Below are 57,214 nucleotides of genomic sequence, written 5' to 3'. Positions count from 1 at the left end.
CAGTGGAGGCGCTTAGCGCGAAAGAAACTTGTGGGCCGCCCAGGTGCGGCCCTGTTCGACCAGGGGTGTGTTTTGACCAGCTGCGATACGACGACGATTATTCGGGACCAGCCGGCTGCAGAGGCGCAGCAGTTGCGGGCCGCCGGCCTTCACAGCGAAGCCCAGCGCCGGATTCTGGTGCTGGACGGCGCCTGGGGCACCATGCTTCAGCGGGCAGGGCTGACGGAAGGTGACTTCCGCTGGGACGGTGCCGACCCCCTGCGAATGTACCGGGGCAATTTCGACCTGCTGCAGCTGACGCGACCCGACGTGATCCGGGAAGTTCACCGCGCCTACTTCGAGGCCGGTGCTGACATTGCCAGCACCAACACCTTCAACTCCACCGTGATCTCGCAGGCGGACTACGGCACCGAGCATCTGGCCCGCGCCATGAACGAGGCGGGAGCCCGGCTGGCCCGGGAGGTGGCTGACGAGTTCACGGCCCGTGACGGCCGGCCCCGATGGGTGGCCGGGTCGGTGGGCCCCACCAACCGCACGGCGACCCTTTCCCCGGACGTCGAGCGCCCCGAGTTCCGGAACGTCACCTTCGACGATCTGGTAGCGGCATACGTCGACCAGGTGGAGGGTCTGATCGCCGGTGGGGCCGATCTGATCCTGATCGAGACCGTCTTCGATACGCTGAACGCCAAGGCAGCGCTCTTTGCCTGTGAGGAAGCTTTCGCCCTCGCAGGGCGGACGCTGCCCATCATGCTGTCGGGGACGATCACGGACGCCTCGGGGCGGACACTGAGCGGACAGACCCCTGAAGCCTTCGTGATCAGCACGGAACATGCGCAGTTGTTCAGCGTGGGCCTGAACTGCGCCCTGGGGGCGGATCTGCTGCGCCCTCATCTGCGAGCCATTGCGGGCAATTCAGAAACCCTGGTTTCGGTGCATCCTAATGCCGGTCTGCCCAATGCCTTTGGCGAGTACGACGAGACCCCCGAACATACGGCCGCTGTGCTGCGCTCGTTTGCCGAAGACGGGCTGGTGAATATCGTGGGCGGATGCTGCGGCACCACGCCGGAGCACATCCGGGCCATTGCCGACGCGGTAGCGGGACTGCCGCCAAGATCGGCACCGAAGCTGCCCCCCTACCTGCGCCTGAGCGGTCTCGAAGCGTTCACGGTCACCCCGGAAACCAACTTCGTGAACGTGGGCGAACGGACCAACGTCACCGGCAGTCCCAAATTCTCCAAGGCCATCCTGGCCGACGATTATGACTCAGGACTCAAGATCGCGCGCCAGCAGGTCGTGAACGGTGCTCAGCTGGTGGATGTGAACTTCGACGAGGGCATGCTTGACGGCGAGGCCGCCATGGTCAAGTTCCTGAACCTGCTGGCTGGGGAACCGGACATCTCGCGGGTGCCCCTGATGCTGGATTCCAGCAAATGGGAGATTCTCGAAGCTGGCCTCAAGCGGGTGCAGGGCAAGGCGGTGGTCAATTCCATCAGCCTGAAAGACGGCGAGGAGAAGTTCCTGGAGCGCGCGCGGCTGCTGCGCCGCTACGGGGCGGCTGCGGTCGTCATGGCCTTCGACGAGCAGGGGCAGGCCGACAATCTGGAGCGCCGCAAGGAAATTACCTCCCGGGCCTACCGGCTCCTGACCAAGCAGGCGGGCTTCGCACCCCAGGACATCATTTTCGACCCCAATGTCCTGACGGTAGCTACCGGCATGGAGGAGCACGACCGCTACGCCATCGACTTTATCGAGGCCACCCACTGGATCAAGGAGAACCTGCCGGGCGCGCTGGTCTCCGGCGGAATCAGCAACGTGTCGTTCTCGTTCCGCGGCAACAACCATGTCCGCGAGGCGATGCACGCCGTGTTTCTGTATCACGCCATCCGTGCCGGGCTGGACCTGGGCATCGTAAATGCGGGCATGCTCGCAGTGTACGAGGACATCGAACCGGAGTTGCGTGAGGCCGTGGAGGACGTGATCCTGGCACGCCGCCCCGACGCGACCGAGCGGCTGATCTCCCTGGCCGAGAGCTACAAAGGGATCAAGCGTGAGGCCTCTGCCCAGAGCGCCTGGCGCGAGCTGCCGGTCACGGAGCGTCTCAAGCACGCGCTGGTCAGTGGCATCACTGACCACGTAACGGAAGACGCCGAAGAAGCCTATCAGCTGCTGGGCTCCCCGCTGGCCGTGATCGAGGGACCGCTGATGGACGGGATGAATGTCGTTGGTGATCTGTTCGGCGCAGGCAAGATGTTTCTGCCGCAGGTCGTCAAGAGCGCCCGGGTCATGAAACGTGCCGTGGCTCACCTGACGCCCTATCTGGAAGCGGAGCAGACCAGTCAGAGCGGCAAGGGTAAGGTTCTGCTGGCGACCGTCAAGGGCGACGTGCACGACATCGGCAAGAACATTGTCGGGGTGGTGCTGGCCTGCAACGGCTATCAGGTCACCGACCTGGGCGTCATGGTCTCGACCGAGAAGATTCTGGACACTGCCAAAGAAATGGGCGCGGACGTGATCGGCCTGTCTGGCCTGATTACTCCCAGCCTCGACGAAATGGTGACGGTTGCCCGTGAGATGACCCGAAGGGGCCTGAAAACGCCCCTGCTGATCGGCGGCGCGACCACCAGCCGGGCCCACACAGCCGTGAAAATTGACCCGGCGTACGACGGAACGGTAGTGCACGTCATGGACGCCAGCCGCGCGGTCGGCGTCGTCAACGACCTGCTGACCCAGCCGGAAGCTGTTCAGGAGCGGACGCGCGACGAGTACGCCGGCCTGCGTGAACGCCACGGCGAACGGACGGTACGGTTAGTTCCTCTCGCGGCAGCAAGGGCGCGTGCGCCCCGCCTCTCCCCTGCCGTGCCCCCGGCGCCGCTCCGGCCGGGACGCCAGCTGATTGAGCAGCCCATCGCGGAACTGCTGGAATACATTGACTGGACGCCGTTTTTCATTGCCTGGGAAATGAAGGGGATCTACCCGAACATTCTGACCGATCCGCTGCGGGGCCCGGAAGCCCGGCAACTGTTCGAGGACGCTCAAGCACTGCTTCAGCGGGTGATTGCCGAGGGTCTGCTGACGGCCCGGGGGGTCATCGGACTCTGGCCTGCCCACCGCGAGGGAGATGACATCGTGGTGGCTGCCGGGAGTCATACCGACACGCTGGATCATCACACCCATGAACTGGCTGCGGGTCGAGCTGCTGTTGCCCCCGCAACGCGCTTGCACACTCTGCGTCAGCAACGGGATCAGACCACGCCCAACACCGCCCTGGCAGACTTCGTGGCGCTGCGTGGGGACCATATTGGCGCTTTCGCCGTAGCCATCCACGGCGCCGAGGAACTGGCCCGGGCCTACGAGGCAGCCCACGACGACTACAACTCCATTCTGGTCAAGGCCGTGGCCGACCGTCTGGCCGAGGCCTTCGCCGAAAAACTCCACCGTGACGTCCGCATTCGCCACTGGGGGTACGCGCCTGACGAATCCCTGGCCAACGAAGACCTGATCCGCGAGCGCTACGCTGGCATTCGCCCTGCACCGGGATACCCCGCGCAGCCCGACCATACCGAAAAACGCACGCTGTTTGAGCTGCTTGGCGCAGAGGAAGCTGGGCTGGCACTGACCGAATCCTGCGCCATGACGCCGGCGGCTGCAGTGTCGGGGCTGTACTTTGCCCATCCGGACGCCCAGTACTTCGCGGTTGGCCGGATCGGCCGCGACCAGGTCGAAGACTATGCCCGGCGCAAGGGCTGGACCCTGGAGGAAGCCGAGCGCTGGCTGGGCCCGCTGCTGGCCTATGACCCGGCCCGCGGCTCTGAGGCGGTGGCGCTGTGACCCGCGTGTCGGTTGAGCTGGTACCCCGGTCGCGCTCCGCGCTCCGGGCAGAGTTGCAGGCGGTCGCGGAGCACCTCCCTGGGATAGATACGGTGAATGTTCCCGACCTGACGCGCTTTTCTACCCGTTCGTGGCACGGCTGTGCGTTTGCCCGTCCACGGTACCGGGCCATTCCGCACATCCGGGCGGTGGATCTCAATCCTCGTGAGCCGCTGCAGATGGCGGCACACCTTGACGAACATGGCCTGGACGAGGTGCTGATTATTTCCGGGGACGCTCCGGCCGACATGAGCGCCCGTGTCTACGACGTGGATGCCATCACGGCCATCCGCCGCTTTACACAGGAACTGCCGCACGTTCGGGTCTACGCCGGCCTCGACCCCTACCGCCAGTCCTTGGCCCGCGAACAGGGCTACCTGGAGCGCAAACTGGAAGCTGGGGCCGTAGGCTTTTTCACGCAGCCGTTTTTCGACCTGCGCCTGATGGAGGCCTACGCTGACCTGATCCCGCTGGCAGCCGAGGTCTGGTGGGGTGCCACGTCGGTTACCGAGGAAGGGTCCCTGAATTACTGGCGCACCCGCAATCACGCGGTGTTCCCGCGGCGCTTCCAGCCGACTCTGGAGTGGAACCGCCACCTTGCCTCCCAGGTGCTGGCCTTTGCCCGGGAGCGCGATCAGCATGCGTACTTCATGCCGGTGCGCGCGGACACGCTGGCCTATCTGGGGGGCCTGCTGTAGCCGGTGCCGGGATAGGACGCCTGCAACGCTGCCAGACCGTCCATTCCGCCCTGCAACCCATTCGTGAACGAACCCTTCTCCAGCCTCGTAGCAGGAGAAGGGTCCGGACCCGAGTCATCAGCTGTTGTCGATCACGACCGTGAAGCTGCGGGTGACCCTGGCGCCCGCTGGAATATCCACCTTCAGCGTCGCAATGGCCTGGTTCTGCGCTGGGGGAAGACTGTCGATAACGATGCGGCGACCGCCTACCCGTTCCGTGATCTCGGCTCGCACCGAGCGTGTCTTGCTGCTCTCCAGCACGTAGGTCACCTTGTAGGTCGTGCGGCTGACGTTGCCCTTGGCGTCGCGGGCCTGGTTCACGGTCTGCACCGTGCGGGTGTAGGCCACGTCCGGATCCTGACCCAACGTGAACTCCACCTCGCCGCCCTTGCGGGTTTCCCCGATGTTCGTCTGGCCCACGATGCGGCCTTCTTCCCGGACCGTGATGGGTCCACCTGGCAGCCGGTCGTCCGCCTTGAACCGGTAGAAGCGGCTGAAGGTTCCTTCCTGGGTCGCCGGGCTGAAAAAGGTATTGAGGCCTACGTAGCGGTCAAAACTGGTCAGCTTTGGATTGAGGAAGGGCAGGGTGACCACACTGTTGGCCGGCAGACGGAAGGTGGTGGAGAGGGTGTACTTGTAGAGCCCCCGGAGGTCACCGGCATTCTGGATCTTGGGGGCGGGGGCGGCTGTAGCCCGGGCGGCAGAGTCCAGTTCCATCATCGGCGCTGGTGGGGGAAAACCTCCCCCCTGCACATTCACATCCCCAGCATACAGTTCTGTGTTCTTTACCTCGTACGGCAGGTCGGTGCTGTTGCGGATATCCGCCAGGGCCGATAACTGGGCGCCAGCGTCACTGGCTCTCAGGGTATAGCGGGGCTGCCAGCTCACGCTGCGGGTCAGGTAGCTCAGGATGCCGCTGCCTGCTCTGGGCAGGTTAAAGACAAGGGTCTGTGACGCGCTCAGCGGGTTGCTAGGTGGCGGAACATCGAACTGCAGCTGCGTAAACTGCACGGTGAAGTAGCGGCCAGCGCTGTCACGCACCAGCAGATCCCGGGCCCGAATCAGGGTGACCGGCTCGGTGCGGCCTCCCTCGCGCATGACATACACGGTCTTGCCTTCCAGTGTGGCCAGCCAGTTGGGCTCCAGGTTCTGCAGCGCACTGACAAACGCGAGACCCTCCAGATCCAGACTCCCGGGAATGACGCCAGCCCAGGCTTCCTGCGGCAAGGCAACAGTCAAGGTGGTACCGGCCGTAGAAACCGGCTCCCGCACCTCTGTGAAACTGGGATAAATGCGCAGGTCGGTAGCCACAGCACCTCCAAAGCTCAGGGCGATAGCAAGTGAAAGGATATGTCGCATGAAGTCAGCTTGCTCCCGGCCTGCTGATGAAGTGTGAGAAGATGACCATTTGAATCAACAGGTGCCAGCCAAAGGAAGAGCCGCCCATACATTTGTACAGGCGGCTCTTGGGCTGTGCAGGGACGTCAGAGAATGTCGTCGCGGATGCACGCCTTGAAATGGTTGGGCGCGACTTCACGCAGTTCCGGCACGATGTTGGCGCAGTCCGCGATAGCGTAGCGGCACCGCGTGCGGAACACGCAGCCTGAAGGCGGGTTGATCGGGCTGGGGATGTCCCCTTCCAGGATGATGCGCTGGCGCTTGATCGTGGGATCGGGCACCGGCGCAGCCGACAGCAAGGCCTCGGTGTAGGGGTGCTTCGGATTGCGGTTGAGCTCGCGGCTAGGTGCAATCTCCATGATGCGGCCCAGGTACATCACGATCATGCGGTCGCAGATGTACTCGACGACGTGCAGATCGTGTGCGATGAACAGCACGGTCAGGCCCAGTTCTTCCTGCAGATCCTGGATCAGGTTGACGACCTGCGCCTGAATCGACACGTCCAGCGCCGAGACCGGCTCGTCGGCGACGATAAAGCTCGGGTCCACCGCCAGTGCGCGCGCGATCCCGATACGCTGACGCTGACCGCCCGAGAACTCGTGCGGGTAGCGGCCCATGTGCTCGGGGCGCAGGCCTACGCGCTGCAGGAGCTCGGCGATGCGATCGATCCGCTCGCGGCCCGGGTGCAGGTTGTGGATCTGCATGGCCTCACCGATGATGTCGCTGACGGTCATGCGGGGGTTGAGGCTGGCAAACGGGTCCTGGAAGATGATCTGCATTTCCCGGCGGTAGTCGCGCATCTGCCCCTTGGAGAGCTTGGTGATGTCGGTACCGTTGAAGATCACCTGACCACCAGTCGGCTCGACCAGACGCAGGATGGCGCGGCCGGCGGTGGTCTTGCCCGATCCGGACTCGCCAACCAGACCGACCACTTCACCGCGCCCGACCTTGAAGCTGATGTCGTTGACGGCCTTGACGTTGCCAACGACACGCGACATCAGGCCGCCGCGAATCGGGAAGTACTTCTCCAGGTTCTGGACATCCAGCAGTGTCTGTCCGGTGGCGGCCATCGCGCTGCGGTCTCGGGCGATGCTGGGGCTCAGGGGCGTAGCAGTCATGCGGTGACCTCCGTCTGAACCTTCTCGAATTCACGCCAGCGGATGCAGCGGGCGGTGTGCCCACCGCCGGTGTCCTCCAGGGGAGGCACCGCCGAACTGCACTCGGGAATAGCGAACTTGCACCGGGGCTCGAAAGAGCAGCCGGGTGGGAGGTTCAGGGGGTTGGGAACATTGCCCGGAATGGCCTCCAGGCGGCCTTTCGGGGCGCCCGGCTGGTACTCGTGATCACTGGGACGGGGAATGCTGTTGAGCAGGCCCATGGTGTACGGGTGACGGGGTGCCTTGAAGATCTCCACCACATCGCCTTCTTCCACCACACGGCCGCCGTACATCACGACCACACGGTCGGCCATTTCCGCCACCACGCCCAAGTTATGGGTGATGAACAGAATGCTCATGCCGATCTCGCGCTGCAGCTTGCGCATCAGGTCCAGAATTTGTGCCTGAATGGTCACGTCCAGCGCCGTGGTCGGCTCGTCGGCAATCAGCAGGGCCGGGTTGCAGCTCAGAGCCATGGCGATCATCACACGCTGGCGCATCCCCCCGGACATCTGGTGGGGGTACTCGCTGACCCGCTTCTCAGGCGCAGGAATCCCGACGAGGCGCAGCATGTCGGTGGCTACCCCCAGCGCGTCTCTCTTGTTCCTTCCCTGGTGCAGCATGACTGCTTCAGCAATCTGGTCACCGATGGTGTAGACCGGGTTGAGGCTGGTCATCGGCTCCTGGAAAATCATGCTGATGTCGTTGCCACGGATCTGGCGCATTTCCGCTTCGCTGATGTTCACCAGATTCTTCTGCGCGCCGTTCTTGGCCGTGAAGAGGATCTCGCCTTCGACAATCTTGCCGGGCGGCATGGGAATCAGGCGCATGATCGACAGGCTGGTCACGCTTTTCCCGGACCCTGACTCGCCTACCACGGCCAGAGTCTCACCCTTGTTGATATGGAAAGTGACGCCGTCGACGCTCTTGACTACACCGTCGTCGGTATAGAAATACGTCTTCAGGCCGTTCACCGCCAGCAATACTTCACCCTGATGGGTCATTCTTCCTCCATCTGCAACTGATTGTGGAACACGCCCTTCATCATACAGGCTGACAAGGGCGTGACTCCGATACGCCTTATTGACGCTTGCGCGGGTCGAAGGCGTCGCGCAGACCGTCACCCAACAGCTGGAAACACATCACCGTAAACACGATGAAGAAGCCCGGGATCAGCACCCACGGGCGCTGCGTGATGCTGGCGAAGCCGCCTTCCTGCGCCTGGCTGAGCAGCGCTCCCCACGATACGTAGGGCTCGACCGCACCGATCCCGATGAAGCTCAGGCCCGATTCGAGCAGGATGGTGGCGGGAATGCCCAGACTCAGCAGCACGATCACGTAGGTTGTCATGGTGGGCAACATGTGCCGCATCATGATGCGGCCGTTGCTGGCGCCCAGAGCCTGCGCAGCCGATACGAAATCCTGCTCGCGCACGCTGAGCATCTGTCCGCGCACGACACGGGCCAGGCCACCCCAGTTGATGAAGGCCAGAAGACCCAGCACCATGTACAGCGCGAAGATCGGGTTGATGTCCCGGGGGAACACCGACCGCAGCAGAATCAGCAGGAACAGGTCCGGAATCGCGGCCAGCACCTCGACCATACGCATGATGATGGTATCCACGAAACGGCCGAAGTAGGCGGCTGCCACACCCATGAACAGGCCGATAATCGTGGAGACCAGCACCGCCCCTACACCGATGGTCAGGGAGATCTGCGAGGCGTACATCGTCCGTGTGAACAGGTCGCGGCCCAGCGCCTCCCCGCCAAAGAGATACACATTGCAGTTTGGAGTTTCCGCACTTGTACCGAACAGGTGGATATTGCCCGGAATTAACCCGAACAGGCGGTAGGATTCGCCCCGTACGCCAAAGTAAATCGGGCAGCGCGTCTTGGTTGGCTGATACTCGTTGATAAAGGTGTCCATGTTGAGCTGCTGCGTGTACTGGTACACGAAGGGCCGGGTCAGCCCACCTGTTTCGGGGTCACGGAATTGAAGGGGCGTGGGCGGATGGAATCGGGTGATGTTCGAGGTCGAGTAGCTCGACAGTCCTGCAGGCGCAAGGAAGGGAGCAAACAGCGCCATCAGGTAAAGCAGGACGAGCAGGCCCCCGCCGACCTGAGCCAGACGGTTTTTGCGGAACTGGGCCCAGGCCACCGAGAACTGGGACTGGCCTCGGGCTTTGCTGGCCTGTGGTGGTACGGCAGTAGTGGTCATGTCAGTACTCTCCTCACGCGACCTTCACGCGGGGGTCCACCACCGCGAGCAGCAGGTCGCTGATCGCGTTGCCTGCAATCAGCAGGAGGGTGGTGATAACGGTAAAGCCCGCGATCAGGTACAGATCCTGGGTGTTGATGGCCGTGAGCAGCATAGGCGTAATTCCAGGGTACGAGAACACTACCTCGACAAAACCGGCACCACTGATGAGCGCGGGCAGCAGGCCGCCAATCCCGGCCACAATCGGCAGGATGGCATTGCGAAAGGTATGTTTCCAGATCGCGCTGCGCTCACTGACTCCCTTGGCGCGGGCCGTGCGAACGTAGTCCGAGCGCATGACCTCCAGCATCTGTCCACGAATCACGCGGCTCAGACCCGCCGCGTTGGCGACGGCCAGCACCACTGCCGGAATAATCAGGTGTTTAACGATGTCCCAGAACTGCCCCAGAGGCGACAGTGATTCGAAATTGTTGCTGGTCATCCCGCCAATGGGAATGTCCAGCCCAGTAGCGTTGCGCAGCTGCAGGATAAAGTAGATCACGATCAGGGCCAGAAAGAAGCTGGGAAAGCCCAGCAGGAAATACAGCACCACGCCGATTGACTTGTCGCCCATCGAGTTCTGCCGCACGGCACCATACACGCCCACCGGTATGGCCACGGCATAGAACAGAACCAGATAGAGCAGCACCAGGGAGAGAGAGTTCTTGATGCGCGGCAGGATCACGTCCAACACAGGCTGCTGGTACTGAAAAGACAGACCAAAGTCACCCTCGAACATGTTCTGCATCCAGAACAGGTACTGCTGCCACACCGGGCGGTCCAGCCCGAAATTGCGTTCCAGTGCGACGAGCTGCTCCGGGGCGATGTTGGGGTTGAGTCGAGCCGGGGTCAGAAAGTCGCCGGGAGCGAGCTGAATGACGAAAAAGATCAGGATGCTGGCCAGCAGTAGCGTCGGGATGGCCTGAACCAGCCGCCGCAGGAGAAAGGGGATCATGTGGAACTCCTGGTGAAGTCACGTTAGTGGGGGGCAGCCCGCTGTGCGGACCACCCCCCGGAGAGACATGGGGCGGGAGGTTACTTGATGAACGTCAGGGCAATACGACGGGAGCCGTAGTAGGCGTCCATCATGGCTTTGGTGAACTCGCCACCTAGACGCTCGTTGTAAGCCACGTGATAGTTGCCACCGACCAGGTAGACGACAGGCTGCAGCTCACCTTCTGCCTGCAGAATCTGGGCACCGATGGCGCGGCGCTTGGCACCGTCGAGCGTGGCGTCACCTTGGTAGTACAGCTTGGTCATCAGCTGTTCCTGGCTGGTGGCGCAGGCTCCGTTGGTGGGGTTGTTGTAGCTGTGCAGGTTGGTTCCGCAGGGCACGACATTGGCACCGAAGGACCAGACGTTGCTGCCGCCGGACAGACCCAGCAGGATGGCGTCGAAGGGACGGTTCTCGCCCTTGGCGGTCAGCTGGTTGACCAGGTTGTTGAAGTCGATGGGGGTGAAGTTGACCTTCACGCCGACCTTCTTGGCCTCGTCGGCGAATATACGACCGAGCTGCTCACGGACGGTGTTGCCCGCGTTGGTGCTGAGGTTGAACTCCAGGACCTTGCCGGCCTTGTCGACTAGGAAGCCCTGAGCGTTCTTCTTGGTGTAGCCCATCTGGGCAAGCAGCTTACTGGCTGCTTCCGGGTTGAAGGGGTACTTGGGCGCGTTGGCTGCCACAGCGAGCTGCTGCTTGAAGATGGGGTATACGCTGTAGTAGTTCTCGGTGCCCAGGCCACCCAGCGCGAGCTGGATCATCGCCTGACGGTTGGCGAGGTGGCTCATGGCACGGCGGAAACGCACGTCACGGAACAGCTTCTGCTTGGCAGGGTCGCTGGCCTTGTTCCAGTTAAAGACGATCCACTGGCTGGCAGCGGTGGGGCTCTGGTTGGCGATCAGAGTGGCCTTGAGATTGCCTGCGTCAACGGCGCGCTTGATCTGCGCAAGGTCGTCGGCGTTGCGGGGAGCGAAGGCGTCGATCTGACCAGCGAGGAACGCGGCCAGGCCGGCGTTCAGGTCGCTGACGATACGGAAGGAGTAGCGGTCCAGGTAGGGCAGAGCCTGTCCGCGGCTGTCCTTGTTCCACTCACCCCAGAACTTATTCTCGGAGAGCACGGCGCGCTCACCGGCACGGTAGCTGTTCAGCGTCCACATACCGGGGGACACGATTTCGCTGGGGTTGGTGCCCAGGGTCCACATCTTCTTGATGGCTTCGGCGCCGCCGGCACGGTAGGCCTTGCCGAACACGTGGTCGGGCCAGGGGGCGAAGCTCATACGGCCGTAAGCGCCCGAGCTGACCTGCGGGAAGTCGAACTGCAGGGTCATGTTGTCGATCTTCTTGATCGTGATGGGCTTCTTGGTCAGGAAGAACGAGTCGTAGCTATTGCTGCCGACCTTGTCGTCCATGTGGATCTTCATGGTGGTGACAAAATCATCGGCGGTAATAGCCTGGCCGTCGCTGAACTTCATGCCAGGGCGAATCTTCACAACGAAGCGCTTGCCGTTGTTGCTGACGACAGGCTCGCCCGCCGCCATGTAGGGGATGAAGTCGTCGTTGCTGGGATTCTGCATGAACAGACCCGAGGAGCCGGTCGCCATGGTACCGGGGATGCTGGTCGCCTCAGCAGATGTAAACGGGTTGAAGGTCTTGAAATCCGCGATGGTGTAGTCACGGTACTCGCCGCCACGCTTGTTGGCGGTGTTCTGCTCGGCAGTCCAGGCGGCCGGCCAGACAAAGGGGGCTGCAAGGGAGGTGCTGGCGGTCATGGCCAGCGCAAGAAGCAGGGCTTTTTTCATGGAGTCTCCTATAAGACTGGACTGTGTAAGGCCGTAGAGGGCAGAAGCCGACCAGGGATCTACACGAGAGTAATTTCTGAGTTTCCAGCGTGGTCACTATATGAATTGGCCTAGGTTTGGTCAAGGGTGTGTCTTACGATGTGGCCCATGCTCACGGTGGAAATCACTACAATTGTGTATTCATATGCCCGTGAAAGATGCATTCGGTAGCAGGGGCACAGAACACCGCCCGGCTCCATCTGGAGCCGGGCAACACTGAAAAGCGTGACGTCAGCGAGAAATAAACGAGATCAGAAGGGCCAGCAACATAAAAAAGCCCCCCAGCACACTGGTTACGCGTACAAGGCCGCCCTCTACCCCTCGTCCGCCAAGAAGAGAGCCTCCAGACGCCATGCTGGCAGACAGCCCGGCCTGCTTGGGCACCTGAAGCAGCACGAAAAATACCAGCGCCAGGCAGATCAGCGCAAACAGAACAATGAATAGATTCAGGATCATGGGAACCTCTGCGGCACTGCCAGGAGGCTCTGCCCCCAGGTTGCCCGCCTGACTATCGGCGGAGTGCCATACGGTCTGTGATTATACATGGCAGCGTGAACACAGGAGGCAGAGCTTTTCAGCGTTGAGACTGGTTCAAGCCATTTAAGGGCGTTCGTGCGGAACCCGCTGGATATCAGTCGGATACATATCGAGCTTCAGCCTTTCCCATGACAGAACTGTGGGTCAGCGAGCAGACCTGCCCAGAAGTGCCAGACATCAATACCCCCTGCACCCCCCCAGTATTCGGTGGCCATGACCACTGGGGGCGGCATGCATCCCAACGTGGTGCAGACATTCAGCTGTCGTACTGCAACCGGAACTGCTGAATCACAAAAATATAGTGGCCGTTCTCTTGTCTGCAAATCTACGGTTCTGTCCTGAGTCAAAGAAGGAAACCCCCGCACTGCACGGGGGTTTCTGGTCTGGTGCCGGTGAGGGAACTCGAACCCCTACGGTTTCCCGCTCGATTTTGAGTCGAGCGAGAAGTCCCCGCCCGGCAACAGCCCTTGCACACGCACTTTACCACGCCACCTGCGCCCCGTTGAATCCTGGGCGTACGCCGATTGCTGGCGCATGGGCCTGTGCTGGGCCCACCCTCAGGTACCGCGATCCAGGACCGCCACCGCGTCCTCCCACCCCGGCTCGCCCGGCATCGGCAGGCAGGCCCACGTGCGCCCCGTTCGCGCCAGGTGCACCGCAGAGACCGACACGCCCAGGTCCTCGGCCCAGCTCGTGTCCGTGCGGTGCCTGTAGGGTTGCGCACGCAACCTCAAGACAGCCGGCGCGGTCAGCCGGGCCCGCCCGTTCGCCGCCCCGCCGGGACCACCCTTGCCCTTCTTCCGGCCCTTGCCGGCCGCGTCGCGCATGTTGTCCGCGTGACTGCCCAGGAACAGGTGGGAGGGACGAACGCACGCGGGATGATCACAGCGATGGCAGACGTGCACGTCACGGGGCGGGAGCTCGCCATGCGTGAGCAGCCACGCCACCCGGTGGGCGGAACGCTTGTGGGTGCCGCCCGGTCACCCGGACGAGGCCGTACCCACTGTTCACGGTGCCGCCGGTCCAGCGCCAGCAGGCGTCCTCACCCTCGCCTTTTTCCACGTGCGCCCAGAACCGCGCCTCCAGGGCCTCCGGCTCTGACACCTGAAGCAGGTGTGTGAGCGGCGACGCCTGGGAAGGCCGCATCCGCGGACGACCATCAGCGGGGCTCCGCCGGCGGCGGGCGCGTCCGTTGGCTTCCGGTTGGTCTGGACCCTTCTGTCCTGTAATGAGAGACGCAGTCTCGCTGTGGTGGCGCCGGGAAGCAGGAGCGGGAGAACGGCCAGGGGGCATGGTCACATCGTCTATCGGAGGCGGCTGGAGGCACCACCCTGAGCCGACGCCTTTCGCGTACCGCCAGCTTGAGGCTTCTCCCGCTTCCCACCTCCTGGGTTCAGACAGGCGATGACCTTTCGCAGATCGTGGTAAGCAGGCAGAAGGAATCTGCGCTCCTCGGCCCGTGCCGTCACGCTAGAAAGCGCACCTGGATATATGTCGAAAAGTTCACCTTATATATAGGGGTGCTGCAGGAAGTGTCTTTGCGGCGCACCTGTCGATGCCCGAATTCTCGCCGCACAGGACCTCGTGGCAAGTCAGCCATTGCGCTCCAGCGACGCGGACATGTTCCCGGACAGCCCTCTGACACTTTTCCCCTGCTTCCCGTGCATGCCTGCGCGGCCCCTGGCTGACCACATCACCTCGCAGTGAACCTGCGCAGGGACCTGGAAGTCATGAGCCACGGTTGACCGACGGGTCATAGCAAAGCGCCGGCTGAGCGTACGATTCACGGGCTCCTGCACCAGGCTCCCCCCGTGTCCATCCAACCGAACCGCACGGCCCGATCGGCTGTCACACAGCACCGGAAGGTCAGGGCGCTGGGGGCGCGCCGTCCGCAGCGGACACACCTGGGTTGAGGGGCGGGCGCCGACGTACCGTGCGGATGCGCCAGGCCAGGGCGCCGAAGGTCAACAGGGGCGGCGTGGCGGTCAGGGCGCCGCCGACCAGATGATCGGCCCAGCCGACGCGCGGCGCGCAGCTGGCGGTCTCTTCCAGGTCCTTGCCCCAGGCCAGCTCGCGGCCCCAGGTCACCGGCTGCCCTGCGGCGCGTTCAAGCGCGGCTTGAGCCTGGAACGGGCGCAGCCGCTTGCCGGGTCCGATCAGCACGTACCCGGGGGTCTGCTCATGCGGGGTCAGTTCCACCGCCACCAGGCGCCCGGCGCAGCCCAGGCGGGTGACGGCCCCTGGTGGCTGGCGCCCCCCCGGGGTCTCCAGGAAGGGCGTGGAGCTGGAGGTGTCGATGCGCGTGATGTAATACCCGCCGCCGAGGGGCGTGCGGTAGGTGTCGTACCATCCGGTGTCGGTCCCGCGCAGTTCATTCCACCCGGTGGCCAGCAGAAGCCCCAGGAAGAAGGCGAACGACGCCAGGGTGGGCGTGGCCAGGGCGAGCGCCGCGGTGCGCCGCGCGCCGGGCCGGCCGCGGGTTAGGTCCAGGCGACGGCCGCCAGGCCCCCGGCAAAAGCCATGGGACCCAGCAGCATGGGAAGCATCAGCAGCGTTGAGTCCATCAGTCAGCTCCCAGCTTGGCATTCCAGCGGCGCTAGGGATGCTGGACATGAGCTTTCAGAATTCAACACGGTCATCTTCCTCGGCGGCTTCGGTGCTGACCCAGGTGCACTCCACCGGGCGGCCGGCTGGGCCTGATCCACAGAGCGGCCTGTCACCAGACCGGTCTGCCCTACTTCAGGTGCCGCGGCGCAGGCATCTCCCCTCCCCAGTCACGCAGGATGTGCTGCACGGCCTGCACGAATGCCTCGAAGCCCAGAGGCTTGGCCACGTAGGCATCGGCGCCCGCCGCTAGGTTCAGTTCGGCGTCCCGCGGCGCCTCAGAGCTGCTGAACACCACCACCTTCAGGGAGTTCAAGGCCGGGTCAGTGCGGATTTCCTGCAGCACCTCCACGGCATTCCGGCGGGGCAGGTGGGCATCGAGCAGCACCGCCGCGGGACGCGGGCAGTCTGCAAAAGCCCTCTCGCGCTTCAGGAACGCGAGGGCGTCCACGCCATCACGAACGACGTGCAGCCGCACGTCCACATCCGCGACCGCCTCCTGCACCAGCAGCACGTCCCCCTCGCAGTCCTCAACCAGCAGCACCTCAAGCATCGGCGCCGTCCGCCTTGAGCAGCGTGAAGTGCACCGTCGTGCCCACCCCGGGTGTGGAGTCCAGCCACACCTCGCCGCCATTCCGTTCCACGATCTTCCGGACGATGGCCAGACCCAGGCCGGTCCCGTCGTACTGGTCGCGGGTGTGAAGGCGCTGGAACATCCCGAACACCCGCTCCCGATACTCCGGTGGAATGCCGATCCCGTTGTCCCGCACCTGGAAGTGCCAGACCGGCCCCTTATCCTGAATGTCGAGACGCACCTCAGGCACCGTGTCCGGACGGCAGAATTTCAGGGCATTCCCGATCAGGTTCTGGAACAGCTGCGTCAGTTCACGCCCGTCTCCCATCACGGTCGGACGTTCACCGATGGTGATCCGGGCGCCGGAGGCCTGGATGGCCGCGCTCAGGTGGCTCAGTGCCTCGTTGATCGGACTTTCGGTAGCCACGGGCCGCAGCGGGTCACGCTGGGCATTCAGGCGGGAGAACACCAGCAGATCGTCAATCAGCCGCTTGAGCCGCACGGTGCCGCCCGCGACCATGGAGAGGTACTGGCGGCCCCGATCATCCAGCACGTCCGCGTAGCGCAGGTTGATCAGCTCGCTGAAGCTGGCGATGGTCCGCAGGGGCTCCTGCAGGTCGTGTGAGGCCACGAACGCGAAGCGTTCCAGTTCCGCGTTGCTGCGCTGCAGTTCGCGGTTGGCGCCCTGGAGGGCGTCGCGCTGCGCCTGCAGGTTCGCGGCGACCTCCGCACGCTCGAGGGCCAGTGCCAGGGCGGCCGCGCCGCGCCGCAGAAGGTCCCGCTGGCCCCCGGACCATTCACCGGCACCGGCCCGCCAGGCAACCACCGCGCCCGCCACACGACCGTCCGAGGTCAGCACCGGTTCCACCGCACAGGCCAGGCCGTCCAGTCCGGGCGCACGCTCCGGAGCGCCCCCGTAATCCTCCAGGTAGACCGCCCGGCGGGTGGACACGACCCTGGCAAGGACCGGCGTGTCGGCCAGCGAGCGGTCCTCGCGGTCCATGGTCCCCCGGACCAGGTCGGGGACCTCACCCCAGACGGTGATGGCTTTCATGTGCTGCACGTCGACCGGGACCACCATCAGGGCCATCACGTCCAGCGCAGGACCCAGGGTCTCCAGTGCCTGCACGACCACCTCGCCCGGGGACGAGACCACCTGCAGGGCGTCGCCGAGGGCCGCGAGCACCTCGGCCCGTGCCCGCGTCTCCTCGCGTTCCTGTTCCGCGCGGGCGCGGTCGGTCACGTCGATGGCCACCCCGACCATGCCGTTCACCTGACCGCGCTGGTCTCTCAGCGGCTGGTACCAGCTCTCGAGCGTGATCCCCCGCATGGTGCCGATCTCATGAACCTTCTCACCGACCAGCGCGCGCTTCATCGGCTCCAGCACCTGCGGCTGCTGACGGTAGACCTCATGGGCACTCTGCCCGATCAGCTCGTTGGGCTGCCGGCCGAGCGTGGCGAGCGCGGCGCCGTCCGACAGGAGATACCGGCCCTGCCTGTCCAGGGCGAACAGGATCAGGGGCGCACTGGAGACCACCGCCTGTAGCACGGCCGCCAGACGACGTTCCTCGCTGATGATGCGGCCCTCCGGAATCAGCAGGATCACCTGACCCTGGTCACCGAACACCGGCTTCAGGGAAAAATCGATGGTCGCGGCCTGACCGTTCATGTCCAAGATGTCCACGTCATACCGCACGGTCTCACCGGACGCGGCCCGGCGCAGGGCGTCACGCAGCTCCTGAAGCACCTCATCGGAATAGCGCCACCAGGGAGCCGTCCAGAAGGGCCTGCCCACCACGTCCTCGAGGGTCACCCCGGCAAAGTCCAGGGCCGTGCGGTTCGCCTCGATCAGCGTGCCGTCCGGCTCGAGCAGGCCGATCAGCTGGAACTGGCTGTCGAAGATGCTCCGGAAGCGCCGCTCACTTTCCGCCAGCGCGCGCGTGCGTTCCTGCACCCGCTGCTCCAGGAGGGCGTTGAGGTCCTGCAGGGTTCGCTGGGCGTCCACCTGCCCGGTGATGTCGGTGTGAACGCCCACCCACTCCCGGACGCTGCCGTCCGCGTTCAGGACCGGGACAGCGCGCGCGTGGAAGTGCCGGTAGGTCCCGTCCGCCCCCCTGACCCGGTGGACCATCTCGAAGCCGGAGTGGGTCGCCACGGCGCGTTGCCACGCGGCCAGCGTCGGCGCATGGTCTTCTGGATGCAGAGCGTCAGACCAGCCGTACCCCTCGTATTCCGCCTGTGCCTGCCCGGTCAGCGCGGCCCAGCCGGGCTGCTCACCGAGCATCCGTCCCTCGGGGCTGTTCGTCCAGACGGCCTGGCGGGTCGCGTCGACCAGCGAGCGGTAACGCTGCTCCTTGTGGTCGGCTGCCTCATGCAGCTGGGCATTGTCCAGCGCGAGGGCCGCCCGGGCAGCGAGGGCCTGCGCCAGTTCCAGGTCAGCCTCCCCGTACGTGCGGGACGGGTGGGTGGTGGCGAGGCCCAGCACGCCAATATGCCGGCCCTGAACGGTGAGCGGCACGTTGATCACCGAGTGCTGACCCAACGCCAGGAACGCGTCACGAAGGTCACTCTGCGGGAACGCGTCGGCGATGTCAGGCGGAACCACAGGCATCAGGACGGCTTGCCCGGTCTGCAGGACCCAGGCAGGTGAGCCCGATGCCTGTGGATCGTGCGGGAGCCGGGCGAGGAACCAGCGAAGCTGCCCGACCTTCGCTGGATCCGGGTGGGCCGCGGCGGCCACGACCATCCGCCCGGTGTCATCCGGCAGGAACACGGCCGCCCAGTCCGCGACATGCTGGATGGCCAGGGTCGTGATCCGCTCCAGCGTCGCGGTCACGTTCAGGGACTCAGCCAGCGCGGTGCCCGCCTCAGCGAGCAGAGCACTGCGCTGGTGCGCGGCGTGCTCCGCGTCGTACTGCCGGGCGCGCCGCAGCGCCTGGCTGCTGACCTCCGCCAGGGCCAGCAGGTGCCCTTGCCGGTCAGCCTGAATGTCACCCTCCTGCTCGAAGGAGAGGGTCAGGCAGCCCAGGACGAGCCCGTCGGCCATCAGGGGCAGGGCGGCAACCGCGCGGGTGCGGGGCTGCAGCAGGGGCAGCACAGCAACGTAGTCCCGCTGCAGATCATCCAGGGTCGCGAAGATCGGCTGCCTCGCCCGGATGGCGGCCACCCCTGGAAAGCCCTCGTCCGCCGGGAAGCGCTGCCAAGTGAGTTCAAAGGTCTGGTCGTATCCGACCGTTCCCAGCGTGTACAGCGTCGCCTCATCCACCACCCTGATCAGACTCCCCGCGTAGGCGGCCGTGGCAGGCACAACTTGTTGCAGGATGATGGCCTTGACGTCGTTCGCGGTCACCGCCCGCGTGAGGGCCGCCGTGATGGTCTGCAGGCGGCGGAGCCGGTCGATCTCCACGGTCGCCGGAGCAGCGTCTTCGAAGGTCACGACCAGCCCGGCGACCTGCTGATGACCATCGTGGACCGGAGTCACCCGGCCGCGAACGGCATGGGGGCCCTCTGAGCTGATCAGGTCGAACCGCAGGTCACGTTGTGGCTGGTCCCGCCACAGTGCTGCCTCGCAGGCGTCAAGCACTTCACGCGGCAACCCGGGCAGCAGCCCGCTCAGGGATTGTCCGCGGGCAGCGTGAACGTCGGAATTCATCAGTGTGGCCAGGGCGCTGTTGATGTGCAGCACCCGCAACGAGGAATCAGTAAGGACTGCACCGGTCGGGCACAGGTCGAGCAGGCTTTTGATGGACGCGACATCCGCACCCATGCCGGCCAGGGTGGGACGGTCAGGCGGGAGAGGCACAGGACATTCTAGGGCGTATCGAAAGGGAATATTTCAGTGGTACCTTCCAGGGCGTCCCGGCACAGCTCCTGTGACCGAGGGCATGGCCCGGACCTGAAGCTCTGGCGCTGCCTCTCGTTGTCACCAAGGTCCCCCGTGCTCTTCCAGGTGGTACTCCTTCCTCCGGAAGCGGTGTTCAGCCCAGGACCTGCACAGCGGCTGCAGCGGCAGTCGCCTGCTGAACCCGGTCAGCACCTGGTCCTGCTCCGCGGCTCACGGGACACCTTCGCCATGACCAGCGCCGGCGTTCCACCTGTGCGTCGCCTTGCAACCTCCCCGGGGAGGCTTTGTTCTTGCCCCCTTCATCCTGAGGTGCACAACAGGTTCACCCGGGGTACGCGTCATGCTGAAGCCATGAGCCACTCGCCTCCACTCGAGATCGAACGCAAATTCCTGGTTGATCCACAGCGCTGGGCTGATCAACCGCGCGACGCCGGGCAGCTGACCGTGCAGGGCTACCTCAGCCAGGATCCGGAGCACACGGTGCGCGTGCGCCTGCAGGGCGACCGGGCCTGGCTGACGATCAAGGGCGCCACGCAGGGCCTGACCCGCGCCGAGTACGAGTATCCCATCCCGCCGGGTGACGCCGCGCAGATGCTCCGGACCCTAGCCACCAGCGCCCTGAGCAAGCGGCGCTTCCGCGTGACGGTGGGCCGCCACACCTGGGATGTCGACGAATTCGGCGGGTCGCTCTCTGGCCTGATCCTGGCGGAAGTTGAGCTTGAGCGCGAAGACGAGGCCTTCGAGCGCCCCGACTGGCTGGGTGAGGAGGTCAGCTTCGACCCGCGTTACTTCAACTCGGCGCTGGCCAGGGCTGGAACCGTTCCGCAGCGCTGAAGCAGCGGAGGCCTGGAGCACCCCTCGTCAGGGCCAGCGCTGAGATTGCCTGCGAAGGGCGCCTTTGGATCTCGAGGTGAACGTGACTCCGCGTTGGCTCAGGAGGTTATGCAACAAGCAACTCGAAATGCCCCTGACGTCAACTTGGGGTATCCCGGAAATAATTGCGGATAGCAGGTGGCCCCATGCAACCTTAAGCGCACTGGTTCAGGCCTCAGGCGGAGGGTGGCGATCACATGAACCGCCGCCCTCCGCCTGGGCACCGCGCTACCCTCCTGAGCATGGCTGCACCTCGCTCTTCCGCCGCGCTGCGCACCCGTGCCACACCAACCCACACCGACCTGGCCGAACTGCCATTCGAGCGGGCCTGCGCCGAGATCGCTATGCGTCACCACCTGAGTGAGCCGCACGCTTTCCAGCTGGCCCCCGGGGGCGCCACCCACCTGGTGCGGCTCTCGGATGGCCAGGCACTCTGTGGCCGTGGTCCTCAGGTCTACGCTGATGCGCCTCAGGTGACGGGACCGCTGAGCTGCCGCGCCTGCGTGCAGGCGGTGGCCCGGCGCCTGAAAAGCAGCCTGGGCCGCCGCGCCGCGCGCCACACACCCACCCGCTAAATCGCCCTTTCCCTCCACAACCCGTGTACTTACTGTCATCGGTGGCCACGCTGATGAAGGTCAGTCCAGGAATGAACGAGGCGTTGAAAAAGCACCTCGCGAGTGGAGCGTCGTGACGTGAGTCTGGTCAGGCACGTGGCTTTGACCGTTCCACCGCTCCTGGCACGGACGAAGCCCAGCCGGTCAAAAAGGAATCAGCAGATGAAGCAGTTGCCGGTACTCGTCGGAGGCGGGATTCGCATGACGGGTCGCCGCCCGGGCAGCCAATGCCCGGAATATTTCCTCGGTAGGCAGCTGGATGCTGGTGATGGTCAGCCTGTGGTCCCCAGGAAGATGAACTGTAGCAGCGGGCACGCTCATGCGGAAAGCGGGCACACCAGGTGCCCTCCGGGGCCACAAGCGTAAAGACGAAGAAAGCAGGCACGTGGCTGCCATTCTGCACCAGCGCCCAGGGCGGCAAGTCCCTGAATCGCACGGGCAGCAGTCTCCACCTTGGGCAGTTACAGGCCTGAAAGTGGACAACTTTCGCCTGCCCAGCAGCGCTCCAGACTCATCTCCCCCACCGATCCTGGCTGCGCAAACGCCTCAGGCAGGACCGGTGGAGAAGCAGAAGCTGCAGAGGAGCCCTGGAGGGCGCGCCGCTCTTCCCGCGCTCAAGCGGATTCGCGGTGGGCTCAGGCTCGAACCGGGCATTGCCGTCACCACCCCACAGCTCATGCTCTGGCGCGAGATAGTGTGACCATGCTTCCGCACCGTCTGATCGTGGTGGGCGCCTCCGCCGGCGGCACCCAGCCCCTGATCGACCTCGCCACCCACCTGCCCGCAGACTTCCCTGCGGCCATCTGCATCGTCACGCACATCCCGGCCTACACGCCCAGCCACCTGCCTGAAATTCTGAACCGGGCCGGACCACTCCCCGCCACGCATGCCCAGGACGGCGAGCCGATCCGACCTGGACACATCTACTGCGCCCCGGCCGAGCACCACCTGCTGACCGAGCATGGCTGCCTGCTCGTCCGCAAAGGCCCCAAGGAAAATCGTGCGCGCCCCGCTGTGGATGTCCTGTTCCGCTCTGCGGCGTACAGCGAGGGACCCAATGCGATCGGCGTGGTGCTCAGTGACATGCTCGACGACGGCACTTCCGGCCTGTGGAGCATCAAGCATTTTGGCGGCACCACCGTGGTGCAGGACCCGAAAGACGCCGAGCACGACTCAATGCCGCAAAGCGCCCTGACGCGGGTGGAGGTGGACCATGTCGTGCGCGTCGCAGACCTGGCGGCACTGCTCGACCGCCTGGCCCGTAACGTGCCCCGGCAGGCCGCCGCGGTGGACGACGCGACACGGGAGCGCACCAGGCGCGAGGTGCGGATCGCGCGCAGCGACAACGCGTTCCGGCAGGGCGTGATGGAGTTCGGGAAGGTGACCCCACAGACCTGCCCGGAGTGCGGCGGAGTGCTGGTGCAGATCAGCGAGAGCGGCTTCACCCGCTACCGCTGTCATACCGGACACGCGTACACCGGCGATACGCTGCTGGTGAGCGTCACCGAGCACATTGAGGAGACGCTATGGGCGACCTGCGCACTGTGGAAGAAGGCGTGATGCTGCTGGAGAATACCGGGACGGAACTTGCCGCGGCCGGCCACGTGCGCCTCGCGGAGGCGTACCGTCACAAAGCCCAGGAACTCGAGAGACGCTCCCGCCTGCTATTCACGGACGTGATGGAGAACGAGACCCTCAGCCGGGACCAGGTGGACTCGGATACGCACCGTACAGAGGGGTGACCCCTCAGCCGCCCGCAACCGGCACGGCGACGCTGAAAGGGCACGGACAGGTCCCTCCGGTCGATGCCCAGGCTGAGCCGAGGTGGAATCAGCGTGGGAGCTGAGACCACAAGGGGCGCCGCACGGGTGGCGGCCTGATACATCGGATGCAGTGGTCCCGGCTGGGGGCCATAGGCCTGGTTGTATGCCTGCGGGGACAGCCACCGGGCACCCTGGAGGTCGCCGGCATCCGGCACCCGGCGCCAGGTGTCAGCCTGCCGGTCAATCACGCCCACGCCCTCCGCCGAGCGCACGTACACCCGGTCGCCCTGAACGGTGAGTTCGTCGGCGTACATCAGCCGGGGCCGCTCCTCACCGTCAGTCTTCGCGGGCCCGACCACGAACGACTCATCCGGCGGAATTCGCGCGATCAGGGTGCACCCCGGGCTGACCGGCACGTTCTTGTAGCCGACGCTGGTATCCACGCCTGCACGGACCACGTACCGGTATTCGAGTGAGGCCGCGAAGCCGTACGCCAGGCTGGCGATCCAGGGGAGGAACAGGGCCACGACTACCGCGGCGTGCGCCCGCGGGTCAGACCGCGTCAGCCAGCGCACCAGTGCCCAGCAGCCGAGCCCCAGGAGCCCGAAGGCGAGCAACTGGATCAGACCCAGAATGAACAGCATGCTTCAGCGTGGCTGCTCAAGGGCAGCCAGACGTCCCAGCCGAGGGGATCCAGCCTGTCCTCACGGCGAAGGCCGCGGCCCCGGTGCAGTGCACAGGACCCTCGCTGGAAGCGCCCCTTCCGGCAGTGTGCGCGCGGGAGCACGCCCTTCGGGGACAGACGGGACAAGCGGCGCACCATTACCGAAGTTCCTGTCTCACCCCTCCCGACCATTTCACGGCGGATATGCCGCAGCTCAGGTGTCCAGATCCGCTTTCCTGATGGGCGTCAGGAAGCGCACGGCACCCGGCACGATGCTCGCCGTGAAGGGGGTCGTCTCCACGTGCAGCTCGCCGTCGTATTGCAGGGGAAAAGGATCGTCCGCCTCGACCGTCACCGTCTTGGCATCCAGGGTCTCCAGGTTCCCACTGAACATGGGATCTCCGAGATTCAGCTTGGCCCGAACCGAGTCAATGAGGTTGGGCACGAGACGCAGGATGTTCCCAGCCTTGATCAGCACCACCGTGAACTTGCCGTCGCTGGGACTGATGTCCGACGTGATCGGCAGGCGGTAATTGGCCATGCCGAAGTTCGCGACCATCACCCCGATGCCCTCGAAGGAGCGGGGCTCGCCATCAATGACGAGGTGGAAGGTGGTCTTGCTGGGATTGATCTGGCGCATCGCGCTCATGATGTACGCGAGTTCACCGTACTTCTCTTTGAGGTCTTCAGAGTCGCGGATCATCGCCGCGTCCGCTCCCGCGCCAGCGAGCATGGCGAAGCCGCTTTTCTCGCCTTTGACCTCAATCTCGCCCAGGTCCACCCGCACCGTGTGGCCTCCCGCCAGAACGGCCGCCAGTTCAACAGGGTCGTCCGGCAGATCGAGGTTCCTGGCGATCAGGTTGGCGGTGCCCGCCGGGTACGCGAGGATGGGCACGTCTTTATAACGCGCGGCGTACGCCAGGCTGCTCACCGTCCCGTCACCGCCCGCTCCGACCAGCAGATCGAAGTTCTTCAGATCGGCCACGTATTCGCTCATCGGCGTGTCCTTGACCAGTTCACGCTCAGTGACTTCGGCCCCGGCCTGCCGGACCAAGCGGACGAAATCGGGGAGGGCACTCTCTCCCTGGCCACTTTTGGGATTGAAGACCAGCAGCACCCGCTTGCCTGCCAGGGTGGAGAGGGAATCAGGGGCAACCGCAGCGGAAGTGGATGGATCGGTCATAAGTAACCCATTCATAGGCCAGAAGGGAAGCTGGCCGTGGTGGACGACTTCTGTGCTTCTTTAGGGTTCACGGATCCCAGGGGCCTCCGGGCCTTCTCGGGCACCCCAGAAACGTCATCCTGAACCTGATTCCTGCACCGCCTTCAAAGCGGCCCAGAAGACCCTCTGCACCCAACACGGCTTCAAGCTCCGCCATCAGGACCCGGTAGGGCCCCGCCTGCGCCACTTCGCCCATCAGCCCCAGACGCCAGATCTGCCCGGCGGTGTGTCCGATGCCTCCTCTACGAAAGGCGCAAATCCCAGAGGAGCCGAGGTCTCACCCACGGCCTGCCCACGGCAGTGCCTGCGTACGTCATGGGGCAGGCCTCGCCCTGTCCTGGGTGGTGTCATCCTTTCAGGCACGGTGTGAGCTGTGCGTCATCCCGCCACGGCCTGCAGCACACGGCGCTTTACCTCCTCTGCGCCGGCCTCGGCGTCCAGACCTGGTGTCAGTGCGTCCACCTCCACGACCGTGCCTTCGGGGAGGGCCCCCCTGAGGTACGTCACGGCCGAGAGGACCTCCTCGCGGTATACCGCTAGACGCTTCTCCACCGATTCAGGCGTGTCGTCCTCCCGGCCCCGGTGCAGCAGGCGCCGCATCACCTCGTTGTCGATCAGTTGAAGGTGCACCACCTTCAGGACAGGAAAGTCCAGCGAATCCAGGGGCCGGAGGAGGTGCTCCGCCGCGCCCACCTGCCGGGGATATCCATCCAGCGCCCAGCGCCCACCGCGCTTCGCGCAGGCGCCCGTCGTGCAGGGCACGCTTGCTGCGCATGGTGGGTTCACCAGTGGCGTCTGTGGCGCGTCATGGGTCAGGTTGGTCTTGAGGGTCGGTGATGGACCGAGGACCATCAGCTCTCCCCTGGGTGCATGAACGCGCAACTCCAGCATCTGGTGGGTATCCCCCATACGAAGAGCCCCCGGTGTCCGCAGAACTGCACCACCGTGACCCTGGTGCGTGCAGGGACACCCAAAGAGGTTGCAGATGCACAACGGAGAGACGGAGCTCCCGTGATGCTGCTCATGGTGGGTTCACCGCTCATGCCTGGCGACTGGTGGGCTGAGCTGGAGACAGCCCATCCACGCAGACATGCGATGAGCGGAACAACGCGGCTGAGTGCCATGCCCGGGTTGCGCTTCTTCCCGTGTCCATGATGGGTTCGAGGGTGGCGTCGGAGACTCGTCATGGGACGGACCGGACAGATCGTGCTGATGACGCACAGGGCTGTGCACTTCTCCGCCGGTGAGGAGACAAGCGTCCCTGCAGGGCGGCGCCACTGACCTGCAGATGGGCCACCCCCGCCAGCATGAGCAGCGCCGCAGTCACATCGTCCTGCGGGAGCGCGCAGTTCAGGTGAACCGTGCTCCGCCGTGCTGTCACGGAAATCCAGCACCGACCCGGCCGCTCAGCGCTTGTCACCCGACGGCAACTCACCGGCACGTGCATTCGATGCTGCCTGCATGCCGGACCGCTTCACCTCTCGTGCTCTTGCCGTCGAAGAACTCATCAACGTGGATACCTTCCTGATTGCCCTGGCCGACAGCGCGGACCAACCCACCCGCCTGCTGGAACTTCAGAAATCCCTGGTTGCCGACGAGGACGAGGAACACGACTTCGATTCGTACTGCCTGGTCGTGGACGGCGCCGCCACCCACTATGGCGGCGTGTTGGTCTGTCACCTGACGGCGCAGACCCTTCAATTGCAGCTGGATGAGCAGGCAGCAGACGTCCTGGAGACCGACGGCTTCGAGATCGCCCTTGATCTGAGCATGGTGGAATGGGCCGTGCTGCGCGCCGGTCTCATGCGGCTGTTCGAGGGTGGCCGTCTGGCGCCCGCCACGCTGGTGCTGGAATGAACGCCCTGTCCCTGGAGGACCCGCGCTGGGCTTCTTTGCAGCACGCCTACGGTTCGGCGGCCGATGTCCCTGAACTCCTGAAGGCGTTGGACGGAAATCCCGCGCCCCTGGATGGGAAAGCGGAACCCTGGTTCTCACTGTGGAGTGCCCTGTGCCACCAGGGAGACGTGAACACCGCCTCGTACGCCGCGCTGCCCTACCTGGTCATGGACGCCGCACGGGTACCGGCGCATGAACGGCTCGGGCATCTGCACCTCGCGGCGACAATCGTGGCACTGGGCCAGGCCGGGCGCTCCCCCGCCGTTCCAGGCGACCTGCTTGACGGCTTCCACGTGGGCGTCCGGCGCCTGGGTGAACTGGCGCTGGAGGCCCTGAGCGTCACGACGGTAGCCAGCGAGGAGGACCTGGGCGTGCTCCTCGGCGCTGTGGCAGTGACCAGGGGGCAGGCGCCCCTGGGGAATCTTCTGCTGCAGTGGCCCGGTGAGCTGGAATGCGAGGCGTGCGGTGGCCCAGTGACTCCGCTGAGCCAGGCCTACACCCTGGAGCATTGAGCCCCATTCACCCGGCCAAAGAAAGAAGGCGACCACCTGGGCCGCCTTGATGCTGACAAATATATGGTCTTATGCGGTATCCGTCAAGGTTATGCGGCCTGCGGTCGTGGACTTCTGAGTATGACGGGTGTCGCTCCCTCCTGACGCTTCACTCCTCACTCTCTCTGGCAGATGGCTCCACCGCTTCCACGCTCCACCCGCACCACTCCGTTGGCATCGACGACCAACGCAAAGCGGCCCCGATCCAGGATCTTGGTGCCGTCACTCCCTGTGAGGTGACCTGTGCCGAGATCGGTTACGGTCAAGGCGCCTGAACTCGTCCGATTGATGACGATGCGAGAGCGGAGCCTGTCAGTGAAGGTCGTACCGGCGTCACCCTGGTAGGTGCCGGTGAAGAGGAGTCTCTCGTGAATATGTCTTCCCCCGTTGGCGTCCGTGACCACACTCCGCTGTCCGGTAACGGTGGTGGTTCCCGTGATCATCTCTCCAGTGCAGGGGCTCTCGAAGGTGAACGTCTGCGTTCTGGAGATGGGGATGACCGTCCGCTCCGCCTGAGTGGCCAGGGTTGGGGCAGACGACTGGGCGGCGAGGTCCGTCTGGCCGCAGGCGGCGAGGGTACTCAGGGCGAGAGTGGCAGCGATGGCGCGGATGTTCATCGGCAATCTCCTTTGGGCCTGCCTGACAGGCGGTGAGTCAACGAAGCTGGCATCAATCGTGTTCACCGCGTATCGCACTGCCCCAGGTCATTCAGATGCCAGGGGACGGGGACTCAGACCACCAGTCTGAGCAGGACAGGAAGTGAGCGGGCGTGACCCATCACTCGTTAAAGGAAGCTTTAGAAAAGTGTACAGGACAGCGGCTGGTAGCAGGAAAAATGCCTACCGATATCCGTCGCTCATTTCTAGGCACCGGGGCAAAAGCCGGAATGACAACCCGCAGATAGCCAACCTCAAAGCGTCATTACCCTGAACCCAACACCCAACCTATTCCTGCTCGCTTTGCTGCGCCTGAAAGGCACCGTCCTGCTCATGTGCCCAGCTCTCCTCCAGCGCGACACCCAAGATCTTCAGTCGGCCGGGCCACGCCATCCGGCGCGATGTGAGATTGACAGCCACCAGATCAGCCGCGATAAAAGGATGACCAGGGGCCTGCCCAGCAGGGATATGACCGTGTCGCCCATGCTCTGCTCGCCGCTGGACGGCGCCGGATGCCCTCACGTGCCCTCACGAACAGACAGCGGAGCAGACCTGGGATACGCCCCGAGTCAGACATGCGGCTGGGCGCCGAGAGCATGGCCCCGAAAGACCCGAGCAACCACGAGGACAGGCTGCGCAGCGAAGTGCTGCTGACACTCAAATCCGAACTCATCGAGGCGGCCTTCAACCTGCTGCACCAGGTGGCCCAGGAGCTCGCCGAGCGTCCGTCCGAAGTTCCGTCCAGACTCCTTCCACGCGGCCTGAGTCCTCAACACAGCCCTGAAGCAGGAGAATCAGGCATGACCACGCCTTCCGTAACCCTGAACCTGCGCTGCACCCCTGAAGCCTACGCCGCCCTGCGCGCCGTGGCGGCGCTGATGCCGGGTGTGCAGATCGAAGAAGCAGACGTGGCCACCACCGCCTCTGTCGGCACTGCTCCCACAGCTAACCCCTCCCTCAGCCAAGCGTCTGCCGTCTCGGCGCTCGACTGGTTGCCGCAGCTTGATCACGCGCGCACGGGCCTGCTTCCGGTGCTCTCCCCTGCCGCCGGCGAGCGCTGCACGCACCTGACCGCCCACTCCGACGGCAGCGCCAACCCCAACCCCGGGCGTGGTGGCGCGGCGCTGGTCACCAGCACCCTGGCCCTCGGCTGGCCGGCGGCGCACGCCACCAATAACGAGATGGAGCTGCTCGCCGCCCTGGGCGCTCTGCGCCTGGCAGCTGCGACCCCCGAGGTGCGCGAGCTGACGCTGCACTCGGACTCGAAGTACGTCGTCGACGGCATGGTCAACTGGATGCCCGGCTGGGTCAAGAAAGGCTGGCGGCGCGCCGGCGGCGCCATCGAGAACCTCGCGCTGTGGCAGGCGCTGCACGCCCAGCAGCAGGCCCTCGAAGCGGCTGGGATCATGATCCGCTTCGTGTGGGTCAAAGCCCACGCCAGTGACGCCAGCAACAACCGCGCCGACGAGCTCGCGGCCCTGGCCGGAGTCAGCCAGACGCTGGTTGACCGCCCGGTACACTGACGCGGTGGGATCCCGGGTGATGAGCTCTTCCTGGTGCGCCCAGCGGAAGATCGCGCGTCGGGTACGCATGACGGCATGTTCTCCGCTGGGTTGTCACCCGCGGGAGGTGCGCAGCCACACCTGGAAGTCCTGCCGCAGCCCGCGGGTCACGAGGTCCGCGTCGGGTTCGAAGAGCGACTGACAACTGCGCCAAAGGCTCTGCTCCTGTGAAGTGGTCGGCACGACCAGCGCAGGTGACCTGGCTGCTCTCCCCAGGGATCGGCCGGGAGGACACGAATCTGGGGACCTGAAGATCACGGCCGGGGATGGATATGGGTCAGGATGGCATGACAACCAGGCCGGTACCGTGCAGCTCAGTCGCTGGCTGCTGCCCCCTGCACCTCGTCCCCTTCACCACGCGCCCGCAGGTAACCCACGAGGGTGAGGAGGGCCGCGAACACCCCCAGTACCGCCACCGCCGGCGCGAGGCCCACCGCACCCATCAGCACCGCGGCCAGACTAACTCCCGCCGGCCGCAGCCCCTGGCCCACCAGGATGCGGGCGCTGTACACCCGCCCGCGCACCTCCTCCGGCGTGAGCCGGGCGAACATCGTCCCCACCATCACATTCAGCGGACCGAAGCACAGGCCCATCAGCAGCGCGAGGACCAGCGCCACCCCCAACGAGGGGGCGTACGCCACCCCGACGATGCACAGCGCGGGACCGACGCAGCCCAGTACGATCCAGTTCAAAGGATGGCGGCTGACGCGGCGCCCCATCCAGATCACCATGCCCAGTTCCGCCACTGCCAGGATCGAACCCAGCAGACCGACCCCCAGCGCACCACGGCTGTCGGCGCGCACCCAGGACAGCACCGCGGGCAGTTCCACCCCCACCATCAGGCGGTCAGCAATCCGGGGCAGGAAAATGGCGACGTAGGGCTCCATGGCGAAATTCACGCTGGCCAGCCCCAGCAGCGTCGCCCAGAGTGGAGGCCGCGCCAGGACGAACGCGAAGCCGAACCGGGTCCGCGCCCACCAGGCGGTCAGACCCTGCCCGCCGTCCTGGGCGCGGGTGACCGCGGGAAAGCGCACGAGCGAGTAGGCGATCAGGGCCACGACGAAGGTGGCCGCATTCACCCACATCACCCCGGGCGCGCCGATGCTCGCCACCAGGAAGCCAGCGCTGATGGGCGCGAGCAGACCGCTGGTGGTCCAAGTGAGGTTGAACAGGGCCTGGATGCCCTGTAACCGGTCTGCAGACACGAAGGTGGGCAGGGAGGCCTGCTGCGCCGGGAAGATCACGCTTCCGGTAAAGCCCGTCAGGGCCGCGATGAAGACCAGGGCCGGGAACGAGAGCAGGTCCAGGCCGTGCAGCAGCGGAATCAGGCTGATCCAGATGGCGCTCAGCCCGTTGGAAATCTGAAGGATGCGGCGGCGGTCCCACACGTCGGTGTAACTGGCCAGGCTGACGGTCCCGAGCAGCATCGCCGCCGTCCAGGCACCGATCACGGTGCCCGACAGGGCAGGTGAGTTCGGGTAGAGGCGGTACAGGAACCAGGCCAGGGCGATGAAGGTAAGGCCGTTACCGAAAGCGTTGATGCTTTCGCCGATCCACAGGATCAGGATGCGGCGGTCGCGGAGCAGGGAGAACATAGGGAGACCTCGGCGCGGGTGACGCGGGCCCCAGGATACGCACGGACCGCCTGGTGAGCGTCCCGTTGTCATGAACGTGCGATCAGGAAGGGCGTCAGCCTGAGGACCCAGACGATCAATGCGGGATGAGGACCGCCTGGGCGCAGACCAGCACGAGAGCTCAGGAACACCCTGGTTCAATGGGGTTCCTGAGCTTCAGGCGTGGACCGCCCCACAAGGGCCAGGGAACGGCGTCACGGCTGGACATACAGCCGTACTCCTGGCGAGAGTGGTAGACCCGTTCCAGGGCCCGCACGGGCACCCTACGGGCTCGGTCGGGAAGGAGCCAATGGGTGCGCCAGCATGACCCGCTGGTGGGCACATCCCAGATAGACCTCACCCGCTATCTGGACCCAGGATTTACCCGATCAAGGCGTGCTGGCCCCTCCTGTTCCGCGCCCAGTCCACCTCACCGCTTCTTTCCAAGATGGTCGACCGGACTTGAACGCAGGTGCTTGTTCTGCAGGTCGTCCGGCAGGAAGCGGACATAGCGCCGCACCATCTCCAGCGAGGTGTGCCCCATGATCTGCTGCAGCGAGAACATGTCCCCGCCGTTGCGCAGGTACTGGGTGGCAAAGCCGTGGCGCCAGGCGTGCGGTGCGGTATGGGCGCGCGGCAGGCCGGCCGTGCTGGCGACCTTGCACATCAGGTGTGTCAGCACGCCGCGGGTCATGGGTTCACCCGTGCGGCTGAGGAACATCTCCCGGACATGCGGCACCACCGGCCGGCGCTCCTTACGCTCGTAGGCGTTCATGGCCTTGGCGGTCTTCACGCCCATCGGCACCACCCGCGCTTTCTGCCGCTTGGCGGTCTCCGCGCGGACGGTGATCAGGCCGGTCTCCATGTTCACGTCCTCGACCCGCAGCGCGATGACCTCCCCGAGGCGCAGGCCGGTGTCGTACAGGCACAGCAGCAGCGCGCGGTTACGCAGTGGCTGCGGCATGCCGGTCGCCACCCGCAGGCAGCGCTCCACCTCGTCCGGCTGCACGGCAGGCGGGTGCTCCTGCGGCAGGGTGGGCAGGCGCAATTTCGCGGTGGGATCCCGGGCGATCAGCTCCTCCTCGTGCGCCCAGCGGAAGGTTGCGCGCAGGCCGCGCATGACGGCATGCTCCCCGCCGGGCTGCAGCCCGCGGGAGGTGCGCAGCCACAGCTGGAATTCCTGCAGCAGTCCGCGGGTCACGAGGTCAGCGTCGGGTTCGAGGTCCTGCTCGTGCAGGAATTTCTCGAGTGGTTCAAGGGCGAAGCGGTAGAACTCGATGGTGGCGGGGCTGCGCCGGAGTGCGGCGAGGTGGCGGGCGTGCATTCGATGCAGGGTGTCGAGCTTCATGGAATTCCCCCCGCAAGGGCATTTCCGGGCATCTGGGCGTACACCGACTGTCGGGAAATTCCCGCACTTGATTCGCTGGCGCCCCGGCCTGGAAGCTAAAGCAAAAACCCATGCTGGCGCATGGGCTTGAGCTTTTTCTGGTGCCGGTGAGGGGACTCGAACCCCTACGGTTTCCCGCTCGATTTTGAGTCGAGTGCGTCTACCAATTCCGCCACACCGGCACACACGGGGATGACCGTGGGGAATGGTAGCGCGGGTCTGGCGCCGGGTCAAACGTGTGTTACCGGAGCAAGGCCAATCCGGTGACCAATGTCGCGCCGCATCTGTGCGCCAGGAAACTGTATCTGGTCTGCCATCGAATAGGCGGCGCCCAGTGCCTCCTGGAGGGAAGCTGCGGTTGCAGTCACTGCAAGGACGCGGCCCCCGCTGCTTACCAGCGCTCCACCGGCCAGCCGGGTGCCAGCGTGGAAGACCGTGACCCCGGAAGAGTCTGGGGGAAGGGTGATGGGAATGTCGCGCACGGGCTCAGCCGGGTATCCGGGTGCCGCGAGGATCACGACGGCACTGGCCTCCTGACGAAACCGCACCGTGTCCGGGTCCAACCGACCCATGGCTGCGTCCAGGGCGTGCTGCACGAGGTCACTTGCCAGCAGGGGCAGGACCGCCTCGGCTTCCGGATCACCAAAGCGGGCATTGAATTCCACCACCTTGGGCCCCTGTGGGGTGAGCATCAGCCCGGCGTAAAGCACACCTCGAAAAGGCAGGCCCTCGGCTGCCATGCCCTGCAGGGTCGGGGTGATGATCTTCTCACGGATGACATCCAGCACGCTGTCAGGCACGGGGAACGGGCAGATTACGCCCATGCCGCCCGTCATGGGGCCGGTGTCACCATCGAAAATAGTCTTGTGGTCCTGACTTGGGGGTGTCAGGGCATAGTGCTCCCCGTCCGTCAGGGCCAGGATCGTGACCTCCTGCCCGGTCATGAAGTCTTCGATCACGGCCTGAGCCCCCGGCTCCGCGAAGATGTCATGGAGCGCCGCCTCAGCCTCCTGCTGGCTGAGCGCGATGGTTACGCCTTTCCCGGCCTTGAGCCCAGCGTCCTTGACCACAATAGGTGTGGGTAGGTCACGCACATGGGCCAGCGAAGCCTCCAGGTTGCCGAAAGTCAGGTGATGCGCGGTAGGAATCCCATGCCGGGCCATGAATGCCTTGCTCCAGGCCTTGTCTCCTTCCAGACGGCTGGCGGCCTGGGTGGGGCCAAACGCAGGAATGCCCAGAGCCGTGCAGGCATCAACCACGCCAGCGGCGAGGTAAGCCTCCGGCCCGACAATCACCAGATCCACGGCCTCCTGCTGGGCCAGTCGGGCCAGGGAGGCGGCGTCCTGCGCACTGTGAAGAACACGCGCCTGCCGGGCTATGCCAGGATTACCCGGAGTACACAACACCTCATGACCGTGGCGCGCGCACGCAGCCACAATGGCGTGCTCGCGGCCACCGCCGCCAATAATCAGAACGCGCATCAGGCCTCTCCCCTTCCTCTGCGGGCGGTCTGGAGCTGCCAATAGCGCATCAGGCCCTGAACACTCATCCAGGGCGGGCAGGCGAACTCATAGCGCTGCGGCAGTTCAGCAGCCTCGGCCGACAATTCGTCGAGCAGAACTTCAGTGAACTGCTCGGAAATGGCCTCGAACCCCTGGCCGCGCTCCATTCCCTCCAGGACGCGGCTGGCGTCAAGTTCCATGGTGCGCAGGAGGCCGTCCCAATGTGCGGCCTGCTGCGGGTGAGCTCCGAAGTGGGCCAGATGCAGTGTGCGGGCATCCAGATCCCGCAGCATGGAGATACTCTGGCGCCAATCGCCGAGCTGAATATCCGGCGGAGGCGTCGGCGCCCGTGGGGTCTGACGGAAGTCGAGTCGGATTCCGCCCACGTCGCCGACAAACAGATCGTCTCCGATGTGATAGGTCACGTGGTGTACGGCATGCCCCGGGGTATACAGCACCCGCACTTCGGCCTGCCCCAATCGCAGGGTCTGCTCGCCTTCCAGGGAAACCAGCCGGTCCGGATCGATGGGCAGCATCGGACCCCACAGGCGGTCCATCTGGTCGCCGTAGATCTGGGTGGCGCTGGCCACCAGCCGTTCAGGTCTGGCAAGGTGACCGGCGCCGCGTTCATGGACGTACACCTTCGCCCGTGGCACGTGGGCAAGCAGGGTGCCTGCCGCCCCCGCGTGATCGAAATGGATATGGGTCAGCAGTACGTGGCGGACATCGTTCAGCTCCGCCCCCAGGGTATTCAGTCCGGCCTCAAGCGCTCCCAAAGTGCTGCCTGGGCCAGGATCGACGATGGCCAGTCCGTCTCCCGTATCCAGGACATGGGCCGCAATGACGCCCGGAGTGTCCTGAAACTGCAGGTCAATCAGCTGCGGTCCGTTCATGCTCTTCCCGTCAGTCGCGCCAGGGCCAGCAGCATCGCTGCCATGTACTGGACCGCCGCGAACATACGGATCACCCGGATATTTTCAGCCGCCTTCAACGGACCGAACGACAGCGCGAGAATCAGGGTCGCACTGAGCAGAATGAACACCACCACCAACCAGAGAACCATGCCCAGAAGTGTAGCAATCCACATTCCAGCGGCCCCGCACCTTGACTGGCACGGCGCAGGTCCTGAGAAGAGGCCTTGTCGTGGACTCAGATCGGCGGTCGCGCGCTGAGCTGAATCATGGCGTCCCAGCTGTCCGGCTGCTGCGGATCGTCCAGCGCCGCCTTGTTTCGCCCGGTAAACCCGCATTTCTGGCACTGGTGCACGATCAGCCAGCCTTTCTTGCCACTCTGCTCTACTGCCACCGGCCGCATCAGCCCGTGGCAGGTGCTGGCCCGGTCCCCCGGGTTGATATCCACGTGCTTGCTGTGCAGGCACGCGGGGCAATGGTTGCGCACACTGCCGTTCTGGAGCGGCTGGACCTGGGCGCCGCAGTGTCCGCAGGTGAACGGGTTGTTGGTGCCCTGCACCATAAACCGGCGCCCCCCGCCCTCCGGGCCCCCGGTCATGGGACCTTCCGGCCGGCGCTCCTGCGGCGCGCGGCCCAGCGGCTGTCGAGAAACGACCGGATGCTGGGAATGGCCACCAGACAGCACGCCAGCAACAGAAATCCGATTCCGGCAGCACTGACCAGCCAGCCCATCCAGGAACTGGTGCCGGCCAGCATACCCACGACAAACACCACCAGACCGGTAAAAATGCTGAACGACACGGTCAGTCGCCAGGCCCACACGCTACCGCGCCACACCAGCCCCAGCAGCACCGCCGTGGCGCAGGTGTACAGGACGTTCTGGGCAAACAGGGCAGTCTCGCCCTGCAGCAGCCGGCCCAGGAAGGGAGTACTCGACAGGGTAAACAGGCCCCACAGCACCACCAGGGTCGGGACCCGGCCGGCGTCAGCCAGAGCCGGATCGAAAGGGCTGTCCGGTCTGGACCCCAGTTCGGGTGGTGAAGGGGACTGTTGAGGCGTCACCCGTCTATTTCAGCACGGGTCCGGAGCGGACAGCGGGACGAATCTCACCGGACATGCACCGGGTAGGAACTCAGGGCCGCAACCAGGACGGAAGGGTCAGCGGGCGGCTCCGGCCCCACTCGAAATCAAAGGTGCGCTGCGCCGCCGCAAGGGCAGCAGGGTCACTGGTGGCCAACGTGTATTCGTTCAGGCCGCGGTCTCCAAAAGACGAGAAGTGCAGGTTCTGGCTGCCGACCGTCAGCATCTGCCCGTCGATCAGGGCAGCCTTGGAATGCAACCCCCCATCGGTCCCGGACCAGCGGGCCTGCACGTGGTGCTGCAGGCCGAGGGGTTTCAGGGCCGCCTGAGCACCTGCAAGGAATGCCAGCGTCTCCAGTTGCAGTACTGGGTCGTAGTCCACGACCAGCCGTACCTGCACTCCGCGCTCGCGCACGGCACCGACAATGGCGTGCCATACCGGTAGATGCTCGGCCGGGAAGGGACAGCCGCCCGGGGCAAGCAGGCTCAGGCTGCACCGCAATGTGCCGCTGACCTGAGACTGCATCAGGTCAATGCGGGTCTGCGCTGCGCCAAACAGTGCACTCACGGCGTCGTCGGCACCCATGTATCCGGAACGCCGGTACAGGCCATACACCCGAGAGGACCCGGCGGGGACAGGCGGACTGGTCCAGACCAAGGGAAACGAAGCCACATCAGAAACCAGCGCGCAGCGCTTCAAAGTGGCGGGGGTGACGCTTCCGGGGCAGTGGAGTTGCCGGCTATGCAACCAGGCGTCCCGGAACGCCGCCACTGCATGCCGGGCCACCGGGCCGCGCACCCGCAGCGCGAGGTCGGTCAGGTCGCGGCCACCCCGGGTGCGCAGAGGAACATGAAACCAGCTGATGTTGTAGCCGCCGGCAGACACGTCCTCGCCGTCCACGATCAGCAGCTTGGCATGGTCGTGCGGCGCAAAGTAGGTGTAGTTGGCCAGTTCCAGTGTCCAGCCGGGAACGGTGTCGCCGGCCAGTGGCACGCCGGCCAGCAGCAGATGCCTCGCGGCACTGTAAACGCTGGATTCCGGATTCAGCAGGCTGTCAACCCGCACCGAGTTGCCCAGCAGCAGGCGCACGGTGACTCCCTGCGGGTGGCGCTCGGGGTGGTCACGGACATCCTGGCGCAGCTCCGCGATGGCCTGGGCGATCAGCGCACCCGGCGCCGGAGTAGTCCGGCCCGGCTGATCGTCGTCCCAGATCATGTTTTCCAGCAGAACCTCCCGCCGAGCCCCACGAATGGAATCCGCCAGCACCTCGTAGGCTCCCAGCGGTCCACTGGCCTGGGAGGGATTGAGAGGTCCGGCATCCGGAAAATGCACCAGTGACGTAAAGGCGTTGCCACAGCTCAATGCGGCCCCCTGACCCTCCAGATGGTCGTACAGGATCCGGTCCAGTGGGGCATCCGGCCGGGGACAGGGCCCCATCACACCCAGCCCGTCCAGGGCGCGCCGGTTGGGTGGAGGCAAGGGTTCGCGGGGCACCTGAAAGTTTCCTATCTGCACAGTGCGGACCCCGGCCGGAACGGCAGGCTCAGGTCGCTGTGCGCCGGCTCCGACCCACAGACCCAACAGAGCAGCGCACACCAGATATCGTCCTGGACGTGGAATCAGGTGTGCACGGCGCCACAGCATCGCGCCTCAGCCTAGTAGGGGCGCCGTACGGGCACCTTCACGATTCCTGCTAGCCTGCCCTCATGACCAGCATGAAGGTGATCAGCGTGAATGTGGGGCAGCCAACGGCCCTGCAGGTGGGCAACCGCACCAAGGTCACCGGCATCGTGAAGCACGCGGTGCCGGGCCGGGTCCGCTTTACGCCCGCCGGTCTGGAAGGCGACCGCGTCATGGACCGGCAGCACCACGGCGGAGCCGATCAGGCGGTCTACGTCTACACCCGCGAGGACTACGACGTCTGGGCCGAGCGGATGGGCGCCGAGCAGGTTCCGGGAACCTTCGGCGAGAACCTGGTGGTCAGCGGCCTGGAATCCGCCCGGATGCGGGTCGGAGACCGGCTGGAACTGCGCGGACCGGAGGCCGAGGTGGTCGTGCTGGAAGTTACTGCGCCCCGCATTCCCTGCGGCACCCTGGGAGCCCACATGGGCGACGCCGGCTTCGTCAAGCGGTTTGCCCGCGAACGCCGGCCCGGCTTCTATGCGCGGGTTCTGGCCGGAGGCACGGTGGGACGGGGCGATACGGTGATGTACCTCCCCGGTGATCCGCTGGCACCGACGGTAGGCGATCTGTTCGACATGGTGTACGACAAGGTGCCCGAGGCCGAACGCCTGAACGCCTTCCTGACCTATCCGGTGGCCGAACGGTTCCGCGAAAACATCGAAGAACGACTGGCTGAGCTGCGCCGGTAAGTTTAACGGGAAGGGGCCCGCACGCTGGACTGCGCGGGCCCCTTCTCATCGCTTCAGGCGCGGAGTTTCTCTCCGTAGTACTGCCTCAGCTTGGCGACCTTGGGCGCAATGACCGCCCGGCAGTAGCCGGCGTTCGGATTGTTGGCGTAGTAATCCTGATGGTAGTCCTCGGCCACGAAGAACTCAGAGGCCGGTTCGATGCTGGTCGCGATAGGCGCCTCGAAAATATTCTGCGCGTCCAGATCGGCGATCATGTCGCGGGTCTCGCGTTCCTGCTCCGGTGTGAGCGGAAAAACAGCGCTGCGGTACTGCGTCCCGACGTCGGCCCCCTGCTGGTTGAGTGTGGTCGGATCATGGGTGGCGAAAAACAGGCCCAGCAGATCGCGGAAACTGACCTGGGCCGGGTCGAAGCTCACCCGCACCGCCTCGGCATAGCCGGTCGTGCCACTGCATACGCTGCGGTAGTCCGGCCGTGCGGTATGGCCGCCGATATACCCGCTCTCTACCCTGTGCACGCCGTGCAGATCCTTCATCACAGCCTCGGTGCACCAGAAGCAGCCTCCGGCGAGAATGGCCTGCTGCATGCCCTGCTTTACGGTCTCGGTCATGGCAGCATTCTGGCGCGTGGTGGACAGCAGCACTCCGCGGGCCTCACCATTGCCGCGCCGATATTAACGAACCAGGAAGAGCCGGGCCGCCACGAGCAGCACGATCAGGGCGTACATGACCTTCACGAAGCCGCTGCCGCGCAGCATAGCCATCCGCGCGCCCACGACCGCCCCCAGGGCATTGGCCACCCCCATCGGCAGGCCGATCCACCAGACCATCTGGCCACCGATCAGGAAAAACAGAAACGCGCCCAGGTTGGTAGCGAAGTTGATGGTGCGGGCGTTTCCGCTGGAGCGGACCAGGTTAAAGCCCACCAGGGCAAACAGAAACATCAAAAAAGTGCCGGTACCCGGCCCCAGGAAGCCGTCGTAGAGCCCGATCACGAATGCGCCCGGCAGCGTCAGGGCCAGCACCCGGCCGGTCAGTCCGGGATACCGGTCTTCCATGCCGAAGCGTTTGTTGGCCAGCACCAGCGCGCCTACCCCGAGAATCACCACGCCGACCAGGGTGCGAAAGGCGTCCGGGTCGATAAAGTGCACCAGGTACGCACCCAGCGCGCTTCCTGCCAGCGCCAGCGGAATCAGCCGCAGCACCAGTGCGCGGTCGACATGGCCCTTGCGCCAGTACTGCACCGTGGCGCTGCCGGAGCCGAAGATGGCCAGCAGCTTGTTGGTGGCCACCGCCTGCGCGGGGCTGAGGCCCATGAAAAACAGCGTAGGCAGGGTGATGGTGCCGCCACCACCGGCGACCGCGTCAATGAATCCAGCCAGGAAGGCAAGTGGAAGACCGTAAAGAAGCACTTCGGGGCCGGGCACGACCAGGACTGTAGCAGGCGTCCGGTCTGGGGGCGCCGCACCGGCACGACCGTGTCTGGCCTGCCCGCTGCGGGAGGCGAAAAACGCGTGCTAGCCTCGCCTCATGAGTGACCGTGCCGTGAGCGAAACCCCGCCGCCCCTGTTCGATACGGCGGTGGTCGCAGGCGTGGGGCTGATCGGGGGCAGTGTGGCCCTCGGCCTGCGCCAGCGGTTTCTGGCCCGCCGCGTGGTGGGTCTGGACGCCAGTATGGATGTGCTGCGCGAGGCCGAAGCGCTGGGTGTGGTGGACGAGGTTCGGGCTGGTCCCGGTGAGTGGCTGCGCGAGGCTGACCTGGTGGTTCTGGCCGCCCCCATGCGCGCCCTGGAACCGCTGGCCCGAGAACTGGCGCCCTTCCTGAATCCCGGCGCCCTGGTGACCGATGTCGGCAGCGTCAAAAGCGGGATCGCGGCAGAAATGGAACGGCTGGGCGTGCGCCACTTCGTGCCGGGCCACCCCATGGCCGGCAGCGAGCGCGGCGGGGTAACACACGCACGGGCCGCCCTGCTGGAAAACGCCGTGTGGGTACTGACGCCCACCGATCACACCCCGTTGACCGCGCTGAGCCGCGCCCGCTCACTGGTCGAGCACCTGGGGGCAGCACCCGTGGTGATGCCTCCAGCCGCCCACGACGATCTGGTGGCCACCATCAGCCACCTGCCGTACCTGGCGAGTCTGGCGCTGACACATATGGTGGCGCGCGACGAACGCCTGAGCCTGCTGGCAGCCGGGGGATTCCGGGACCTGACCCGGGTGGCCAGCGGCGACCCACGCATGAGCCGCGACATGATCGTGGAGAACAAGGAGGCGCTCCGGTTCGCGCTCGAACGGTTCCGTCGTCAGCTCGAACGCCTGGACGCGGACCTCGACGAGCCCGAGGAACTTCTGGCCGCCGCCTACGAGGGCAAGCGCACCCGCGACAGCCTGCCGGTGGTCAAACGCAGCCTGCTGCCCCAGAAACACGATCTGGTGGTGGCGGTGCCGGACCGGCCCAACCAGATCGGAGCGGTGACCCAGGCGCTTGGGGCCGAAGGGGTCAACATCAAGGACATCGAGGTCCTGGCCATCCGCGAGGAAGGAGGTGCGCTCCGGCTCGGACTGGAAAGCCCCGAGGAAGTGCAGCGCGCGGCAGGCATCCTGACTGACGTGGGCTTCGAGGTGAGGGGACGTTCCTGACCCACGGACATTTCACCTCATGGTCCCCTCTGACGTGGCATGCTCGGGCGATGTGCCTCTTTTGCGCGGCAGGTCTCCATGACTGACGCCCCCTCCCCCGCTTCAGTTCCCAGTGCCCCGACCACTTCTGACCGCCTGAGCGCCATCGATGTGTTCCGGGGCCTGACCATCCTGGAAGTCGTCGGACACCACGCGAGTGGTCTGGCGCTGCGGCACGCCACCCCGGGCAGCCTCACCCACGAGGCACTGACGGTGCTGAACCGCACCCTGCATTTTGCGGTGCCGGCGTTCGTGTTTCTGTCCTGCGTGGTCCTGACTAACAGCCTGCTGCGGCGATTCGAGCCGCGTCAGTACTACTGGCGGCGCCTGACCCGGGGAGGGTGGCCGTACCTGCTGTGGAGTGTGCTGTATATCCTCTGGTACGTCTGGACCGGGCAACGCGAGGCGACCAGCCTGGAAGATCCCCAGCGGTGGTGGACCTGGCTGGCGTACGGAAAGGGCAGCTACCACCTGTACTTCCTGCTGGTGGCGCTGGAGGTTTACCTGATCCTGCCTCTGCTGCTTCCTCTGGCACGCCGGCGGCCCAGCATCACGGTCGCCCTGCTGGTGGGGCTAGTAGCCCAGATCGGGGCCTACTTCCTGAACCGGGAGGTGCTGCACCTGCAGTTCCCGGCCAGCACCGCGCTGTGGTATGTGCTGCCCATCACACTGGGTGTAGCGGTCGGAGCACGCTTCAAGGAATTCGAGGACTGGTGGCGCCGACGGCGCATCATTCTGCTGCCGCTGCTGGCCGCTGCATATGCCCTGTACCTGCCGGTCGCCCTGGCATATGTGCGCGGAGAAAAAGTTACGCCACTGGTATACAGCGGTCTGAGCTGGACCTTTACAGCCCTGGTGGCTCTGGCCCTGATGGGGCTGGCGCACCGCCTGCAGCGTGGACCTGACCGGCTGCGGGTCGCGGTTGCCACACTGGGCACGGTCAGTCTGCAGATCTATCTGCTTCATCCGGCGGTGCTGCAGGCCCTGGAGCTGTGGCGGGCACCGCTCGGCGCCCCGCCTCTCATGCTGGCGCAGGTCGTCGTGTATGCCCTGATCGCTGTGCTGGTGCCGGCTGTGATCGGACGCGCGCTGCTGCGCACCCGCCTCAGTACAGGGTTGTTTGGCCGATGAACCAGCGTTCACGCCGTCAGGCCGCCGTCAGACGAAGCACGCTAGAGTGCGCGCCAGTGCAACTTTCCCGACGCTCTCTCCTCCTGACCCTGCTGCTGCCGTGGGCGCCTCTGGGCGCACAGGCTGCCACCACCACGCCTCCTCCGGCTGTCCCCGCCGCTCCAGGTGCCCCGGCCGGAACGGTCCGCACTGCCCAGCCCCTGGACGTGCTGGGCGTCCGGTCTTACCTGCTGGTGCCGGACCGGTGTCAGGTCATCGCCTGTCCCCTGGTCATCATGTCGCACCCCCGGGCCCAGGACGCTGACCGCATGGTCCGCAGCCCGGGGATCCTGGCGCTCAGCGAAACCCTGCTCAAGGCCCGCTTTGCGGTGCTCCTCAGCGGTGACGGCGGCCCCACCACCTGGGGCAGTCCGGACGCCCTGGCCCAGGTGGCCCAGACACAGCTGGAAGCCACCGGGCGATTCAAGTGGAACAGCCGCACCTATGCCGTAGGACTCAGCATGGGCGGACTGATGGCGCTGCGCAGCGCCCTGCCGGGCAGTCCCTATCCGGTTCATGGTCTGGCCCTGATCGATGCCTGGACCGACCTGCGGGGCGCCTGGGGCACTGCCGTCAGCCGCCGGACCGAGATCAGCACCGCTTACCGGCTGACTGGTCCACCCCCAGCTGAACTGGACCCGCTGCAGCAGGCGCACCTTGCACCGATGCTGCCTCTGTTCGTGGCCGCCAGTCCCGATGATGCGACAGTGCCCCTGCGGTCCAACAGCGAGCGGCTATATGCACTGGCACAGCCAGGGCTCAGTGAATTCGTGACCTTAAGCGGCCCCCACCTGGGCGCCAACCGGTTTACGCCGGACATGGCGCGCCGCATCACCTCGTTTTTCCAGAGGCTTGAACTCGGCACGACCGCGCGCAAACGCTGAGTGTATGTAAAGAGGGAGGGGGATGGTCACAGCTCACATGTGACCATCCCCCTCCCTCTGTGTCCGCTCACATCGCGGCGGGAACCTCGATGCCGATCAGGTCCAGGGTTTCCTCGAAGGCACGGCGCAGGCGGCCGACTAGCGCCAGACGGGCTTCACGCAGGCCCGGCTCGGACTGCAGCACGTTGGTGGCGGGCTTACCCTGCCGGTCCTTGGCATTGAACCACGCGTTGAAGGCCGTAGCCAGGTCCAGCGCGTACTGCGCCACCACGTGCGGCGAGTGGACGCGCACGCTCTGGGCCACCACCTCGGGCAGGCGGGCAACCATCTTGGCCAGCGCCAGATCCACGTCCGGCAACGCGTCCCAGTCGGCGCCGCTGCCGTCGATGCTGTGGCCGGCTTCCTGGGCCTTGCGCAGAATGCTGGCGGCACGCACGGCGGCATATTGAACGTAGGGCGCCGTGTCGCCGTTCAGCGCCAGCGCCTGCTCCCAGCGGAAGTCGATCTTGCGGGTTGGCTCGGCCTTCAGCATCGCGAAGCGGATGGCGCCGATGCCGATGCGCCGGGCGATCTCGGCGGCATCTTCACGGGCCGCCAGATCGGGGTTCAGTTCGGTCAGGGCAGCCAGGGCACGTTTTTCTGCCTCGTCCATGGCGTCGTCAGCACTGACCACGATACCTTTGCGGCCACTGATGGTCTGACCTTCCAGGGTCACGAAGGCGTAGGACAGGTGAATGCTGCGGTCCTTCTTCTCCTGCTGGCCGGCCACGCCCAGGCTTGAGCGCACCACGGTCTGCGGGTGATCCTGGCGCGAGTCGATCACGTTGATGACCTCGTCGGCATGACCGAAGCGCCGCTGCAGGTCCGGCTCACCGTCCGGCGCGCTGGTCCAGACGGTCTTGCCATCCGGGTCGGTCATGAAGGGCCTGAACTTCATGCCCTCGAACAGGCCGAACTTCCAGAACTGGTACCCGATGTCCTTGGCAGCGTACATGGCCGTGCCGTCCGAACGGATCAGCACCACGTTGGGTTCTTCAAGCCCCGGCATGAATTCAGAAACGTCCATCACGAAGGCTCCGGCGTACTTGCCTTCAGTGGGGCGCGACGTGTAGCGGCTGCCTTCCAGGATGTTCATGGCCTGGGTCAGGAAACCGCTGCCCACCACGTCCGACTCCCAGTTCAGCAGGTCATAGCGGGCTCCCAGCCGGAAGCAGGTTTCCAGGTGGGCGCTCACGACCTTCTCGACCTCAGCGCGCAGCACGCCGGCCTCCAGGCGGTGCATGACGGCGCTGATGCCTTCCTCCAGGTCAGGCTTGGCCGGGTCGGCATTCAGGCGGACATAGCCTTCACCGAGCCAGTGGTCGTACTTGCGCAAGCCGTCCCATTCCCGGTGGTAGTGATTGATGGCAAACAGGGCCTCGGCAGCCTGCCGGCCGGTGTCGTCAATGTAATTCTGAACCTCGACCGTGTGGCCAGCGGCACGGAAAATCCGCGCCATGCTGTCGCCGAGCACCACATTGCGCAGGTGGCCCACGTGCAGTTCCTTGTTGGGGTTGACGCTGGTGTGCTCGATGACGACTTTCCCATCCAGGGCCGGCACGGCAAAGGGGTTTTCCACCACGCCGCGCACGAACATGGCCGTATCGAGGAAAAAGTTCAGGAACGGCCCGGTCGCCTCCACGCGCTTGATCCCTGCCGGAAGCTGCACGGTCTGCGCCAGCTGAGCAGCAATCTGGGCCGGGTTGCCGCCGGCGCTCTTGGCCATCTGAAATGCTGCCGGGGTGCCGTAATCGCCCGGCTTGGTGGCGGGGGTGTCCTGAATGGCCGCGTCCACCGGCATGCCCATGCTCTGGGCGGCGGCCTCCACAGCGGCTTTGAGTTGTGCCTTCAAGTCCATAGTCAGAGAGTCTATCGGGAATGGTGTGCCGGCTGCTCTTCTCGGCCAGCCTGCATACCCCGGTCGGCGTACCCAGCCTGAAAACCCCGGTATCTGGCCTGGCTATGAACCGACCAGATTGCCAGCTCTGGGACTGACTGTGGTGCCCGAACGATGTGCGTGTGCGGTTGACCCCAAGGGCAGCAGAACTGCCCATGTGGCTCGGGCCTGCAATACGGACCACATCCGAAAGCTCGCTTTTCAGAATCGGGCCGGACGCGTGATCGTCCTGCGAGCACTTACTGGCCGCCGGTCTCCACCCACGAGCGGCACCCATGGCAGAAGGTAAACCTCCCCGGAAGACGGAGTGGCCAGGGTGGGGCCGAGTCGCTCATGCGCCCCGGCTACGCTCGGAGTCATGAACCGACTGGCATCGGAATCCAGCCCGTACCTGTTGCAGCACAAGGACAACCCGGTGGACTGGTGGCCGTGGACTCCCGAGGCGTTTGCCGCAGCCCGGGAGCGCGATCTGCCGGTGCTGCTGTCGGTGGGGTACAGCACCTGTCACTGGTGCCACGTCATGGCCCACGAATCCTTCGAGGACGAGGTCACGGCCGCACAGATGAACGAGCATTTCGTGTGCATCAAGGTGGACCGTGAGGAGCGGCCGGACGTGGACGCCGTGTACATGGCCGCGACCCAGGCCATGACCGGACAGGGCGGCTGGCCCATGACTGTGTTTCTGACCCCGGAGGGCGAGCCGTTCTATGCCGGCACGTATTTTCCGCCGCAGGATGGCTACGGCCTGCCCAGCTTCCGGCGCCTGATGGCCAGTGTGGCCAATGCCTGGCACAACGACCGCGCCAAGCTGACCGGCAATGCCCGGGCCCTGACCGACCACGTCCGGGAAGCCAGCCGGCCCCGACCATCGCAGGGCGACCTGCCAGCCGACTTTCTGCAGGAGGCGCCGCACAAGCTCCGCAGCGTCTTTGATGCCGACCTGGGGGGGTTCGGCGGCGCGCCCAAGTTCCCGGCTCCAACCCTGCTGGAGTTCCTGCTGACCCGTCCCGAGGGCCGCGACATGGCGCTGCATACCCTGAAGCGAATGGCCGCAGGCGGCATCTACGACCAGCTCGGCGGTGGCTTTCACCGCTACAGCGTCGACGAGCGCTGGCTGGTGCCCCATTTCGAGAAGATGCTGTACGACAACGCGCAGCTCACGCGGGTGCTGCTCCAGGCCTACCAGCACACCGGCGACGAGGACTTTGCCCGCCTGGCGCGCGAGACCCTCACGTACCTGGAACGGGAGATGCTCTCACCCACCGGCGGGTTCTACAGCGCCCAGGACGCAGACACCCCCACCGACCATGGCGGAGTGGAGGGCCTGACCTTCACGTGGACTCCCGCTGAAATCCAAGAGGTGCTGGGAGAAGAGGCGTCCCTGATCGAGCGGGTCTACGGCGTGACCGAGCAGGGTAACTTCCTGGACCCCCACCGCCGGGAATACGGCAGCCGCAACGTGTTGCACCGGCCGGCTCCCCTGGACCGGCTGGCCCAGGACCTGGGTGAGGACCCGTCCACCTTGCATGCTCGTGTAGAACAGGTCCGCGCCCGCCTGCTCGAAGCGCGTGAGCAGCGGACCCAGCCGGGGACCGACGACAAGATTCTGACCTCCTGGAACGGGCTGGCTCTGGCGGCCTTCGCGGATGCCGCACGGGTGCTGGGAGAGCCCCGGTATCTCGAGATGGCCCGCCGGAACGTCGAATTTGTCACCCGCGAACTCAGGCTGCCCGATGGCACGCTGCGGCACACGTTCAAGGATGGACAGGCCAGAGTCGAGGGTCTTCTGGAGGACCACGCACTGTATGGCCTGGGGCTGGTCGCCCTGTTTCAGGCCGGCGGTGACCTGAGTCACCTGGAATGGGCCCAGGAACTCTGGACCGTGGTCCGGCGCGATTTCTGGAACGAGGAGGCCGGAGTCTTTCATTCCACGGGCGGTCAGGCCGAGACCCTGCTGTCGCGGCAGGTACAGGGCTTCGACTCGGCGGTGCTGTCGGACAATGCGGCGGCGGCCCTGCTGGCCCTGTGGATGCACCGCTACTTTGCCGACCAGGAGGCCGAGGCGATTGCCCGGCGCACCGTGCAGAGCTTCCGCACCGATATGCAGGCTGCTCCCTCGGGCTTCGGGGGCCTGTGGCGGGCTGCCGCGTTCCTGCAGGCACCACACACCGAGGTCGCCATACTGGGAACGGCTCCCGAGCGCGCTGCCCTCGAACGGGTGGCGGCCCGCTTTGCCCTGCCCTTCACGGCCCTGGCATTCACCGAGCCGGGAGGACGTCTGCCGGTGCTGGAAGAACGTGGCGGGGGCGGAACGGCCTATGTCTGCGTGAATCACGCCTGTCAGCTGCCTACGCAGGACCCCGTGGAGCTGGAAAAGCAGTTGGAAGGCCTTCCAAGCGCATAAGAAAGGGCGGCCACACCGCCGCCCTTCAACTGGAAATCTTGTCAGACCAGGGTCAATTCCCTGACCCCGTCCGGCGCCGCCACGAAGGCGCGCTCGGCCATGCCCAGGAAGAAGCCGGTTTCCACGACGCCCAGCGTGCCTTTCAACTGCCGCTCCAGGGCGGCTGGATCGAAGGACTCAGGCAGCTGGGCATCAAAGATGTAGTTGCCGTTGTCTGTCACGTAAGGTTGCGCTCCGGGCTGACGCAGCCTGCCCCCAAGCCCCATCGCCCTCAGACGCTCGATGGTGCTCAGAAACCCGAATTTTGCGATCTCTACGGGAACCGGCGCCTTCTCTCCGAGGTGGGTGACAGTCTTGGTGTGATCAGCGATCACGATAAAACGCCGGGCCTGGACCTCGGTCAGCTTCTCGCGAAGCAGGGCGCCGCCCAGGCCCTTGATCAGGTTCAGGTGCGGGTCGATCTCGTCAGCCCCGTCAATGGCAATGTCCAGGGGGCGGGGATCAAGCGGCTCGACCGGAATGCCAAGCTGCCGCGCCAGCTGATCGCTGGCCTCGCTGGTTGCCACGCCCACGATGTCGCGCAGTTCACCTTCCGAGAGTTTGCGTCCCAGTTCCTCGATGGCGTACTTGGCCGTGCTGCCCGTACCAAGGCCGACCCGCATGCCGCTCTGGACCAGGGCCGCCGCGCGAATGGCCGCCTCTTTTTTCAGCGCTTCAAGACTGCTCACGCTGCCGTTCCCTTCTCCTGGTGTTCCCGGATGGCCTGCGCGACGGCGTCGGCATGGCCCTCGACCTGGACCGCCAGCCATGACTTGACCAGTCGCCCATCTGGGCCGATCAGGAAGGTCTGCCGCTTGATCCCCTCGGTCACCTTGCCGTACAGCGTCTTGGGCCCATATGATCCGATGCTTTTCAGGAACCCGGCGTCCGGGTCGCTGAGCAGGGGAAACGGCAGGCTGTACTTCTCGGTAAACTGGGCATGACTGCTGGCATCGTCCCGGCTGACTCCCAGAATCACTGCCCCCAGGGATTTCAGCAGGGCATGATCGCGGAAATCGCAGGCTTCCTTGGTGCAGCCGGGCGTGTCGTCTTTGGGGTAGGTATACAGCACCACGTAACGGCCGGCGTACTGCGACAGACCATGCGCGGTTCCGTTCGCGTCGGGAAGGCTGAATTCAGGGAAGGACTCACCGGGCTGTATGCGTTGGGGTTCGGTCATGGCTCCAGGGTAGCGTGCAAGTGGAATTTTCTTTATTGTTCTCAGGCCACCCCGCGTATGCTGAAGGGCGTGAAGCTCGCGCCGTACATTGACCACACGCTCCTGAAAGCCACCGCCACCTCTGCTGATATCCGCGCCCTGTGTGCCGAAGCCCGCGAGCATTCCTTCTATGCGGTTTGCGTCAATCCAGTGTTTGTGCCGCAGGCCGTTGCCGAACTGGAGGGCAGCACGGTCAAGGTGGCCACCGTGTGCGGCTTTCCCCTGGGAGCCGTGTCCAGCGAGCAGAAAGCCGTCGAAGCGCGGCTGAGTGTGGAAGCCGGCGCACACGAGGTCGATATGGTCATCCATATCGGTGCGGCGCTGGAAGGCAGCTGGGACTCTGTGGAGGCTGATGTCCGTGCGGTGCGCCGCGCGATTCCCGAGCACGTGCTGAAGGTCATCATTGAGACCTGCTACCTGAGTGACGACCAGAAACGCGGCGCCACCGAGGCAGCCGTACGTGGCGGGGCGGACTTTGTGAAGACCAGCACCGGCTTCGGAACCGGTGGAGCGACGCCTGCAGATGTGGCCCTGATGCGCGACACCATTGCCGGTCGTGCCCAGATCAAGGCCGCTGGTGGGGTGCGCACCCCGGCTGACGCCCACGAGATGATCGCGGCGGGTGCCTCCCGCCTGGGCACCTCCGGCGGCGTGGCGCTGGTTTCCGGCGAGCAGAGCAGCGAGGGCTACTAATGCCTGCAGGGCATCCGGACGTGGTGCTGGCGTCCGGCAGTCCCAGACGGCGGGAACTGCTGGGAAGCCTGGGGGTGCCATTCCAGGTGGTGGTGAGCGGCGAGGACGAGGACAGCGCCGAAACCGATCCGGCGCGGCTGGCGGCAGAACTGGCGCTCCTGAAGGGCCGCTCGGTGGCTGGGCTGCACCCGGAAAGTGTGGTCCTGGCAGCGGACACGGTGGTGGCCTGCGAAGGTGTTCTGCTGGCCAAACCCGCTGACGTCGCCGAAAACGAGGCGTTTCTGCGCGTCCTGTCAGGCCGCAGCCACCAGGTGTTTACGGGCGTGGCAGCGCTGTGCGGCGCCGAGGAGCAGGTACAGGTGGCCCGGACTGACGTCACTTTCCGCCCGCTGACCGACGCTGAGATTTCCTTCTATGCGCGTAGCGGTGAGGGAATGGACAAGGCAGGCGGCTACGGTATTCAGGCGCTGGGAGCTTCACTCGTGTCAAGGGTCGAGGGCGAGTACACCAACGTGGTGGGCTTTCCGCTCAGCGTGGTGATCACGCTGCTGCGCCGCGCCGGGGTGCCGGTCTGGGGTGAGGTGCACGGCGCGTGAAGGAACGGCCCCGGCTCCTGCTGGTCTTCGTGGGCCTGCTGCTGATCAGTCTGATGATGCTGCGGTTTCAGGCGGTGGCGCCGACTGCCCTGCGCGCCTCTACGGCCCCGCTGACCCGGATCGGGGTAGTCACGGCGGACAATCTGCGCCGGGCCTATTCGACCCTGTTCGACGAACGTCGTCTGAATGCGGATCTGCGTAACCTCCAGGTGCAGAACGATGAGCTTCGGCAGCGCAACGAGATCCTGACCCGCGAGGTCACGCGCCTGCGCCAGCTGGAGAAGATCACGGCGACCCAGGCGCCCAACGCCCTGGGTATCGCGCAGGTCATCGCTGTGGACCCCAGTCCCCTGCTGGCGCGCCTGACTCTCAACAAGGGCAAACGTGACGGTGTGCGCCTGCGGATGCCTGTTACCGTACCGGGCGGACTGGTCGGGCAGGTCACGGGCGTCAGTGAGGGCCAGTCCACGGTGGTGGCCCTGGTGGATCCGGAAAGCAGTGTTGGGGTCACCCTGCAGGGCAGCAAGGGGGGCCGGGGGTTGGCCCATGGTCTGCCGCCGGACCGCCTGAAAGCCGAGTTTTCGCGCAGTGTGCCTGTCAAGAAAGGGGACGTTCTGGTGACCAGCAGTATCGGAGGGCTGTACCCGGTGGGAATCCGGGTCGGCACCGTAGAAAAGGTATTGCCCCTGGGGCCGAATGATGTCAACCGCAGCGTCATCGTGAAGCCGGCGGTGGACGTCGGCGTGATCGAAGACGTGACGATCCTGGAGGGCGTATGAGGGCAGCGGCCCGGGTGGCGCATGTTCACCGGGGCCCGGCGCGCTGGTTTCGGCCGGCGCTGTACGTCCTTGCCCTGGTCGTGGCGCAGGGCCTACTCTCGCGCCTCTTCGACACCCTTGGCCTGCCAGCACCGGACCTGTTTCTGCTGACGGGCGCTGCCCTGGCGTGGCGACTGCCTGCACTGAGTGCGCTGCTGGCTTCTTACGGGGTAGGGCTGGCGCAGGATCTGCTGGGCGGCGGCATGCTCGGCCTGCACGCGGCAGGTGTCGCGGGGGGAGCACTTCTGGTGCTGTTCGTCCGGCGTTCCTTTGGGGACAGCGGGATTTTCCAGGCCTTTCTGACAGTGCTGGCCGCCACCCTGGGCGAGTGGCTGGTATTCCTGCTGTTGACCTACTGGATGCGCTCGGAACTGGTCACGCTTGATACCCTGCTGGGCATCGTGCCGGTGATGTTCATAGGTACCCTGCTGGTTTCGCCGCTGTGGGAGCGCGTCATCGGCTGGGCGATGGGGCCGCGCGACGGCCAGGAAGAGCACTTTTCATGAGCAGGGCCATGGAACGGCGTCAGCAGCTGCGCCGCCGCGCAGGTGGCGGCAGCGCCAGGCGTCAGGCCGCCTCGGCTCCTACTGGACGGGTCCGCGTCATGGCGATGGCATTCACGCTGGGTCTGGTGGGCATGGGCGCGCGGCTGTATCAGTTGCAGGTGCTTGAGCACAGCCAGTTCGCCGTACAGTCCACCAGCAATTATCAGCGCGACGAGGTGCTGCGGGCCATGCGTGGTGAGATCCGCACGCGTGACGGGCTGCTGCTGGCCACCAACCGGCTCGCGGTGGATCTGGTGTACACCGGTCGGCGCGACCCCACCGACCCGGAGCAGGCCATTCCTTCCTGGGACAAGATCCGGTATCTGGCGGGCATCAAGGGCGATGTGCTGGTTGGTGGCCAGCCGCGTGAGCCTGATCCACGCAAGGAACCGGATGTGGTTCTGGCCCGCAACGTGCCCGAAGATCGTCTGGCGGCCCTGTACGAGTACGTGGTGCTGGTCCCGAGCCTGGAACTGCGCCAGCGCGTCGAGAGGATCTACCCGGAAGGCAAGCTGGCCGGCCACCTGCTGGGGTACGTCTCGGAAGCCAATGCCCGTGAGGTCGAGGAAGGCAACTACACGGTGGGCGACCTGGTGGGCCGCTCTGGGCTGGAATACAGCCTGCAGGGCACCATGCAGGGCAAGAACGGCCTGCGCCGGCGGGAGGTCACGGCGAATGGCCGGCCACAGACCGAGCGGGTGATCGATCAGGGCGTCAAGGGGCAGGACGTGACCCTCACGCTGGACAGCCTGCTGCAGCGCACTGCGGAAACCGCCCTGCGCGAAGGGCTGAATGACGTCAACGCCGGACGCGCCAAATGGGGCAAACCTGCCGAGAAGTTTTCCCGGGGTGCGGTGATCGCCTTTGACCCGCGCACCAACGAGGTGCTGGCCATGGCCAGCAGCCCGGCATATGACCCGAACTGGTTCTCGCGGGTGCCAAGCCCCGACCACAAGGCCAAGAACTGGGCCGTGGACCCAAATCGTCCCGACGCTGCTCTGGACGCGGTGACCAGCAACCGGGTGGTGCAGGCCTACAACCCGGGCAGTGTCTTCAAAATCGCCACCACCCTGATGTACATCGAGAAGTGGGGCAACTTTTCACTGCACTGCGCCCCCTCGTATTACTTCGGACGCGCCCGGTTCAACAACTGGGCCCGCTTCTCGCTGGGCATGGTGGACGGCCGCCTGGCGATCTCGTATTCGTGCAACCCGTGGTATTACCACTCGGCGGCGCAGGCGACTCCAGGCGTCTATTCCCGGCAACTCAAGAGCCGCCTGACCGAACTCGGCTACAACCGCACCACCGGCCTGGAGCTGGTGGGGGAAAAGACCGGCCGCCTGTCGAACATCGACGACTACACCACGCCCCAGGCGCCCTGGTTCCCGGGCTTCGGCCTGAACATGAGCATCGGTCAGGGAGATGTCCTGGTGACCCCCGCGCAGGTGGCCTGGGTCATGTCCACCATCATCAACACTGGCCAGCAGCGACCCATGACGGTCCTCAAGGCGGTAGGAGGCAAGGAGCAGCCCAGGAAGCCCGCTGTCAGCGTGGTCCGCAACGGCAACACCGACGTGTTCAAGCTGGTGCAGGAAGGCATGGCAGGGACGACAGCCGGTACCCGGTACGGCACGGCGATCCATGAGATCGGCCCGATGATCTTCCCGGTGCGGACGGGTGGCAAGACCGGGACCGCCGAGAACGGCCGAAGCTTCAAGGACGGCTATGCCTACACGCATGCCTGGTACGAAGGGTATGGTCCCATCGGCAAGGACGGCCAGCCCACCTTCGCGGTCGTGGCCTTCTTCCAGAACGGTGGCGAGGGTTCGGGGCCGGCGCTACGGGCCGTCAAACGGATGTTCGCCGCACGCTGGTGCGTCAAGCTCGACGAGCGCCTCAGTGCCCTTCCCCTCTCGGAACAGCAGCCCTGCCTGGGCGAACTGGAAGATATGCGCCGGGTCTACGCCGCTCGCGCGGCACGTGTCACCGGCACGCCGAAGCCCTGAGCCCGGACCAGACAGTTCCTGGGCACCTTAACAGCAGCGGCAACGGGAAGATTTCACGCTGCCGCATCCTTGTGGACGGCACAGGACGACTTCAGCCCGGGGACTGAGCGTCCTGGCCAAGCTCCTCAACGGCAAGTCCAACCCGGGCAGGACCGTGCAGCAGTTCCCCAAAGGCCGTAAACCTGGAGCCGTGACAGGGGCAGTCCCAGCTCTTTTCGCCAGTATTCCAGTGCACCACGCATCCGAAATGCGGACACCTGGCCGTGCGGGCGTGCAACGTGCCCTGGTCGTCCCGGTACACCGCGAGCTTCTTCAGCCCGTGACGAACGACCGCCCCCTCCCCCGGCGCCAGGTCACTCAGGTCGTCGCCGCCGGTGACCCACTCGCCAAGGTGGCCCGCGGCACTGATTCCCTCCTTGATCCATTCCAGGCGGTTCCCGCGTGGCAGGCGGTTGGCATCGTACAGGTCGACCCAGGCATTCTCGCGTCCTAGGATCAGGTCACGGATGACCCGACCCCCGATCGTTCCATGCGTCAGCCCGTTGCCCACGTCACCGGTGACGACGTAGACGCCCCCACTTTCCCCGATATAGGCCAGACCATCGGGGGTGTTTTCCACCTGCCCGGACCACGCCTCCCGGCGCTGGCCGACCGGAAACCGCTCACGCGCCCAGGCTTCAAGGCGCCCGTAGCGTTCCTCCGCGTCATCCGCACGCCCCACCACGTGGTCTTCGCCACCGACCAGGAGAGCGTTGCCGTCCAGCCTGACGTAATGGTAGGGGTCCACGGTGTCCCAGTAGTGCCCGGGCTCAAGGGCATCCGTCAGGTCCAGGGTCACCATATAGGTCCGGAAGGGTTCGAGCCGGAACGAGAATTTCACCCGGTCAGCCACGGGAACGTTGGTCGCCAGCACCACGTGTCGCGCGCGTACCCGCGCCCCACCTTCCGTAAGTACCTCTGAGGCGTCGTATGACGTCACGAGCGACTGGGTGTAGATCTGGGCGCCCAGTCGCTGCGCCGCCCGTGCCAGGCCCTGGAGATACAGCACAGGATGAAAGGCGGCCTGCTGTTCCAGGCGGATGCACGGTCCCAGGTCCCGAGTTCCGGCAGGCGGACCCACCATGCCTACGTCCAGGCCGGCGCTCTGCATGGCCGCCAGTTCTCGCGCCAGATCCTCCTGCTGGTCCGGTGGCGCGAACAGGAAGCTGGGGATCCGGGTCCAGTCACACGCGATCCCTTCGTCACGCACGATCCGCTCGATCTCATCTACCGCTTGCGTGTGACTCTGGGCAATCAACCGGGTCCGCTGTTCTCCGTGGATACCAGCAAGCTCGTAATACCGGAAATCCAGGCTGGCGGTCAGCTGCGCTGATGAGCGGGTTGTCTCGCCGCTGCCGATTTCATCCCGTTCCAGCAGGACGACCCGCTGGCCTTCACGGGCAAGCAGGTAGGCAGTCGTCAGACCAGCGATGCCGCCACCGACCACGACGGCGTCGGCCTCCACATCCCGGGTCAACGGTTGGAAGGAAGGCATAGGCCGCGCCCAATGGGATGTAGTCATACCTCACCGTAAGGACACAGCCCCATGCGCGGGATGTGACCTCTTTTAACGTTCCGGCGGTGTACGGCAGGCCAGAAATCACTCAGGGGCCACAAAGCCTGTAGCTCCTCAGGGTGTCTGCCCCCGGCTACCTGCTCAAGGTAGGGCCAGACTTTTCGCATCTAGCGGGAGGCGCGCGGCGGAAGCGGTGAGAGATTGGCAGGTGGGGTTGCTGCAGGTGCCCCTTCACGGGTCACCCGCCAGATGATGCCGGTCCCGGGGAATGGTCTGGGGAAAGGGCCGGCTCCGGCCAGCCTGAACGTCAGCGCGCCAATATCGGCGATGTACATGGCCGAGCCGTCCGGGGAGAACCGCACGTCAACGGGGTGTTTGGGCCCCGGCGTGGAGATGTACTCTGCCCCCCTGGGTCCCAGCGATCCTGGCCGGGCCGTGAAGAAGGTCGCGCTTTCTCCGGTCGCGGGATTGATCCGAATCACCTGCTGACCCACCACCGGCTGGTCGGGACCCGTGGCAGGCACGCCCGCGCCGAATTCGCCCAGAAACATCTGGCCCTGGAAGCCAAATCCAGCATTCCGACTGAAGTCGAACTTGGTCACGGCCGCGTGTTTGGGACGGGTCATCAGGGGCTTTTCTACTGCGGGATGCTCGGCCATCAGGAACTGGGGCCTGGGCCCTCGCGAGGAGCGGAACCGTGGGTCTGTGACCGGGATACCACTGGAATAGTCCGGCCAGCCATACCAGGCGTTCTGCTTTACGACCCAGATGTTGTCTTCGGCGTTGGCGATGGGACGGCTGCCTCGCTCGTCGTAGCCGTTGTCTGTGGCGTACAGCCGGCCGTCCGGGCCCCAGCCGACGCCGTAGGGGTTGCGGAAGCCCCAGGCATACACGTTCAGGTTCGAACCGTCCGGGTTCATCTGCAGCACCGTTCCGTTGGCCTTGACCTGCCCTGGAATCACCCTGGCACCGCTGTGTCCAAATGGCTGGAAGGGGCCAGTCCGCACCAGCATCGACGTGTTCGGGTTACGGTTGAACAGGCTGGTCACTGCATAGGCGAGGTTGCTTCCCAAGTCCACGAGCCGGCCCTGCCGGGCCAGGACGTTGTTCGGCTGCGGGGTCAGAAAGGATTCGTTGGTCAGCCGGACATCCCGGGCGGGCACATCACGCATGTCGGGCCACAACAGCAGATCGGTAAAGGGATAGGCATTGTCCAGACCGATCACCCCGGAGTTGGTCATGGTCCCCAGTCCGAAGTAGATTTTTCCGTCTGGCCCGGCTGTCATCTGGTTGTTCTGGTGGTTGAAGTTCACGGGCAGGTCGGTCACCAGATGCGTGACCGCTCCGCTCTGGTCAAGTGCGGAGATCCGCCCGAAGTGCGAAATGTACAGCCGGCCCTGGTGCCACAACAGGTCGTTGATGGGCCCCCTGAGCTGCTCAGCAACAATGGCAATTTCGCCGGCAGGTGTCACCCGGAGGATGCGTGCGGGCGCTACCGGATCACCATAGGAGAACCCTGCTTCCGCCACATAGAGATTGCCCCGGTCATCCATCTCCACGCTGGTGGGATGCTCCAGGTCACGCATGACCACTTCGACCCGGTAACCTGCAGGCACCTGTGCCGCGGCAGCGTCTGCTGGTGGCACCCGGGGAAAGTCACGCGGGAAAATCCCCTGCGGATAACTGGGATTGACAACCGTACAGCTTGAAAGGCACATCAGAAGTGCTGCGAGCGTAAAGCGAAAGTGCCGGGGTCTTGGCCGCATAACGTCTCCTTTTAGAGGGACCCACAGGTACCAGAGCCGCATTTTGTCCCTGAACCCCAGCGTGGCACAGCATGAGAAGTCACCTCAACCTGTTTAAGTAAAGAATGAGCTCATGATGTAGGGTCTGGCCACAGGCCAGTCGTCTGACCTTCTCAGCCCTGGGACGCGCCATGACCATGTGAATCGGGAGGCCCCTATTTTCAAGGCCTCCCGCATGCAAGTGGACTTATTGATCACGGCGTAGATTTGCATCCATAAGGTGTTGCGGGAGGTCAACATACCGAACACGTTGCCACGCACCAGTCAGCTTCTCCTTCAATGCCACCGAGGTGCGGGCGCAAAAATTCCCCAGCACATGGCGCTTGATATACGCCCAGACCAGCTCAATGGGGTTCAGCTCCGGAGCATACGGCGGCAGAAACACTACAGAA

At 65.2% G+C, this 57,214-nt stretch carries 50 protein-coding genes and 2 tRNA genes; 18 read left to right on the top strand and 34 right to left on the bottom strand.

Features of this window, described 5'->3' with window-relative positions; translation table 11 throughout:
• Positions 1-132: 132 nt before the first annotated feature.
• Together metH and IEY49_RS05665 are read left to right on the top strand one after the other, a co-directional pair.
• Complete coding sequence (metH, locus tag IEY49_RS05670; RefSeq protein WP_189005815.1) at positions 133-3,828, top strand: methionine synthase; 3,696 nt, start codon at positions 133-135, stop codon at positions 3,826-3,828.
• Positions 3,825-4,565, top strand: coding sequence for a methylenetetrahydrofolate reductase (locus IEY49_RS05665; RefSeq protein WP_189005405.1), 741 nt, complete (start codon positions 3,825-3,827; stop codon positions 4,563-4,565). Before metH ends, IEY49_RS05665 begins: the two co-directional genes overlap by 4 nt.
• Positions 4,566-4,682: 117 nt before the next feature.
• On the opposite strand, the gene IEY49_RS05660 is transcribed toward IEY49_RS05665, so the two are convergent.
• From IEY49_RS05660 to IEY49_RS05605, 12 genes are all read right to left on the bottom strand, one after another.
• Positions 4,683-5,963, bottom strand: a complete 1,281-nt coding sequence (locus IEY49_RS05660; RefSeq protein ID WP_189005404.1) for a DUF4139 domain-containing protein — start codon at positions 5,961-5,963, stop codon at positions 4,683-4,685.
• A 125-nt stretch (positions 5,964-6,088) separates the two neighbouring features.
• A complete protein-coding gene (locus tag IEY49_RS05655; protein WP_189005403.1) occupies positions 6,089-7,120 on the bottom strand; it encodes an ABC transporter ATP-binding protein in 1,032 nt (343 codons plus the stop codon).
• Positions 7,117-8,163, bottom strand: coding sequence for an ABC transporter ATP-binding protein (locus IEY49_RS05650; protein ID WP_189005402.1), 1,047 nt, complete (start codon positions 8,161-8,163; stop codon positions 7,117-7,119). Before IEY49_RS05650 ends, IEY49_RS05655 begins: the two co-directional genes overlap by 4 nt.
• Positions 8,164-8,239: 76 nt before the next feature.
• Complete coding sequence (locus IEY49_RS05645; RefSeq protein ID WP_189005401.1) at positions 8,240-9,376, bottom strand: ABC transporter permease; 1,137 nt, start codon at positions 9,374-9,376, stop codon at positions 8,240-8,242.
• Between the two features lie 13 nt (positions 9,377-9,389).
• Entirely contained in the window at positions 9,390-10,370 is a 981-nt protein-coding gene (locus IEY49_RS05640; protein ID WP_189005400.1) for an ABC transporter permease, read from the bottom strand.
• An 80-nt stretch (positions 10,371-10,450) separates the two neighbouring features.
• Positions 10,451-12,211 carry an ABC transporter substrate-binding protein gene (locus tag IEY49_RS05635; RefSeq protein WP_189005398.1) on the bottom strand — a complete coding sequence of 587 codons (1,761 nt, stop codon included), beginning with the start codon at positions 12,209-12,211 and terminating at the stop codon, positions 10,451-10,453.
• Positions 12,212-12,481: 270 nt separating this feature from the next.
• Entirely contained in the window at positions 12,482-12,706 is a 225-nt protein-coding gene (gene secG / locus IEY49_RS05630; RefSeq protein WP_189005396.1) for a preprotein translocase subunit SecG, read from the bottom strand.
• 465 nt (positions 12,707-13,171) lie between these two features.
• Positions 13,172-13,283: transfer RNA gene (locus tag IEY49_RS05625), tRNA-OTHER, on the bottom strand.
• 61 nt (positions 13,284-13,344) lie between these two features.
• Positions 13,345-13,734, bottom strand: a complete 390-nt coding sequence (locus tag IEY49_RS21865; RefSeq protein WP_189005394.1) for an HNH endonuclease — start codon at positions 13,732-13,734, stop codon at positions 13,345-13,347.
• Between the two features lie 919 nt (positions 13,735-14,653).
• Complete coding sequence (locus tag IEY49_RS05615) at positions 14,654-15,400, bottom strand: hypothetical protein (RefSeq protein WP_189005392.1); 747 nt, start codon at positions 15,398-15,400, stop codon at positions 14,654-14,656.
• Between the two features lie 121 nt (positions 15,401-15,521).
• Complete coding sequence (locus IEY49_RS05610) at positions 15,522-15,944, bottom strand: response regulator (RefSeq protein ID WP_189005390.1); 423 nt, start codon at positions 15,942-15,944, stop codon at positions 15,522-15,524.
• Positions 15,937-19,767 (bottom strand): PAS domain-containing protein, encoded by a 3,831-nt coding sequence (locus tag IEY49_RS05605; RefSeq protein WP_189005388.1) that lies wholly within the window; start codon positions 19,765-19,767, stop codon positions 15,937-15,939. Before IEY49_RS05605 ends, IEY49_RS05610 begins: the two co-directional genes overlap by 8 nt.
• 393 nt (positions 19,768-20,160) lie before the next feature.
• Between IEY49_RS05605 and IEY49_RS05600 the strand changes: the two genes are divergently transcribed.
• The gene (locus IEY49_RS05600; RefSeq protein WP_189005386.1) at positions 20,161-20,643 is read left to right on the top strand and encodes a CYTH domain-containing protein; all 483 of its coding nucleotides are present in this window, start codon (positions 20,161-20,163) and stop codon (positions 20,641-20,643) included.
• Positions 20,644-20,924: 281 nt separating this feature from the next.
• A complete protein-coding gene (locus IEY49_RS05595) occupies positions 20,925-21,257 on the top strand; it encodes a hypothetical protein (protein ID WP_229780657.1) in 333 nt (110 codons plus the stop codon).
• A 183-nt stretch (positions 21,258-21,440) separates the two neighbouring features.
• Here the strand turns inward: IEY49_RS05595 and IEY49_RS21370 are convergent, their stop codons facing one another.
• On the bottom strand, positions 21,441-21,617 hold the full coding sequence (locus IEY49_RS21370; RefSeq protein ID WP_229780656.1) for a hypothetical protein: 177 nt from the start codon (positions 21,615-21,617) through the stop codon (positions 21,441-21,443).
• 381 nt (positions 21,618-21,998) lie between these two features.
• On the opposite strand from IEY49_RS21370, the gene IEY49_RS05585 reads away from it, so the two are divergent.
• The gene (locus IEY49_RS05585) at positions 21,999-22,856 is read left to right on the top strand and encodes a chemotaxis protein CheB (RefSeq protein ID WP_229780655.1); all 858 of its coding nucleotides are present in this window, start codon (positions 21,999-22,001) and stop codon (positions 22,854-22,856) included.
• 67 nt (positions 22,857-22,923) lie between these two features.
• On the opposite strand, the gene IEY49_RS05580 is transcribed toward IEY49_RS05585, so the two are convergent.
• From IEY49_RS05580 to IEY49_RS05570, 3 genes are all read right to left on the bottom strand, one after another.
• Positions 22,924-23,703 carry an alpha-crystallin domain-containing protein gene (locus tag IEY49_RS05580; protein WP_189005382.1) on the bottom strand — a complete coding sequence of 260 codons (780 nt, stop codon included), beginning with the start codon at positions 23,701-23,703 and terminating at the stop codon, positions 22,924-22,926.
• Between the two features lie 234 nt (positions 23,704-23,937).
• Positions 23,938-24,906 carry a diacylglycerol/lipid kinase family protein gene (locus tag IEY49_RS05575; protein WP_189005380.1) on the bottom strand — a complete coding sequence of 323 codons (969 nt, stop codon included), beginning with the start codon at positions 24,904-24,906 and terminating at the stop codon, positions 23,938-23,940.
• 417 nt (positions 24,907-25,323) lie between these two features.
• Complete coding sequence (locus IEY49_RS05570) at positions 25,324-25,854, bottom strand: adenylate kinase family protein (protein WP_189005378.1); 531 nt, start codon at positions 25,852-25,854, stop codon at positions 25,324-25,326.
• A 552-nt stretch (positions 25,855-26,406) separates the two neighbouring features.
• Here IEY49_RS05570 and IEY49_RS05565 point away from each other — a divergent pair.
• Positions 26,407-26,802 (top strand): Imm10 family immunity protein, encoded by a 396-nt coding sequence (locus IEY49_RS05565; RefSeq protein WP_189005376.1) that lies wholly within the window; start codon positions 26,407-26,409, stop codon positions 26,800-26,802.
• The gene (locus IEY49_RS05560; RefSeq protein WP_189005375.1) at positions 26,799-27,353 is read left to right on the top strand and encodes a hypothetical protein; all 555 of its coding nucleotides are present in this window, start codon (positions 26,799-26,801) and stop codon (positions 27,351-27,353) included. Before IEY49_RS05565 ends, IEY49_RS05560 begins: the two co-directional genes overlap by 4 nt.
• Before the next feature lie 155 nt (positions 27,354-27,508).
• Here the strand turns inward: IEY49_RS05560 and IEY49_RS05555 are convergent, their stop codons facing one another.
• Positions 27,509-28,009, bottom strand: coding sequence for a hypothetical protein (locus IEY49_RS05555; RefSeq protein ID WP_189005374.1), 501 nt, complete (start codon positions 28,007-28,009; stop codon positions 27,509-27,511).
• Between the two features lie 614 nt (positions 28,010-28,623).
• On the opposite strand from IEY49_RS05555, the gene IEY49_RS05550 reads away from it, so the two are divergent.
• Entirely contained in the window at positions 28,624-29,571 is a 948-nt protein-coding gene (locus IEY49_RS05550; protein WP_189005373.1) for a ribonuclease H family protein, read from the top strand.
• Positions 29,572-29,924: 353 nt separating this feature from the next.
• Here the strand turns inward: IEY49_RS05550 and IEY49_RS05545 are convergent, their stop codons facing one another.
• From IEY49_RS05545 to IEY49_RS05505, 9 genes are all read right to left on the bottom strand, one after another.
• Positions 29,925-31,205, bottom strand: a complete 1,281-nt coding sequence (locus tag IEY49_RS05545; RefSeq protein WP_189005372.1) for an MFS transporter — start codon at positions 31,203-31,205, stop codon at positions 29,925-29,927.
• Positions 31,206-31,653: 448 nt separating this feature from the next.
• Positions 31,654-32,571, bottom strand: coding sequence for a tyrosine-type recombinase/integrase (locus tag IEY49_RS05540; protein ID WP_189005371.1), 918 nt, complete (start codon positions 32,569-32,571; stop codon positions 31,654-31,656).
• Positions 32,572-32,709: 138 nt separating this feature from the next.
• Positions 32,710-32,792 (bottom strand) — tRNA-Leu (locus IEY49_RS05535).
• Between the two features lie 48 nt (positions 32,793-32,840).
• Positions 32,841-34,091: a phosphoribosylamine--glycine ligase gene (purD, locus tag IEY49_RS05530; protein ID WP_189005370.1), complete on the bottom strand. Its 1,251-nt coding sequence runs from the start codon at positions 34,089-34,091 to the stop codon at positions 32,841-32,843.
• The gene (locus IEY49_RS05525) at positions 34,091-35,005 is read right to left on the bottom strand and encodes an MBL fold metallo-hydrolase (protein ID WP_189005368.1); all 915 of its coding nucleotides are present in this window, start codon (positions 35,003-35,005) and stop codon (positions 34,091-34,093) included. Before IEY49_RS05525 ends, purD begins: the two co-directional genes overlap by 1 nt.
• A complete protein-coding gene (locus IEY49_RS05520) occupies positions 35,002-35,175 on the bottom strand; it encodes a hypothetical protein (RefSeq protein ID WP_189005366.1) in 174 nt (57 codons plus the stop codon). Before IEY49_RS05520 ends, IEY49_RS05525 begins: the two co-directional genes overlap by 4 nt.
• Positions 35,176-35,261: 86 nt before the next feature.
• Positions 35,262-35,621, bottom strand: a complete 360-nt coding sequence (locus tag IEY49_RS05515; RefSeq protein ID WP_189005364.1) for an RNHCP domain-containing protein — start codon at positions 35,619-35,621, stop codon at positions 35,262-35,264.
• Positions 35,618-36,085 carry a hypothetical protein gene (locus IEY49_RS05510; protein ID WP_189005362.1) on the bottom strand — a complete coding sequence of 156 codons (468 nt, stop codon included), beginning with the start codon at positions 36,083-36,085 and terminating at the stop codon, positions 35,618-35,620. Before IEY49_RS05510 ends, IEY49_RS05515 begins: the two co-directional genes overlap by 4 nt.
• A gap of 70 nt (positions 36,086-36,155) precedes the next feature.
• Positions 36,156-37,598 carry a phospholipase D-like domain-containing protein gene (locus tag IEY49_RS05505; protein ID WP_229780654.1) on the bottom strand — a complete coding sequence of 481 codons (1,443 nt, stop codon included), beginning with the start codon at positions 37,596-37,598 and terminating at the stop codon, positions 36,156-36,158.
• 212 nt (positions 37,599-37,810) lie between these two features.
• Here IEY49_RS05505 and IEY49_RS05500 point away from each other — a divergent pair, with 212 nt between their 5' ends.
• Positions 37,811-38,476, top strand: a complete 666-nt coding sequence (locus IEY49_RS05500; RefSeq protein ID WP_229780653.1) for an MOSC domain-containing protein — start codon at positions 37,811-37,813, stop codon at positions 38,474-38,476.
• A gap of 53 nt (positions 38,477-38,529) precedes the next feature.
• Here the strand turns inward: IEY49_RS05500 and msrA are convergent, their stop codons facing one another.
• A complete protein-coding gene (gene msrA, locus IEY49_RS05495) occupies positions 38,530-39,084 on the bottom strand; it encodes a peptide-methionine (S)-S-oxide reductase MsrA (RefSeq protein ID WP_189005358.1) in 555 nt (184 codons plus the stop codon).
• A 63-nt stretch (positions 39,085-39,147) separates the two neighbouring features.
• Positions 39,148-39,900 carry a TSUP family transporter gene (locus IEY49_RS05490; protein ID WP_189005339.1) on the bottom strand — a complete coding sequence of 251 codons (753 nt, stop codon included), beginning with the start codon at positions 39,898-39,900 and terminating at the stop codon, positions 39,148-39,150.
• A gap of 103 nt (positions 39,901-40,003) precedes the next feature.
• Here IEY49_RS05490 and IEY49_RS05485 point away from each other — a divergent pair, with 103 nt between their 5' ends.
• The 3 genes from IEY49_RS05485 to IEY49_RS05475 all read left to right on the top strand — a co-directional run bounded on the left by IEY49_RS05485 (position 40,004) and on the right by IEY49_RS05475 (position 43,206).
• On the top strand, positions 40,004-41,113 hold the full coding sequence (locus tag IEY49_RS05485) for a prephenate dehydrogenase (protein ID WP_189005337.1): 1,110 nt from the start codon (positions 40,004-40,006) through the stop codon (positions 41,111-41,113).
• 78 nt (positions 41,114-41,191) lie between these two features.
• On the top strand, positions 41,192-42,283 hold the full coding sequence (locus IEY49_RS05480) for an acyltransferase (RefSeq protein WP_189005335.1): 1,092 nt from the start codon (positions 41,192-41,194) through the stop codon (positions 42,281-42,283).
• A 56-nt stretch (positions 42,284-42,339) separates the two neighbouring features.
• Positions 42,340-43,206 (top strand): alpha/beta hydrolase family protein, encoded by an 867-nt coding sequence (locus IEY49_RS05475; protein ID WP_189005333.1) that lies wholly within the window; start codon positions 42,340-42,342, stop codon positions 43,204-43,206.
• Positions 43,207-43,273: 67 nt separating this feature from the next.
• Here IEY49_RS05475 and IEY49_RS05470 read toward each other — a convergent pair whose 3' ends face one another.
• Positions 43,274-45,103 carry an arginine--tRNA ligase gene (locus tag IEY49_RS05470; protein WP_189005331.1) on the bottom strand — a complete coding sequence of 610 codons (1,830 nt, stop codon included), beginning with the start codon at positions 45,101-45,103 and terminating at the stop codon, positions 43,274-43,276.
• A gap of 397 nt (positions 45,104-45,500) precedes the next feature.
• Between IEY49_RS05470 and IEY49_RS05465 the strand changes: the two genes are divergently transcribed.
• Complete coding sequence (locus IEY49_RS05465; RefSeq protein WP_189005329.1) at positions 45,501-47,546, top strand: thioredoxin domain-containing protein; 2,046 nt, start codon at positions 45,501-45,503, stop codon at positions 47,544-47,546.
• Positions 47,547-47,587: 41 nt separating this feature from the next.
• Here the strand turns inward: IEY49_RS05465 and rpiA are convergent, their stop codons facing one another.
• Positions 47,588-48,274: a ribose 5-phosphate isomerase A gene (rpiA, locus tag IEY49_RS05460; RefSeq protein ID WP_189005327.1), complete on the bottom strand. Its 687-nt coding sequence runs from the start codon at positions 48,272-48,274 to the stop codon at positions 47,588-47,590.
• Positions 48,271-48,765: a thioredoxin-dependent peroxiredoxin PrxQ gene (gene prxQ / locus IEY49_RS05455; protein ID WP_189005325.1), complete on the bottom strand. Its 495-nt coding sequence runs from the start codon at positions 48,763-48,765 to the stop codon at positions 48,271-48,273. The genes rpiA and prxQ overlap by 4 nt, the downstream gene beginning before the upstream one ends.
• A 69-nt stretch (positions 48,766-48,834) precedes the next feature.
• Between prxQ and deoC the strand changes: the two genes are divergently transcribed.
• From deoC to IEY49_RS05430, 5 genes are read left to right on the top strand one after another with little or no spacing between them, the layout of a single operon-like run.
• On the top strand, positions 48,835-49,497 hold the full coding sequence (gene deoC, locus IEY49_RS05450) for a deoxyribose-phosphate aldolase (protein WP_229780652.1): 663 nt from the start codon (positions 48,835-48,837) through the stop codon (positions 49,495-49,497).
• On the top strand, positions 49,497-50,093 hold the full coding sequence (locus IEY49_RS05445) for a Maf family nucleotide pyrophosphatase (protein ID WP_189005321.1): 597 nt from the start codon (positions 49,497-49,499) through the stop codon (positions 50,091-50,093). Before deoC ends, IEY49_RS05445 begins: the two co-directional genes overlap by 1 nt.
• Entirely contained in the window at positions 50,090-50,872 is a 783-nt protein-coding gene (mreC, locus tag IEY49_RS05440; RefSeq protein WP_189005319.1) for a rod shape-determining protein MreC, read from the top strand. The genes IEY49_RS05445 and mreC overlap by 4 nt, the downstream gene beginning before the upstream one ends.
• On the top strand, positions 50,869-51,417 hold the full coding sequence (gene mreD / locus IEY49_RS05435; protein ID WP_189005316.1) for a rod shape-determining protein MreD: 549 nt from the start codon (positions 50,869-50,871) through the stop codon (positions 51,415-51,417). The genes mreC and mreD overlap by 4 nt, the downstream gene beginning before the upstream one ends.
• An 8-nt stretch (positions 51,418-51,425) precedes the next feature.
• The gene (locus IEY49_RS05430; protein ID WP_229780651.1) at positions 51,426-53,462 is read left to right on the top strand and encodes a peptidoglycan D,D-transpeptidase FtsI family protein; all 2,037 of its coding nucleotides are present in this window, start codon (positions 51,426-51,428) and stop codon (positions 53,460-53,462) included.
• A 91-nt stretch (positions 53,463-53,553) separates the two neighbouring features.
• On the opposite strand, the gene IEY49_RS05425 is transcribed toward IEY49_RS05430, so the two are convergent.
• The 3 genes from IEY49_RS05425 to IEY49_RS05415 form a co-directional block, all read right to left on the bottom strand.
• The gene (locus tag IEY49_RS05425; protein WP_189005312.1) at positions 53,554-55,023 is read right to left on the bottom strand and encodes an FAD-dependent oxidoreductase; all 1,470 of its coding nucleotides are present in this window, start codon (positions 55,021-55,023) and stop codon (positions 53,554-53,556) included.
• Positions 55,024-55,184: 161 nt separating this feature from the next.
• Entirely contained in the window at positions 55,185-56,783 is a 1,599-nt protein-coding gene (locus IEY49_RS05420; protein WP_189005310.1) for a PQQ-dependent sugar dehydrogenase, read from the bottom strand.
• A 226-nt stretch (positions 56,784-57,009) separates the two neighbouring features.
• Positions 57,010-57,214 (bottom strand): transposase (locus IEY49_RS05415; protein WP_189005308.1); only part of this gene is annotated, 205 nt, incomplete at its 5' end.

The organism is Deinococcus malanensis (assembly GCF_014647655.1).
Taxonomy (GTDB): domain Bacteria; phylum Deinococcota; class Deinococci; order Deinococcales; family Deinococcaceae; genus Deinococcus; species Deinococcus malanensis.
This window is presented reverse-complemented; position numbering and strand designations above follow the sequence as displayed.

Excerpts from the sequence above, each read along its gene's own strand:
- IEY49_RS05660 (WP_189005404.1), bottom strand. The coding sequence starts at position 5,963 with ATGCGACATATCCTTTCACTTGCTATCGCCCTGAGCTTTGGAGGTGCT.
- IEY49_RS05655 (WP_189005403.1), bottom strand. The coding sequence starts at position 7,120 with ATGACTGCTACGCCCCTGAGCCCCAGCATCGCCCGAGACCGCAGCGCG.
- IEY49_RS05650 (WP_189005402.1), bottom strand. The coding sequence starts at position 8,163 with ATGACCCATCAGGGTGAAGTATTGCTGGCGGTGAACGGCCTGAAGACG.
- IEY49_RS05645 (WP_189005401.1), bottom strand. The coding sequence starts at position 9,376 with ATGACCACTACTGCCGTACCACCACAGGCCAGCAAAGCCCGAGGCCAG.
- IEY49_RS05640 (WP_189005400.1), bottom strand. The coding sequence starts at position 10,370 with ATGATCCCCTTTCTCCTGCGGCGGCTGGTTCAGGCCATCCCGACGCTA.
- IEY49_RS05635 (WP_189005398.1), bottom strand. The coding sequence starts at position 12,211 with ATGAAAAAAGCCCTGCTTCTTGCGCTGGCCATGACCGCCAGCACCTCC.
- secG (WP_189005396.1), bottom strand. The coding sequence starts at position 12,706 with ATGATCCTGAATCTATTCATTGTTCTGTTTGCGCTGATCTGCCTGGCG.
- IEY49_RS05615 (WP_189005392.1), bottom strand. The coding sequence starts at position 15,400 with ATGTCCAGCATCCCTAGCGCCGCTGGAATGCCAAGCTGGGAGCTGACT.
- IEY49_RS05610 (WP_189005390.1), bottom strand. The coding sequence starts at position 15,944 with ATGCTTGAGGTGCTGCTGGTTGAGGACTGCGAGGGGGACGTGCTGCTG.
- IEY49_RS05600 (WP_189005386.1), top strand. The coding sequence starts at position 20,161 with ATGAGCCACTCGCCTCCACTCGAGATCGAACGCAAATTCCTGGTTGAT.
- IEY49_RS05595 (WP_229780657.1), top strand. The coding sequence starts at position 20,925 with ATGGCTGCACCTCGCTCTTCCGCCGCGCTGCGCACCCGTGCCACACCA.
- IEY49_RS21370 (WP_229780656.1), bottom strand. The coding sequence starts at position 21,617 with ATGAGCGTGCCCGCTGCTACAGTTCATCTTCCTGGGGACCACAGGCTG.
- IEY49_RS05585 (WP_229780655.1), top strand. The coding sequence starts at position 21,999 with ATGCTTCCGCACCGTCTGATCGTGGTGGGCGCCTCCGCCGGCGGCACC.
- IEY49_RS05580 (WP_189005382.1), bottom strand. The coding sequence starts at position 23,703 with ATGCTGTTCATTCTGGGTCTGATCCAGTTGCTCGCCTTCGGGCTCCTG.
- IEY49_RS05575 (WP_189005380.1), bottom strand. The coding sequence starts at position 24,906 with ATGACCGATCCATCCACTTCCGCTGCGGTTGCCCCTGATTCCCTCTCC.
- IEY49_RS05570 (WP_189005378.1), bottom strand. The coding sequence starts at position 25,854 with ATGGGGGATACCCACCAGATGCTGGAGTTGCGCGTTCATGCACCCAGG.
- IEY49_RS05565 (WP_189005376.1), top strand. The coding sequence starts at position 26,407 with ATGCCGGACCGCTTCACCTCTCGTGCTCTTGCCGTCGAAGAACTCATC.
- IEY49_RS05560 (WP_189005375.1), top strand. The coding sequence starts at position 26,799 with ATGAACGCCCTGTCCCTGGAGGACCCGCGCTGGGCTTCTTTGCAGCAC.
- IEY49_RS05555 (WP_189005374.1), bottom strand. The coding sequence starts at position 28,009 with ATGAACATCCGCGCCATCGCTGCCACTCTCGCCCTGAGTACCCTCGCC.
- IEY49_RS05550 (WP_189005373.1), top strand. The coding sequence starts at position 28,624 with ATGCGGCTGGGCGCCGAGAGCATGGCCCCGAAAGACCCGAGCAACCAC.
- IEY49_RS05545 (WP_189005372.1), bottom strand. The coding sequence starts at position 31,205 with ATGTTCTCCCTGCTCCGCGACCGCCGCATCCTGATCCTGTGGATCGGC.
- IEY49_RS05540 (WP_189005371.1), bottom strand. The coding sequence starts at position 32,571 with ATGAAGCTCGACACCCTGCATCGAATGCACGCCCGCCACCTCGCCGCA.
- purD (WP_189005370.1), bottom strand. The coding sequence starts at position 34,091 with ATGCGCGTTCTGATTATTGGCGGCGGTGGCCGCGAGCACGCCATTGTG.
- IEY49_RS05525 (WP_189005368.1), bottom strand. The coding sequence starts at position 35,005 with ATGAACGGACCGCAGCTGATTGACCTGCAGTTTCAGGACACTCCGGGC.
- IEY49_RS05520 (WP_189005366.1), bottom strand. The coding sequence starts at position 35,175 with ATGGTTCTCTGGTTGGTGGTGGTGTTCATTCTGCTCAGTGCGACCCTG.
- IEY49_RS05515 (WP_189005364.1), bottom strand. The coding sequence starts at position 35,621 with ATGACCGGGGGCCCGGAGGGCGGGGGGCGCCGGTTTATGGTGCAGGGC.
- IEY49_RS05500 (WP_229780653.1), top strand. The coding sequence starts at position 37,811 with ATGACCAGCATGAAGGTGATCAGCGTGAATGTGGGGCAGCCAACGGCC.
- msrA (WP_189005358.1), bottom strand. The coding sequence starts at position 39,084 with ATGACCGAGACCGTAAAGCAGGGCATGCAGCAGGCCATTCTCGCCGGA.
- IEY49_RS05485 (WP_189005337.1), top strand. The coding sequence starts at position 40,004 with ATGAGTGACCGTGCCGTGAGCGAAACCCCGCCGCCCCTGTTCGATACG.
- IEY49_RS05480 (WP_189005335.1), top strand. The coding sequence starts at position 41,192 with ATGACTGACGCCCCCTCCCCCGCTTCAGTTCCCAGTGCCCCGACCACT.
- IEY49_RS05470 (WP_189005331.1), bottom strand. The coding sequence starts at position 45,103 with ATGGACTTGAAGGCACAACTCAAAGCCGCTGTGGAGGCCGCCGCCCAG.
- IEY49_RS05465 (WP_189005329.1), top strand. The coding sequence starts at position 45,501 with ATGAACCGACTGGCATCGGAATCCAGCCCGTACCTGTTGCAGCACAAG.
- prxQ (WP_189005325.1), bottom strand. The coding sequence starts at position 48,765 with ATGACCGAACCCCAACGCATACAGCCCGGTGAGTCCTTCCCTGAATTC.
- IEY49_RS05445 (WP_189005321.1), top strand. The coding sequence starts at position 49,497 with ATGCCTGCAGGGCATCCGGACGTGGTGCTGGCGTCCGGCAGTCCCAGA.
- mreD (WP_189005316.1), top strand. The coding sequence starts at position 50,869 with ATGAGGGCAGCGGCCCGGGTGGCGCATGTTCACCGGGGCCCGGCGCGC.
- IEY49_RS05430 (WP_229780651.1), top strand. The coding sequence starts at position 51,426 with ATGGAACGGCGTCAGCAGCTGCGCCGCCGCGCAGGTGGCGGCAGCGCC.
- IEY49_RS05425 (WP_189005312.1), bottom strand. The coding sequence starts at position 55,023 with ATGACTACATCCCATTGGGCGCGGCCTATGCCTTCCTTCCAACCGTTG.
- IEY49_RS05420 (WP_189005310.1), bottom strand. The coding sequence starts at position 56,783 with ATGCGGCCAAGACCCCGGCACTTTCGCTTTACGCTCGCAGCACTTCTG.